The organism is Variovorax sp. GW531-E2, from assembly GCF_059423125.1.
This window is the reverse complement of the sequence record NZ_JBWKXQ010000055.1, coordinates 1-45,801: the sequence shown is the minus strand read 5'-3', so window position 1 is coordinate 45,801 and position 45,801 is coordinate 1. Positions and strand designations below refer to the sequence as shown.

Here is a 45,801-nt window from a genome sequence, read left to right as displayed (position 1 = left end):
GCCCCGGCCCCCGCACCCCGGCCCGAGCCGGAGCCCGTCGAGGAAGAGGAAGAAGAGTTCGACGAGGCCGAGGAAGAAGCGGAAGAAGAGGAAACCCCGGCGCCGAAGAAGACGTCGCGCGCCAAGCCCGCAGCGTCCAACGGCGCTGCCGGCGTGGTCGACCCGATGCAATGGTGGGGCTCGCTCACCGAGCAGTTCCAGCAGATCGCGAGCACCGCGCTGCAGGACGCGGCGCAGCTCAAGGTGCCGGCCATGGCGCAGCCGCTGGCCGACGCCGTGGGGCAGGTCATCGGCAAGGCGACGGCGGCGCGCAAGCCGGCCGCCAAGACCGCCGCGAAGAAAGCTGCAGCGAAAAAAGCCGCGCCGGCACCCGCCGCGCGCAAGAAAACCACGTCCACCGCCGCGCGCAAGCGAACCTCCGGCCGGCGCTGACGTCTTACAGACACCTTTCCAGACGACGACGCACGGGTCGGTACGCACCATGAAACTGTTTCCCACCGGCCATGCCACCCACCCGCAATGGCGCATGGCCGCCGGCCTCGTGCTGGCCCAGTTGCGCGCGCAGATGGCGCTGCCCGACTACGCGTCGAACCCGACGCTCGGGCTGCTCTACATCACCGACCACTACGCGGCCGAGGCGCAGGAGATCCTCGATCACCTGAGCGCCGAACTGCCCGAGGTCACCGACTGGTCGGGCACCGTCGGCATCGGCGTGTCGGCCAACAACGCCGAGTACTTCGACGAGCCCGGCCTGAGCCTGATGCTGTGCGCGCTGCCCAGTGACCAGTACCGCGTGTTCTCCGGCGTGGCGCCGCTGGGCAGTTCCGAAATGAGCGGCTTCGAGGCGCACACCGCGCTCGTGCACGCCGACCCGGCCACGCCCGATCTGGGCGAGCTCATCGGCGAGATGGCGGGCCGCACCGACACCGGCTACCTGTTCGGCGGGCTCTCGTCCGGCCGCGGCGGGGCGCTGCAGTTCGCGGTCGGCGGCAACGGCAACATCCGCGGCCACGGCGCGGCGGGTGGCGTGTTCTCGGGCGGCTTGTCGGGCGTGGTGTTCGGCGAGGGCGTGCGGCTGGTGTCGCGCGTCACGCAGGGCTGCCAGCCGCTGCGCACCGGCGGCGCGCGCGAGCGCGAGATCACCGAGGCCGACGGCAACCTGCTGCTGTCGCTCGACGGGGAGCCGGCGCTCGACGTGCTGCTGGCCGATTTGCAGGTGTCGCTCGACCGGCCGCAGGAAGCCATCGACGCCGTGCGCAACACGCTGGTCGGCCTGGCCGACGCGGGCAGCGACGGCATCCGCCGCACCGGTGACCTGGGCGCCGACGTGCTGGTGCGCCACATCATCGGCCTGGACCCGACGCGGCGCGGCATCGCCATTGCCGACAACGCCGAGGCCGGCATGCGGCTGAGTTTCTGCCGCCGCAACGCGCAGGCGGCGCGCGCCGACCTGATGCGCATCTGCGCCGAAATTCGTGAAGAGCTCGAGCCCGAAGAACAGACGCTGGCCACGGCGCGCGCCGTGGCAGCCGGCGAGGCCGAGGCCGCGCCGCATCCCGCGCGGCGCATCGCGGGCGCGGTGTACGTGAGCTGCTCGGGGCGCGGCGGCCCGCACTTCGGTGCGCCGGGCGCCGAACTGCAGATCGTGCGGCATGCGCTGGGCGACGTGCCGCTGGTCGGCTTCTTCGCCGCCGGCGAGATCGCGCGCCACCATCTGTACGGCTACACCGGCGTGCTGACGGTGTTCACCGCGCCGGACTGACTGGCTGACTGACGGGAAAAAACGACGCGTGCGCCAGCGCACTGTGTTCGCAAGCGCTTCGCGTCGCTAGAATCCGCCCGCTTTCTTGAATCTCTGCTGCTGCAAGAAAGAGTGATCCGCGCGCCCCGAGGCACGCGGTCGATCTCTTTCGCCCCGCCATGCGATGTGACGGGGCCCGGAAACCGACACGGTTTCCCCGAATGGAATTGCAGCCATGGGCAGCCCCACCCACAGTCATTTTTCGAGACTCCAGCGCGCCTTTTCGCGCGCGAACATCGCCGTCGATTACCGCGATGGCATCTATCACCTGCGCAACGAAGCCGCGCAGGCGACCGTGCTTCTGCCGCAGAGCCTGCCGCTGGAAGAAAAAGCCGTGAACCAGCTGCTGGCCTTCGCCAGCGTGCGCTCGCCCGACGGCGCGCACGGCGTGTGCAAGGCCTGCGCGACGCCGGACTTTCATCCGGGCTCGGTCGCGCCGGTGGGCAGCGTGGTCGCGACCGATGGCGACTTCGTGATTCCCGCCGCAGTCGGCACCGACATCAACTGCGGCATGCGCCTGCTGACCACCGGCCTCACGCTGGACCAGGTGGCGCCGCACAAGACGCAGCTGCTCGCGCGGCTCACGCGCAGCCTGCTCGACAACGGGCGCGACGTGCCGGTGCACACGGCGGCGTTTCGCGCGTTGTTCGACGAAGGGCCGGCCGCGTTCCTGGACGCCGTGCGCAACGAGGGGCTCTGGGCCTCGTGCGACCGCGACCGGCTGCAGGCCGAGATCGGCGCGTGCATCGGCCTGGCGAGCTTCGGCGGGCAGTCGCGGCACGCACCGCCGGCCTACACCGGCGCGCGCCACGAGGTGTTCCGCGACCCGTGCCTGGGCACGCCGGGCAGCGGCAACCACTTCGTCGAGCTGCAGGTCGTCGACCAGGTGATGGACCGGCACGCGGCCTACCGCGCGGGGCTCAAGGCCGGCGAGGTCGTGGTGATGATCCACAGCGGCTCGCGCGACATCGGGTTCCATGTCGGCGGCCGCTGGATGGACCGCGCACGGGCCGAGTGGCCGCAGGGCCTGCGCCACCCGAAGAGCGGGCTGTACGGCCTGGCCGGGCCGCTGGCGCAGGAGTACCTCGAAGCCATGGGCGTGGCCGCGCGCTATGCCTGGGCCAACCGCGTCGTGCTGGCCGAGCTGGTGCGCAAGGACTTCGCCGAACTGCTGGGCGCCACGGCGTCGACGCTGGTGGTCGACGTGCCGCACAACGTCGTGCTGCGCGAGCACGGCATGAACATCCATCGCAAGGGCGCGACGCCGGCGCACGCGGGCGACCTGGCGCTGATTCCCGGGTCGATGGGCGATCACTCGTACCTCGCGACCGGGCTGGGGCATGAAGACTGGCTGTGGTCGTGCAGCCATGGGGCCGGCCGGCGCATGCGTCGGCAGGAAGTGCGCGCGATGCGGCCCGCACCCGGCGACGCCGATGCCAGCTGGCAATGCGTGACTTTGCGCGAAGAGCGCCGCATCGAAGAGGCGCCGCAGGCCTACAAGCCGATCGGCGCGGTGATCGAGGCGCAGGAAAGCGCGGGGCTCATCCGCTGCGCCGTGCGGCTCAAGCCCTGGGTCACGTTCAAGGCATGACCCGAGGGCGCGTGTCGTGTCAGCCCAGTGCGGGTTGCACGGCGCGCGGCGCGGGCGCCGGCATGCCGGCGAACGCGAAATCGACCTCGGGCGCCAGCCCGCTCACGATGCGCGCGATCGACTTGCCCGAGCCGCAGGCGTGCGTCCAGCCGAGCGTGCCGTGGCCCGTGTTGAGGAACAGGTTCGGCAGTTTGGTCTTGCCGATCAGCGGCACGTTGCTCGGCGTGGCCGGGCGCAGGCCGGTCCAGAACTGCGCGCGTTCGGTGTCGCCGGCGCCGGGGAAGAGCTCCTCGACGCGCCGCACGATGGCTTCGCAGCGCACGCGGTTCAGGTCGCGGTCGTAGCCGTTGAGCTCGGCCGTGCCGGCGATGCGCAGGCGGTCGCCCGACTCGGAGGTGTAGCGCGAGAACACCAGCTTGTATTCGTCGTCCGTGAGCGAGACCTGGTGCGCCTTCGACGCGTCCTTCACGGGCAGCGTCACCGAGTAGCCCTTGGCCGGGTAGATCGGCAGGCGGATGCCCAGCGGCGCCGCGTACAGCGGGCTCAGCGAACCCATCGCAAGCACGAAGGCATCGCCGCGGATGCGCTGGAAGCGGCCTTCGTTGTCGGTCGCCTCGACGTGGTCGATGCTGCCGCCCGCTTCGCGCAGCGCGGTCACCGTGTGGCTCATGAGGAACTTCACGCCGGCCGCCTCGGCCAGCTTCACGAGCTCGCGCGCGAAACGGTTGGCGTCGCCCGATTCGTCTTCGGCGGTGTAGGTGGCGCCGGCGAGTTGGGGGCGGATGTGGGCGAGGGCGGGTTCGATCTTGATGGCCTCGTCGGCCGAGATGACCAGCCGCTCACAGCCCAGGGCACGCATCTGTTCGGCGGGCGCGAGGGCGCCGTCGAATTCTTTTTGCGTCGTGTAGAAGTGCAGGATGCCTTGCGTGCGCTGGTCATAGTTCAGGCCGGTGTCTCGACGCAATTGCTGCAACATTTCCCGGCTGTATGTACCGAGACGAACGATCTGTTCGATGTTGTGGCGGGTGCGCGCGGGGGTGCATTCGCGCAAGAACTGCAGGCCCCAGAGCCATTGGCGCATGTCGGCGCGGATGCGAAAGAGCAGCGGCGCGTCTTCCTTGCCGAGCCATTGCAGCACCTTCAGCGGCGCGCTCGGATTGGCCCAGGGTTCGGCATGGCTGACCGAGATCTGGCCGCCGTTGGCGAAGCTGGTTTCGGCGGCCGGGGTGGCCTGCCGGTCGATCACGGTCACCTCGTGGCCGAGTTGCTGGAGGTAGTAGGCCGAAGTCACGCCGAGCAGGCCGGCGCCAAGAACGATCACACGCATTGCAAGTACCTTTGAGTTTGCAGCGCTTGAACGGCGGGCGTGGAGTGCTATTGAATCAATAGCGAGCAACCGGACGACCGATGTCCAAGTTGCCGCTCCCCCTGTCCTCGGTACCTGAGAGATTCACCCTGCTGCACCCGCAGCGGGTTTGCTCCTTCGGTGCGCCACATGGCGTGGCGGCTCTCCAGACGGCTGTATCGATGAGTGCAGTACTGACCCCTTGCCGAAGTTCCTGGGCGTTGCCTGGAATTTCGTCGGGCCGACCTGAGCGTTTATGGGAGTTTGCGCCTTCGGTAGGGCCTCCGTGGAGGCCCGCTCTCCTGCAATTGTTGGCGATTGTAGGCGGGCCCCGCAAGCCGGCCAAGCCCTGTACATCGGCACTTCACACCGATGGGATAATTGAATGTTGATTTTTGGTAAAGCAAACTTTTTTCTACATGCAGGGGACTCCATGATCCTGGTTACCGGCGGCGCAGGCTTCATTGGCGCCAATTTCGTACTCGACTGGATCGCGCAGGGCAACGAGCCCGTCGTGAACCTCGACAAGCTGACCTACGCGGGCAACCTCGAGACCCTGGCGTCGCTCAAGGGCAACGCGAACCATGTCTTCGTGCAAGGCGACATCGGCGACAGCGCACTGCTCGATCGCCTGCTGGCCGAGCACAAACCCCGCGCCGTCGTGAACTTTGCCGCGGAATCGCATGTGGATCGTTCGATCCACGGCCCGGAAGACTTCGTGCAGACCAATGTGCTCGGCACCTTCCGCCTGCTCGAATCGGTGCGCGGCTACTGGAACGCCCTGCCGGCCGACCAGAAGGCGGCCTTCCGCTTCCTGCATGTGTCGACCGACGAGGTCTACGGCTCGCTCTCCAAGACCGACCCGGCCTTCACCGAAGAGAACAAGTACGAGCCCAACAGCCCGTACTCGGCCAGCAAGGCCGCCAGCGACCACCTCGTGCGCGCCTGGCACCACACCTACGGCCTGCCGGTGGTCACCACCAACTGCTCGAACAACTACGGTCCGTTCCACTTCCCCGAGAAGCTGATCCCGCTGATGATCGTCAACGCGCTGGCTGGCAAGAACCTGCCCGTGTACGGCGACGGCATGCAGGTGCGCGACTGGCTCTACGTGAAGGATCACTGCAGCGCCATCCGCCGCGTGCTCGAAGCCGGCAAGCTCGGCGAGACCTACAACGTCGGCGGCTGGAACGAGAAGCCCAACATCGAGATCGTCAACACCGTGTGCGCGCTGCTCGACGAACTGAGCCCCCGCGCCGACGGCAAGCCGTACAAGGAACAGATCACCTACGTCACGGACCGCCCGGGCCACGACCGCCGCTACGCCATCGATGCACGCAAGCTCGAGCGCGAACTCGGCTGGAAGCCCGCCGAGACCTTCGACACCGGCATCCGCAAGACCGTCGAGTGGTATCTCGCGAACGGCGAGTGGGTGCGCAACGTGCAAAGCGGCGCGTACCGCGAATGGGTCGAGAAGCAATACGACGCTGCGCCTGCAAAGGCTTCCGCATGAAGTTGCTGCTGCTCGGCAAAGGTGGACAGGTCGGCTGGGAGCTGCAGCGCAGCCTCGCGCCGCTCGGCGAAGTGGTCGCCCTGGACTTCGACAGCACCGACTTCCACGCCGACTTCAGCCGCCCCGAGCAGCTGGCCGCCACGGTGCTGGCGGTGCGCCCCGACGTCATCGTCAATGCCGCCGCGCACACCGCCGTCGACAAGGCCGAGAGCGAGCCCGACTTCGCGCGCAAGCTCAACGCCACCTCGCCCGGCGTGGTGGCCGAGGCGGCGCAGCAGATCGGCGCGCTGATGGTGCATTACTCCACCGACTACGTCTTCGACGGCAGCGGCACCAAGCCCTGGAAGGAAGACGACGCGACCGGCCCGCTCAGCGTGTACGGCCAGACCAAGCTCGAAGGCGAGCAGCTGGTGGCGCAGCATTGTGCGAAGCACCTGATCTTTCGCACCAGCTGGGTGTACGCCGCACGCGGCGGCAACTTCGCCAAGACCATGCTGCGCCTGGCCAAGGAGCGCGACAAGCTCACGGTCATCGACGACCAGTTCGGCGCCCCCACCGGGGCTGAGTTGCTGGCCGACATCACCGCGCACGCCATCCGCGCCACCTTGCAAGACCCGACCAAGGCCGGGCTGTACCACGCCATCGCCGGCGGCGAGACCACGTGGCACGGCTACGCGCGCTTCGTGCTCGAGATGGCGCAGCAGGCCGGCGTCGAACTCAAGGCCGGCCCGCAGGCCGTGGAGGCCGTGCCCACCAGCGCCTTTCCGACGCCCGCGAAGCGGCCGCACAACTCGCGGCTCGACACCACCAAGCTGCAGACCACCTTCGGTCTGCGACTGCCGCCCTGGCAGGAAGGCGTGGCACGCATGCTGCGCGAGACGCTCTGACCGACTGATTTTTCCTGCCCCTCACAGAAGAAGACTCCCATGACGCAACGCAAAGGCATCATCCTTGCCGGTGGCTCCGGCACCCGCCTGCACCCGGCCACGCTCGCCATGAGCAAGCAACTGCTGCCGGTGTACGACAAGCCCATGATCTATTACCCGCTGAGCACCCTGATGCTCGGCGGCATGCGCGACATCCTGATCATCAGCACGCCGCAGGACACGCCGCGCTTCCAGCAGCTGCTGGGCGACGGCAGCCAGTGGGGCATCAACCTGCAGTACGCGGTGCAGCCGAGTCCCGATGGCCTGGCGCAGGCGTTCATCATCGGCGACAAGTTCGTGGGGAACTCGCCGAGCGCGCTGGTGTTGGGGGACAACATCTTCTATGGGCATGACTTTGCCCATCTGCTGAGCGGCGCCGACGCGCAGGACGCGGGAGCCACTGTGTTCGCGTACCACGTGCATGACCCGGAGCGGTATGGCGTGGTCGCGTTCGACGCACAAGGCAAGGCCAGCAGCATCGAGGAAAAGCCGCTCAAGCCCAAGAGCAACTACGCCGTGACGGGCCTGTACTTCTACGACAACCAGGTCATCGACATCGCCAAGGCCGTGAAGCCGAGTGCGCGAGGCGAGCTCGAGATCACGGCCGTCAACCAGGCGTACCTCGATCTTGGCCGGCTCAACGTGCAGATCATGCAGCGCGGCTATGCCTGGCTCGATACCGGTACGCATGAAAGTCTGCTGGAAGCCGGGCAGTTCATCGCGACGCTGGAGCATCGGCAGGGGCTCAAGATCGCGTGCCCCGAAGAGATCGCGTGGCGCCATGGGTTCATCGACAACGAACAACTGGCCAAGCTTGCAGCACCGTTGCAGAAGAATGGCTACGGCAAGTACCTCAGCCATTTGCTGGCCGAAGGTGTGCGCTCATGAAGGTCACGCAGACGGCCATCGCCGACGTGTTGCTGATCGAACCCAAGGTGTTCGGCGACGCACGCGGGTTTTTCTTCGAGAGCTTCAATCAGAAGGCTTTCGACGAAGCCGTCGGCCAGCGCGTCGACTTCGTTCAGGACAACCACTCGCGCTCCACCAAGGGGGTCTTGCGAGGCCTCCATTACCAGGTGCAACAACCACAGGGAAAACTGGTGCGCGTGGTTCGAGGGGCGGTGTTCGACGTGGCGGTGGACATCCGTCGGTCGTCGCCGACCTTCGGGCAATGGGTGGGCAGTGAGCTGTCGGAAGACAACCATCGGCAGTTGTGGGTTCCGCCGGGTCTCGCGCACGGCTTCCTGGTGCTCAGCGAGTCGGCTGATTTCCTGTACAAGACGACGGACTACTACGCACCGGCGCACGAGCGCTGCATCGCGTGGAACGACCCCACGTTGGCGATCGAGTGGCCTGACACGGGCATCGCGCCGAAGCTGTCCGCCAAGGACGCGGCAGCGCCGACCTTCCTGAGCGCCGAAATTCCCGGCTGATTACAGGTCGACCAGCAGCCGGTTTGCGGCGTTTTCTTCAGAGCCCTTCCCACGCGGGCCATCTCAAAAATATTCCAATTCCAGATGAGACAACTTGCTGACTTCAACGGGCTGGTCGCGTACGGGTGCCTGTGCAAGGGGATCGCCATCGGTCGTCCGGACGACATCAGGGCCGCGCAGCCGTGAAAAGTTCGCCTGCCATCAAGGAAAAGAAAGAGAGCTTGCTGGACGCCGCCAAAGGGGCGCTTCGCAAGCGGCTGCCGCGCAAGACGCCGCAGCTGGTGGAGCTTTTCGACGCAGCCTGGTACCTCAAGGGGCTGCCGGACCGTGCACTGATCGCCAACCCGTGGGAGCACTATCTGGGAGGGGGATTCCTGAGGGGAAATCCCAATCCCATGTTCGATACCACCTGGTATCTCGATCGCCATCCCGAATTGCGTGCGGCGGAAAAGAACCCGCTGGCCCACTATCTCGAAATTGGAGAGCGTGCAGGGGACGCGCCCAGCGTGAGGTTCGATCCGCAGTGGTATCTGGATGAATACCCCGATGTCGCCGCCACGCAATTGAGCCCGTTGCTGCACTATTTGAAATTCGGTGCGGCCGAGGGGCGTTTGCCGGCACGGCTGGCGCATTTTGATTCTGTTCCCGCCTTGTCCGAATTCATGGGAGCGTTGACACCTTCCTATGCAGCTCGGCCTTGCTCCATCGATCTGCCGGTTGGCTCGGTGTTTTCAGTGGCGTCTCAGGCTGGCGGTGCGGGACGGGTTCTTCATCGCGTTGCGCCCGGGTTTTGCGAGGGCCTCGATGGCCCCCCGGATTATCCGAAGGTCGGATTTGTTGCCGAAATCAATGACACGACCGCCATTGCCGGAACCCGCTATCTGATCGGTCCGGCGAATTTTGTGCTGCATGACGAAAATGCGCATTTTCTGTGCAGAGAAGACGCCGCCATCAAATATGGAAAGGCGAGGCGCTCTGCGGCACTTGGACATCTGCATATAGAGGTGAACGCTCGGCAGGCTGCCTGGATAGAGCGCGGATTTCACATCATGCATGAGTATGAAAATAATTACTTTCATTTCATTGCAGAAACGCTTCCAAGAATGCTGCTGGCGGAAGAGGCTGATGTGCCTTTGAATGTGCCTTTTCTTTGTACAGAAGGTCTTCACCCCAACATCGCGAAGCTGCTTGAGCTGGCCAATCTTGAGCAACGCCCGGTCATCCTGCTGGAGTCGGGGACTTTGTATCGCGTGAAGCAGATGTACTATCCCTCTGACATGACTTCGGTTGTGGATGCCTACCATGGCGGTGAGATGGCTCGCCAGACGGGACTCGATGTCAATCGAATTCGTGCGGGCGTGGAAAGATGTCAACGCGCTTTTGCGACGAAAGATTTTTCGCGAGGGCGAAAGATTTTTGCAGCACGCAATGGCAGCTATCGAAAGCTATTGAATCAGCGAGAAATAGAAGCCCGCGTCGAGAAACTCGGATTCGAGGTGGTGCACACCGATGAATTGGATCTCGAGGCGCAAATCCGGGCCTTCCAGGACGCTGAAGTGATTGTGGGGCCGACGGGGGCGCAGATGACCAACATGGTTTGGTGCAAGCCAGGAGCGAAAGTGGTCGTTCTCGCTTCCGATCATCCCAGCCATCAGCTCTATTTTTGGGAGCTCCTGGGTCGGGTTTCTGGCGCCAAGGTAAAAATTGTGCAGGGGCCGCGCGCACACGTGCGAGATGACATTTACAGCGTACACGATGACTACCATGTCGATGAAGATGCAGTGATTGCTGCAATTTCCGACGAGGAATAAAAGAGCAAAGGGACTGCCGATGAAAGAAACCAAAACTCCTGAATTTTCGCTGGACAATGCTGTAGAAATACTCGACCTGGAGCGGTTGACCGATCCACGGGGAAATTTGACGTTCGTCGAAGGAGGACGTCACATTCCTTTTGATGTTCAGCGGGTTTACTATTTGTACGACGTTCCCGCGGGCGAAGCTCGGGGCGGGCATGCACATCATCAATTGCAGCAATTGATCATTGCTGTTGCGGGTAGTTTTGATGTCGTTCTTGACAATGGGTACGAAAGAAGAACAGTTACCTGCAACAGGCCATTCCAAGGGATTTTCATGAAGTCCCTGGTATGGCGAGAGTTGAACAATTTTTCTTCTGGTGCCGTCTGTCTGGTTCTTGCCTCGATGAGGTACGAAGAATCCGACTACATCAGAAACTACGAAGAATTCATTTCAGTGGCACGAAAAGGTAAATAACATGACTCCATTTTTTGATATTCATGCTGGCCATGCTGAGTTGGCAGACGATTTTCAGCAGGCCTTTTCGAGGGTCATGAACAGTGGCCACGTCATCATGGGCCCTGAGGTCGCGGCCTTCGAAAAGGAGTTTGCGGCCTACTGCGGCGTCAAGCACTGCATCGGCGTGGGCAACGGACTCGATGCGCTGGCGCTGACCCTGCGTGCGCAGGGCATCAAAGCGGGTGACGAGGTCATCGTTCCTTCGCAGACATTCATCGCCTCGTGGCTGGGGGTTTCGATGGTCGGCGCCACGCCGGTTCCGGTCGAAATCGATCCGGCGACCTACCTGATGGACCCGGCCCGGATCAAGGAAAAGCTGACGAGCAGGACCAAGGCCATCATGCCGGTGCATCTGTATGGCCTGCCTGCTGCAATGGATGCCATCAACGCGATTGCGCGACCGCTCGGACTTTTTGTCCTGGAGGATGCGGCCCAGGCGCACGGTTCGACCCACAACGGCAAGCGGGCGGGCTCGCTCGGCGATGCAGCGGCGTTCAGTTTCTACCCGACGAAGAATCTCGGCGCGATGGGCGATGCAGGCGCCGTGGTGACCGACAACGATGAACTGGCGGCCAACCTGCGCATGCTGCGCAACTACGGCTCCAGCCAGAAGTACGTGCACGAGGTTGCGGGCGTGAACTCTCGCCTGGACGAGTTGCAGGCTGCACTGCTGCGCGCGAAGTTGGGCCGCCTCGACGCATGGAACGACCAGCGCCGTGCGCTGGCCGCGAGGTATTCGCAAGGGCTGGAAGGTGTGGGCGACCTCCGCACGCCGTTCGTGCCTGCGGACAGCACGCACGTGTTCCACCTGTACGTGGTCAGCACGGGACGCCGTGCCGAACTGTCGGCCTACCTGACGGCCCAGGGCGTTCAGACGCTCGTGCACTACCCCATTGCACCGCACATGCAGGGCGCCTACGCCGAGCTCGGGTTGCCGGCCGACAGCCTGCCGCTGGCGACCGCCGCGGCGAACGAGACCTTGTCGCTTCCTATCTGGCCGCAAATGAAGCCGGAGCAGGTGGATGCTGTGGTCGGACACATCCGCAAGTTCTTCTCCTGACAGAGCGCGTTGCATGTCTTCGGCGCTGGTCACTGTCGTCATCCCCATCTTCAACCAGGCGAAGTTCGTCGTTGAAACGGTGGACAGCGCCTTGAGGCAAACCCACCGGAATCTTCAGGTGGTCGTCGTGGATGACGGTTCGACCGATGGCGGGGCCGAACTGCTGGCCACCGAGTTCGGCAACCGGATCGTGTTGCTGCAGCAAAGGAATGGCGGTCCCTCGTCGGCCATCAACAAGGGACTTGCGGCGGCCGATGGGGCGTTCATTGCGCTTCTGGGGGGCGACGATGTGTGCGTCGAGGACCGCATCGGCACCCAACTGGAACTCCTGCACGCCACGTCGAACGACATCGTGTTCTCGAAGCCGTTCCTCATCGACGCCGAAGGCGGACCCTTGGCCGACGAGTCGTTTCCGGTGTTCTTCGACGAACGGCCTGTACAGCCGCTGCTGCGTACCTTGTTGCTGGAAGGCAATTTCCTGTGCGCGCCTACCGCGTTCATGCGTCGCGAGGCGGTTCGGAAAACCGGGACGTTCCGCCCCGGCCTCATCCAGTTGCAGGACTACGACTATTGGCTGCGCGCCGCGGCCTCCGGATTGAAGCTCGCAGAAGCAGGGCCGCGTGTTGTTCGCTATCGCCGGCATTCGGCCAACCTCTCGTCGACGCGCGCAAGCTTTGCCTCGACGGCGGAGTCCATCCCGATCTTCAGGTCGCTTCTGGATACCGGGGCGCCGGCAGAGCTTCGGCGCGCGTTTCCCAGCCTCTTCGAACCGGTGGCCAACCCTGACACGCCATTGACCTCGTTCGACAAGGCGCTCTTTCTCCTGTCTCATCCTCGGGAAGAAATACGCATGATGGGGGTCGAACATCTCGTGACCTTGGCGGAAGACCCAGTCTTCCTGGCCAAGGCCGAGCGTTTCGGCCTCAACCTCACGCGATTCGCCCTGACCGCGGTGTGAGGGGGCGATGCTGAAGAAAACCGCCGTGACCGAGGATGAGCGATCGGCCTGAAGGCGCCGAAGCAGTCTTCAACGTGCTCGCACGGATTGACGGGTTTCTCCGGTGATCGCCGGGCTCCCCAACGCAGGAACAATCTCATCTCATGCTGTCCAGAATCATTCGAAGGTTGACGGGCCGATCCCCCTCGGTGGTGGATGCGCGCCAACCGCTCGGTCCGGCGCCTGTCGCAGCGCCTCCTGAGGCTGTGCGGAAGGTCGACATCTACGCCGAACACGCCAAGTGGATGGCGCTGGCCGGAGAGCGGCGATTCGACGAGGCCATCAGCCTTTGTCGCACCGTGATCGACGTGCCGGAATCGAATTTCGTGGCGTCGCTTTTCCTGGGGCATGCCTACGCCCAGATGCAGCAGCACGCGGATGCACGGGAGTACCTCCGTGCCGCAGTGGCCTTGAATGGCAACGACTACTATGCCAACCTGTTGCTTGCGCACACCGAGAGCGCCATGGGGCATTCCGGGGAAGCTTTGTCCCTGTACATGAGATGCTGCGAGCTGCCCGCAGAGTCGATCGTCGAGCCGTTCGAGGCCGCGATGAGGATGGCGATGGTGCGGGCAGACAGCGGCGAAGGCGCAGCACTCTCCAGGCTCTTCGACATGTTGTACGCCAAGGACAAACTGCCATTGCCACTGGCCTTGAAGTTCCTGTTCTTCTGGCGCCGGGATGCCGACTTGGTGCGCATGCTCGAGCAAATGGATGAGGGGGCCGACGAGGGGCAAAAGCCGTCGTTCAGGCGCATCCGGTCCGTGAAGGACTGGGCGCTCGAAAACCGGGAGGGTTACCAGAGCCTGGGAGCGCCGCCTTCGATACGCCTCGTCGCACCGACCGAGGTCTATGCGAGCGACCCGCACGAACAGCAGGTGCTCGCAAGCCAGCCTTATCTCGCCGAACTGCGCAATGCGCGGATCGTCAGTGCGTCCAGTCTGGTCTATGTGGGTGATGACTGCGTGGTGTCCGATGTGCTGGCAGACGAGCTGTATGGAAACCAGGTCAGCCTGGCGTACGACAAGACCGTGCTGGCGCAGCGGCCGGATGCGTTGCTGTTGGCACCCATTGGCACTACCGCGCATCTCGAGGAGGGGATCATGTTGTCCGGCCTCGCAAGCAATGCGTATGGTCACTGGTTCGCCGAGTTTCTCCCGAAGCTTCGCCATTTCGAGAAACATCCGCGCTTCTCGAACCTGCCGATCATCGTTGACGCCGAGATGCCTGCATCTCATTTCGACTTCATCGCCGCGCTGGTCGGGAACCCGCTGTATCGCCTGGAGACCGGGCACGCGCTGAACGTCGGGCGCCTTCATGTGGCGCCGACGACGACTTTCTTTCCGGTCGAGCTGTTTCGCGACCATACGGTCCCCCCGGAGCGCCAAGCGTCATGGTCTGCGGAGTCGATGCAGTACATCAAGGACAAGATGGCAGCGCGGTATCCGCTGCCCGCCCAGCGCTCACGCAGGCTGTTCCTGTCGCGAAAGAACAGTGCCTGGCGGCTGTTGCGCAACGAAGCCGAAATTATCGAGCGGCTGCAGGACCTGGGCTTCGAATCCATCTTCCTGGAGGAGTACGACTTTGCGCGCCAGGTGCGAACCTTCGGCGAAGCCGAGTTCATCGTCGCGCCCAACGGTTCCGCGCTCAACAGCCTCATCTTCGCGGCCACCGATGTGAAGGCATTGATCCTGGGCCAGCAGAACAGCTTCAACTGGGGGGGCTGGCTGGGCCCCATCCTTGATCTCGGCTTCAAGCCCGAGTTCATGGAAGGTGAAGCCACCGAAAGCACCAGCTTCAAGCATTCCGACTATGTCGTCCCGGCGGACAGGGTGCGCACAAAAGTGCTCGCCATGCTGGGCTCCTGAGGTTCAAAAGAAGAAACGCCCATGACCAAGCCCGTGTATGTGACCCAGCCCTACCTGCCGCCGCTGGACGAGTTCCTGCCCTATCTGCAACAGATCTGGGACAACAAGATCCTCACCAATGGCGGGCCGTTCCACCAGCAGTTGGAGAAGGCGCTGTGCGAGTACCTGGGCGTGGAGCACATCGCGCTCTTCACCAACGGCACGATCGCGCTGGTCACGGCACTCCAGTCGATGCGCATCACGGGCGAGGTCATCACCACGCCGTATTCGTTCGTGGCCACTTCGCACTCGCTGTTGTGGAACGGCATCAAGCCCGTCTTCGCAGACGTCGACCCGCGCACCTTGAATCTCGATCCGGCGCGCATCGAGGCGCTCATCACGCCGCAGACGACGGCGATCATGCCGGTGCATTGCTACGGCCATCCCTGCGACACCCAGGCCATCCAGACGATTGCTGACACCTACAACCTGCGCGTGATCTATGACGCGGCGCATGCCTTCGGCGTGCAGGACGAGGGCGGCAGCATCCTGCGGCACGGCGACATGTCGGTGCTGAGCTTTCACGCGACCAAGGTCTTCAACACCTTCGAGGGCGGCGCCATCGTCTGCAAGGATGCGACCACCAAGACCCGCATCGACCAGCTCAAGAACTTCGGCCATGTGGGCGAAGTCACCGTGGTAGCGCCCGGCATCAATGGCAAGATGAGCGAGTTCAATGCCGCGCTGGGCCTGCTGCAGTTGAAGCACCTGCACACCGCGCTGGATCTGCGCCGGGCCATCGACGGCGCCTACCGGCGTTTGCTCGCCGGCGTGCCGGGCATCGTGTGCCTTCCCGATGCCGGCGAATCGGTGGCCAACTTCGCGTACTTCCCGATCCTCGTGGGACCGGAGTACCGCCTGTCGCGTGACGAGCTCTACGCCCAACTGAAGGCGCACGAGGTCCACCCGCGCCGTTATTTCTATCCGTTGATCTCCGAGTTCCCGATGTACCGCGGTCTCCCAACGGCCAGTCGCGACCACCTGCCGAACGCGAGCCGCGCGGCGGACCGCATCCTCTGCCTGCCGATCTATCCGGACTTGGGCCTCGATCAGGTCGAACGCATCGTCGATCTGATCGCGACGCTGTGAGCGCGTGCAAAGAACGGAGGGCGGCGCGATGAAGGTCGGGATCATGCAACCGTACTTTCTGCCGTACATCGGCTACTTCCAGCTGATCGCGGCGGTGGACCTGTTCGTGGTGTACGACAACATCAAGTACACAAAGAAGGGCTGGATCAACCGCAACCGGCTGCTGCAGGGTGGCGCGGACGCCGTCTTCTCGCTGCCGTTGAAGAAGGACTCCGATGCGCTGGACGTCGTCGAGCGCGAACTGGCCGCTGACTTCAACCGGCAGAAGCTGCTGAACCAGTTCATCGGCGCGTACCGGTCCGCGCCGTACTTCGAGCCCTGCATCGAGCTCCTGCGCTCGCTCGTCATGAACGAGGAGACGAATCTCTTTCGCTACATCCACGGCTCGATCGTCCAGACCTGCACGTACCTCGGCATCACGACACCCATCGCGATCTCGTCCGGCGTACCGGCCGATCATGCGCAGAAGGGCGAAGACCGTGTGCTCGCCATCTGCGAGGCTTGCCATGCCGGTACCTATATCAACACCATCGGCGGCCTGGAACTCTATTCGCGCGAGCGCTTTTCCCAGGAGGGCATTGCGCTGCAGTTCATACGGCCCCTGCCCATTGAGTACAAGCAGTTCGGCAAGGACCCGTTTGTGCCGTGGCTGTCGATGGTCGACGTCATGATGTTCAATCCCGCCGACGAGATCAGAGACTCGTTGCTGCCGAAATTCGAATTGGTCTGAATATGTTCAAGTGGAAAAAGCTGGGGAAGGTCTTCAGCCCCGGCCCTCAACATGGCCGCGAGTGGCTGAATGAGTTCGCGCAAGCGCCCGCGACCCTGCTCTTCGACGACTTCGTGCGCGTGTACTTCTCGTGCCGACCCAAGGCCGATGCCAAGGGGCAGTACGTGAGCTACTCGGCCTTTCTTGACTTGGACCGGCGCGACCTGTTCAAGGTGCTGAACGTCAGCGCAACCCCGATCCTGCCGCTGGGGCCGCTGGGTGCGTTCGATGAGTTCGGCATCTACCCGGTGTCGGTGGCGCGCGACGGCGCGGCCGTTCGCGCCTACTACGCGGGGTGGACGCGCTGCGAGTCGGTGCCCTTTAACGTGGCCATCGGCGGCGCAATCAGCCACGACAACGGGGAAACCTTTACCAAGCTCGGCATCGGGCCGGTGCTGGGGTATTCGCCCAACGAACCCTTCGTGATGAGCGGCCCGAAGATCCGCCGCTTCAACGATCGCTGGTACCTCTGGTACATCGCCGGGCGCAAGTGGAAGGTGGTCGACGGCCGCGCGGAGCCGGTCTACAAGATCCGTATGGCAACGTCCGACGACGGCGTCACCTGGCAAAAGGAAGACCGGGACCTCATCGAGAGCCGCATCGAGGACGACGAGGCACAGGCCAGCCCTGATGTGTTCTTTGCCAATGGCAAATACCACATGTTCTTCTGCTACCGGTACAGCGCTGGCTACCGAGGCAAGACCTTCGGCTACCGCATCGGCTATGCCTCCAGCCCCGACTTGCTGCATTGGACGCGCGACGACGACAAGGCCGGCATCGACATCTCCGAGACGGGCTGGGATTCGGAAATGATCAGCTACCCGCACGTCTTCGAGGTGGACGGGCAGATCTACATGGCCTACCTGGGCAACCAGGTCGGCCGCGAGGGCTTCGGGCTCGCAGTGCTCGACGGAAAGATGGAGTGAGGACATGGCAATGAAGTGGAAGAGGCTGGGCAAGATATTCGACCCGACGCAGCACACGCTCCCCAACGGCTGCGTGCAGTTCGCGCAGTCGCCGCAGACGCTGGTCTTCGACGACTTCGTGCGGATCTATTTTTCGACGCGCGCTGTCGATCCGAAGAACGGCAAGTTCCTGAGCCACGTTGCGTTCGTCGACGTCGGGCCGGACCTGCGCACCATCCTCCGCGTGGCCGACAAGCCGGTCATCCCGCTGGGCGAACTGGGCTGCTTCGACGAGCACGGCATCTTCCCGATCAACGTGGTGCGCCACGACGGCAAGATTTCGGCCTTCACTTGCGGGTGGAACCGGCGGGTGTCGGTGTCGGTCGATACGGCGGTCGGCCTGGCTGAGAGCCATGACGACGGCCTTACCTTCACCAAACTCGGTCACGGCCCCGTCATGGGCGCATCGCTGCACGAGCCCTGCCTCGTGGGCGATGCCTTCGTGCTCCCGGTCGATGGCGTGTTTCACATGTGGTACATCTTCGGCACCGGCTGGAAGCAGTACGCCGATGGCGCTGCGCCCGACCGCACCTACAAGATCGGCCACGCCACCTCGACCGACCGGATTCACTGGGTCAAGGAAGAGGCCAGGCAGATCGTCTCCGACAGTCTGGGGCCCGACGAGAGCCAGGCGCTGCCGACGGTCGTTCGCATCGGCAGCCGGTTCCACATGTTCTTCTGCTTTCGCCAGTCGTTCGACTTTCGTGCGACCAAGGGCCGGGGCTACCGCATCGGCCATGCCTGGTCGGACGACCTCTCGAACTGGACCCGCGACGACGATACGCCGAAGCTGGACATCCCGGAAACGGAATGGGATTCGGACATGCAGTGCTATCCACATGCCTTCACCTTCCAAGGCAAGGTCTATCTGCTCTACAACGGCAACGAGTTCGGGCGCCATGGCTTCGGGCTTGCCGTGCTCGAGTGACGCAGGGCATGACACCGCGGGGGCGTTTCGCGTTGGCGGTCGACCGGGCCTCGGCTGACGAGATCGCCCGGCATCTGCGGGAATGCAGCGACAGCTTCGCGCCGCCGCTCGCCGGGCGCGTGGACATTGCGGCCTACGCCGAAAAAATTGCCGGCAAGGCGATCCGCTTCGAGGCCTGGGATGCCGCGTTGGGCCTCGTCGGGCTGGTCGCGGTGTACGACAATGCGGGGCCCGACGTCTTCGTGACCAACGTCAGCGTCGCGCCCTCGTGCCGCGGCGCGGGCCTGGCGCAGCGATTGCTGCAGAGCTGCTTCGACCGCATGGATATTCCTCGTGCGAGGTGCTACAGGCTCGAAGTCAATCAGCGCAGCGAGGCGGCGGTCCGCCTGTACGCCCGCATGGGCTTCGTCCCGGCTTCGAAAACGGGCGAATTGATCTGCATGGAGCGCCCGGCGACGGGCGGGGATAAAAAATGAGCACAGAACGCAACTACGACAAAGAGATCGCGGACACAGCCGACCACCAGTATGCGTATGGCTTCGACTTCGACGTCATGCACCCGTACATGCTGCGGTCGTTCGAGCCGTTCATCCGGCCTGGCAAGGTGCTGGAACTAGGCAGCTTCAAAGGCGATTTCACCCGGCGCCTGGTGGCGCGCTTCGACGACGTGACCTGCGTCGAAGCCTCCGAAGTGGCACTCAACGAGGCGAGGAAGCGTCTGGGCGACAAGGCGCAGTTCATCCACTCTCGCTTCGAGGACGCGACGCTGCCGCACCGCTACGACAACATCGTGCTCACGCATGTGCTCGAACACCTGGACGATCCGGTCAAGGTGCTCAAGCGCATCAACGACGAGTGGCTGAGCGAGGATGGGCGCTTCTTTCTCGTGTGCCCGAATGCCAATGCGCCTTCACGGCAGATTGCCGTGAAGATGGGCCTGATCACCCACAACGCGGCGGTCACGCCCGCCGAGGCGCAGCACGGCCACCTGTGCACCTATTCGCTGGACACGCTGGAGCGCGATGCTGTCGCCGCCGGCCTGCGTGTGGTGCACCGAAGCGGCATCTTCTTCAAGGCGCTGGCGAACTTCCAGTGGGACCGTTTGCTGAAGACCGACATCATTTCCAAGGAATACCTGGAAGGCTGCTACCAACTCGGGCAGGTCTATCCCGACCTGTGCTCGAGCATTTTCCTGATGTGCGAGCGCGGGCCAAAAAAATGAAAGTCTCCTTCGTCGTCGCGGTCTATCAGAACGAGGGCGCGATCTCCAAGACACACGAGAAGATCGCCGGCGTTTTCGCAGACCGCCTCAAGGCGCACCAGTACGAGGTGATCTTCATCGACGATGGTTCGACCGATGGCTCGCTGGAAGAAATCCGCAAGCTCCGTGCGAGTGATCCGAACGTGAAGGGCCTGACCTTCACGCGCAACTTCGGCCAGATGGCCGCGATGCTGGCGGGCTTCAAGGAAGCGACGGGAGACGCGGTCATCAATATTTCTGCGGACCTGCAAGACCCGGTAGATCTGATCCCTGAGATGGTCGACAAGTGGATTGCCGGGTCCGAGATCGTCATCTGCCACCGTACGGACCGCGCGGACACCTGGCTGGCCAAGACGTATTCGAGTCTGGCCTACGGCATGCTGCGCATGGCCATTCCTCAGATGCCGTCGGGTGGTTTCGACTTCGTGCTGATGGACCGCAAGGTGATGGACGAATTCAATGCCATCGACGTGCGCCACCGGTTCTTTCAGGGCGACCTGCTGTGGACCGGCTACCGGACCAGCCTGATCCCCTATGAGCGGCAAAAGCGCACCATCGGCAAGTCGCAGTACAACTTCGGCAAGAAACTGAAAAACTTCCTGGATGCGATGCTGGACGCGTCTTACTTGCCTATCCGGTTCATTTCACTGGTGGGACTGCTGACTTCCGGCCTGGGCGTGCTCTACAGCCTCAGCATCGTGGTCGCATGGGCACGGGGCCACACGCCATTCGAGGGCTGGGCACCGCTGATGATCGCTGTTTTGCTGATCGGCGGACTCATCATGGTGATGCTGGGCGTGGTCGGCGAGTACGTGTGGCGCATCAACGAGGAAGTGCGCAAGCGGCCGAACTACATCGTCAGGGACCGTTTCTGAAGCCCGGCGCGTGATTCGTCTCAAGACCCTCGCCGCGCAGTTTTCCAAGTTCACCGTCGTCGGGGGGCTGAACTTTCTCTTCACGCTGGTGCTTTTCTACCTGTCAGTGGTGGTGCTGCACATCAATCACCTGATCGCGCTGGTGCTGGTCTCGTTGATCGGCATGCTGCTCACCTACACGCTGAACTACTACTGGGTCTTCAAGCCGAGCGAAAAAGTCACCTACGGATCGCGGCTCGCCAAGTACATCGGTGCGGGCCTGGTATCGGTCGGGCTGAACGTGCTGTTGCTGCACCTGCTCACCTCGAGCACGCACATCGCACCGTTCTATGGGCAGCTGCTGCTGATCCCGTTCGTCGTGCTGTTCAACTTCTTCACGGCAAGGCTCTGGTCGCTGCGGGCCGAGCAACCCTCGGTGCCGTGAAACCCGTGGCCGACAGCAAGAAGCCTGTCCAAGAGGCAGGCGGCCGCGCGACAACCCCGCGGCGCGTGTTGGAAGCGGCGGTTGCAGCACTCGTGCTGGCCGCCGTGTGCGCGGTGGTCGTCTACGCGGTCTGGTCACGCAACCGCGGCTTCGAAATCACCGACGAGGCCTATTACCTCCTGCTCGCGATCCATCCCGCCGAGACCCGGTACTACATCAGCGCTCAGCAATGGGCGATGGCACCCCTCTGGCAGATCACGGGCAGCCTCGCGTCGTTCCGGATGGCGGGCTTTCTGCTGCTGACCGGCAGCGCGGCGGTGCTCGGCATGGGCGCGCTGACCGCGGCGCGAGGACGCGCTGCGTCCGTCATGCCGCAGTGGCCGGGCCGCATCGCCGTGATCGGCTGCGCCGTTGTTTGTGCGTTGCTGTATGCGATCACCATCAATGTGTCGCCGAGCTACAACCTGCTGGCCTCGGCGGGTGCGTACCTCTCTCTGGGGCTGGTGCTGCTGGCTGGAGACAAGACGGCGGCAGCCGGGCGCGCCGGGATGTTGGGGTTGGCCGGCGTCGCACTCGCGGTGGAGTTCGTCTGCAAGCCTTCGTCGGGCCTGGCCACCTTCGTGCTCGTGGTGATCGCCGTGCTGTGGCTGGACCGCTCGGGCGGGCGCAAGACGCTGGCGTTGGCGGCGGTGATCGCTGGCGGGCTGTTCGGGCTTGCCGCGCTCCTCTTCGCGCACACCACGCCCACTGAGGCGGCGCAAGCTTTTAGCGGTGGCATGGCGCTCTTCAGGATGGTCCAGACCGAGCCCATCCTCACGCGGCTGGGCCGCTACGCCATCGAGTTCGGGGGCTACACGGCCGACGCGATGCGCTCGAATGTGTTTCTCATCGTCGCGGTTCTCGTGTACCTGATCAGAAAAAGCTGGGTGACGATCGGACTCGTGATCGCCGCGCTCGTCCATGCGCTTGTCGCCGCGGAGTATTTTTCGTATGGCATGGCGCAGTACGTCGAGTACATGCAACGGGCATTGGTCTTGCTGGCGCTCATGCTCGCGGTTGCGTGGCAGGCCGTGCCGGTGCGCTCCAGATGGCTCTTCGTCCTGCTAGCCATGCTGCCCTACACCGTGGCGATGGGAACCGGCAACGCGCTCTTCGGCCAGGTGATCATTTCCCTGGCCTCCTGGGGCGCCTTGATGGCGCTCGCCGCGTACGCCAGACCGGTAGCAACAAGGGATGCAGTGGCGTCGATGGCGATCCTGGTCGGGTTCGTCGCGCTGACGAGCGCCCAGATCCTCGTTTCCAAAGCCAAGATCCCCTATAACCTCAACGAACGCATGGACCGGCAATCCTTCGCCGTCACCATCGGCCCGTTGGGTCGGGTGAAGGTGGATGCGGGAACCCGGCAGTTCATGCACGAGATCGATGCGGCCATCGAGAAGTGCCGCATTGCGCCCGGCGCACCGTTCCTGGGTCTGTACAACGTCCCTGGCTTGGCGCTGGCGCTGAACGCGGTGCCTGTGGAGACGCCCTGGTTGAACAACGTCGCCCAGGCTGACGCGGTGCTTGCGTCGAACGAAGCCCTTGCCGACAAGGCTGTGGTCGCGATCCGGCTCAACATCGATGCAAGCCTGCCGCCGCTTCCGGCTGCGTTGAAGGGGTTCCCCGCCAATTTCGAGCACTGCGGGGACGCGGTGTTTCCCCACGAACAGCAGAAGATCCAGATATGGAGCGGTCTTCGGCAGAGATGGCCGCCAGACTGACAGTGGGTACCTGCTATTTGGCAGCGGATGCCTCGGCCGCCTGACGTTCGATGTGCTCCAGCGCGGCCGCCAGTTTCTTGGAATCGATGGCGTAGCTGTCGAGAAACAAGCTCGGGTCGGAAACCGTGTGCTCGTCGCCGGGCTGGAACAACGCGTGTTCGCCGACAAGGATCTGATAGCTGCACCCGGCAAACAGTGCCATGTTCGATTGCGAGCAGAAGAGCTGCGTGTAGGGCGACGACAGCGCTAGCACCTGCGTGCCCGGCTGGCAGAAGATCAGGTTGGTGAATGCCGCTCCCATGGCGCCGACGATGGTGCGGGCTTCCGCGAACAGGCGCACCTGCTGCTCGAACGACAGCTGGCCGGTGTCCACGATTTCGTAGCCGTACGACGCGAGCACCTCTTCGACTTCTGGGGTGTTGATGATGTTCCGGCCGGTGCGACGCGCAAGGAAAACCTTTCTGCTGCCGGGGCCCGCCTCTTCGATGCCGAACCGCTGGAAAACGGTGGACCGCATGTGGCCCAAAGTCTTGAAGCAGATGGCCGAGAACTTCCACATCGGCCCGCGCAGGTTGTCGGTCAGGTTCGTGCAGGCAGATACCACGTGAAGTTTTTTTACTTTCAGCAACGTGGAGTCATCGAGCCGGTAAATGGGCCAGTCGGGCAGCATGGTCTGCAGCGACTCGAATTCCTGCGGAAACATCTTGTCGTCGACGATCAGCGGCGTTTTTCTCAGGCGGTCCTGCTTCGAAAGAATATGGGATTTCCCGAGGTACTCTATAAGCCAATGGTAGTAGTTTGGACTGCAGCGACCGCTCAGCAATATGGCAGAAGGAATGCTGATTTCTTGTTTATAGCGGAACCAGAAAAGAACTTCGCTCTTTTCATCGAGCGAGACGACGTACGGCCAGATGCCTGCTACAAAACCCTGATGTGGATCTGCCGCTGGCTCGTAAATCACCATGCGATGCTTTGCCACTACCTGAAATCCACCAAGGACAGCGGCGTCATCGATCGTTGCGAGCCATTTGCGCGGAACTTCCGCTCTGCGTAGCGGGCGTTCAGCGTTCGAGCCGATGATTTTCGGTTCTTGAAAATCCATCGGATAGGCGGGTTCGATGTCTTCCAGCTTGTACCCGGCCTTGGGGAGGTCGAAGAATTCGATGGTTTTGAGCTTCGAGAGAAATATCTTTTCTCCTGAGTTTTTTTCGCTCAATTGTCGGGAAATGGCTTTGGATTTTATTTCTTCGAAGATCCCCTTTCGGGCGGACTCAAAGATTGAGTATTTGTACAGCGCGACCTCTGATTCGCGAGCGGCACTGTTTTTGGAGAGTGATGTGAGTTCGAGTTTCGCAAAATAGATCAAACCGCTCATCGCTGCAAAGAAGCGATTGATGTATCTTTTTTCCTTGCGACCTTTCAGTGCATAGTGAGTGCTTGGGGAAATTCCTTCTTCCCGCACATCGCGGTAGGTTCGAAGGTAGTAGGATTCGTTGAGGCAGAAGCGAATCAGGAATTTCGTGGTGGTGGCGTAAATCCAATCGACGAGTCGTTCGGTGGAGTGATTGGGGTATCGGCCTTCATTTATTCCGTATTTGAAATAATGGTAATTTGAATCCAGTCCCGCCCTTGCAACATCTTCATATTTTTGCTTATAATATTCCGCATTGACGAATTTTGTTCGAGTGAGGGCGCGTAGCAGCAAGGAGCGAAATCGGATCATTGTATGGATGTGCGTGTTGCGGCTCGATTCGGAATCTCGTGAAACTTCATGAAAGCATGGACTCAAAATGACTTCAAATAATTCGGCGTTTATTCATTCTCTTGCCGATGTTCAAGCCAAGGAAATTGGTGATGGAACAAGCATATGGCAATTCAATGTTGTCCTCGCGGGTGCGCGCATTGGCGCCAATTGTAATGTGTCGGCACATTGCTTCATCGAGAACGATGTCGTGGTGGGTGACAACGTGACAGTCAAGTCCGGAGTCTATCTCTGGGACGGCATCACGCTCGAGTCGAATGTATTCATTGGCCCCGGCGCCATTTTTACCAATGACCTGTTTCCCCGGTCAAAGGTCTATCCGGAGTCGTTTCTGCGTACGACTGTGTGCCGCGGCGCTTCGATCGGGGCTGGCGCCGTGATCACGCCGGGCATCACCATCGGGCATGATGCCATGGTGGCGGCGGGTGCCGTAGTGACGCGCGACGTGGCACCGTTCTCGCTGGTCGTGGGGGCGCCGGCGCGCCATGTCCGGTTCTTGAATCAGGAATGAACGTCCCGCGCCCGGTCGGAAGTCGAAAAATTCACGAATGAAAAAAACAACGACGGAGCGAATTGCTGTCGCTTTCTTTTACGCGGCGGCCTTGCTCGCCATCAGTTGGTTCCGGGACAGTGCCATACAGCCGAACTTGTGGATCAGTGTTTCGGATTTTTTGAATTTCCCGACCATCAACGATCCAAAAACGTTTGCCCGAGCTGGGCTTGAAGTCGCTGATCAGGGGTGGCTGGCGCAGCCGTCCGCCTGGATCTTCAATCTCTGGCCGCCAGGATTCGTGCTGCTATTGGGCGGAATTTTCAAGATGCTTGGCACGGAAGCCCCGTTTCTCGTGGTTCTTCTCGGGTTGACCATCGTCACTGGCGTCTTCATGCTGATGACGGTCAGGCGCTATCTTTCATTTTATGTTTCGGCATTCTTGGCCCTGTTGCTGCCGCTGGTCCCATTCCTGTTTCCGGTCACAAGATTTTTTCTTTTGCAACCGGTGGGCCTTTCCTTTGGCGAAGGGTTTTCGGTTCTATTCTTCATCACATTCACATTTCTTCTTCTGATTGCTGCCAGAACCGGGGTCGTGCGCTACGCAGTGGCCGGTGGTGTTTTTTTGGCGCTGGCGGCCTATTTTCGCTCGCAGTATGAATTGATCGCGCTTGTGCTCAGTGTCGGTTTTCTTGGGCTGGTGGTATTGGTGCTGGCGTTGAGTTTTCTTTTAAAGAAAAAATCAATTCGAACAAACGGATCAACTGCGCTGAAGGCGATGGCAATCTGTGTGCTTGCAGCGCAACTCTTGATGCTGCCGTGGCGCATTTATCACTATGTCGACGTCGGCAGATGGGACTGGGTTCAAACGCAAGACATCGTCATCCGAAATGCCTTGATGTCCGAGGAAAAATTGAGGGAGATGGACGGAGACTTTGTTGTGGCGGGCGGGGGGCATTTGGCCTGTAAGTTCGAGCCCGATTTTTGCGGAAAAACAGAGCCCTCCCTTTTTTACAAGGCATTCTTCGACCATTTTGGAGAGTGGGTTGAGTACAAGGCGTCGCTGGCAAGAATCTACTGGTTTCCGACGATTCGCTCCTTTCCGAAGCTTTTGGCGGAGGATGTTCCCGGTGACTATTTGGGAAATTCAGTTGTATTGATTTTGTTTGCGGTCTCATTCTTTTTTCTGTATTTAATTCGAAAATCATCTGATTTCCTTGTCTATTTTTGGGCGCTTTCTTCTTTTTACGCCTGTTTCTTCGTGATATTTGTTTTGGTGCAGTTCGAGGTAAGGTATTTCTTTCTCCCCAAGATTTTTTCGGTCTTTGTAGCGTTGGCTCTGGCGAGCGTGGCCTGGTCTGCGAAAACGAGCAGGGTGCGGTGAATGCTGTGACTCGCCTCGATTAAAATTGGATTGATTTTCAAGGGGGAAGAAGTGAAGGCTGTGATTTTGGCGGGTGGGTTGGGCACCCGCATTTCGGAAGAAACGGGCCTGAAGCCCAAGCCCATGATCGAGGTGGGCGGCAAGCCCATCCTCTGGCACATCATGAAGATCTACGCCGCGCACGGTGTGAACGACTTCGTCATCTGCTGCGGCTACAAGGGCTACGTGATCAAGGAGTACTTTGCGAACTACTTCCTTCACATGTCCGACGTCACCTTCGATATGGTCGGCAACACCATGGAAGTCCACCACCGCAAGGCCGAACCCTGGCGCGTGACACTCATCGATACCGGCGAAGACACCATGACCGGCGGGCGCCTCAAGCGTGTGGCGCCCTACGTGCGGGACGAAGAGCTTTTCTGCTTCACCTACGGCGACGGGGTGGCTGACCTGAACATCACCGAACTCATTGCCTTCCACAAGTCGCAGAAGGTCAAGGCCACGCTCACCGCCACCTTCCCGCCTGGGCGCTTCGGCGCACTCGACATGCAGGGTGACAAGGTGCGCAGCTTCCAGGAAAAGCCAAAGGGCGACGGCGCCATGATCAACGGCGGCTTTTTTGTGCTGTCGCCTTCGGTGATCGACTACATCGCGGACGACGCCTCCGTGTGGGAGCGTGAGCCGCTTGAGCGCCTGGCCGCCGAAGGGCAGCTGGCCGCATTCAAGCACGGCGGCTTCTGGCAACCGATGGACACGCTGCGCGACAAGACCCATCTCGAAGAGCTGTGGGCGGGCGGTCGGGCACCTTGGAAGGTCTGGGAATGACGCCGTCTTTCTGGCGCGACAAGCGCGTCTTCCTCACGGGGCACACGGGCTTCAAGGGCAGCTGGCTCGCGCTGTGGCTGGGCAAGCACGGTGCCATTGTCCGAGGCTACGCACTGGCGCCGTCCACCGAGCCCAGCCTGCATGCGCTGGCTATGGCGCGCTCGGCCACGGATTCGCTGATCGGCGACGTGCGCGACCTCGGTGCACTGCGCACTGCCCTGCACGAGTTCGCGCCCGAAGTGGTGTTCCACTTGGCCGCCCAGCCGTTGGTACGGCGTTCCTACGTCGATCCGGTGGAGACCTATTCCACCAACGTGATGGGCACGGTGCACTTGCTCGAGGCGGCGCGCGCCTGCAGCAGCGTCCGCTCGATCGTGGTCGTGACCAGTGACAAGTGCTACGAGAACCGGGAATGGCAGTGGGGCTATCGCGAGAACGAACCCATGGGCGGCTACGACCCGTACAGCAACAGCAAGGGATGCTCGGAATTGGTCGCGGCCTCGTACCGGTCTTCGTTCTTCAATGAAGCCCGTCATGGCGAGCACGGCGTTGCGCTCGCAACGGCCCGTGCCGGCAACGTGATCGGCGGAGGCGACTGGTCGGAAGACCGGCTCGTGCCCGATCTGCTGCATGCCTTTGCCGAAGGGCGTGTGGCGGACATTCGCAACCCCCATGCGGTCCGGCCGTGGCAGCACGTGCTGGAGCCGCTTCGGGGCTACATGATGCTGGCCGAGCGCCTGCATGCCGAGGGCCCGGGATGGGCGCAGCCCTGGAACTTTGGCCCGGCGGATTCGGACGCCCGACCTGTCTCCTGGATCGCGGACCGTCTGGTCGATCTGTGGGGCGGCGGCGCGCAATGGCGCAGCAATGCACAAGAAGACCAGCCTCACGAAGCCAACTGGCTGAAGCTCGACTGCTCAAAGGCACGGCAGACGCTGGGGTGGATTCCGCGCTGGGATCTGCGCCAAAGCCTCGGTGCCATCGTCGATTGGCAGCGCGCCTGGCTCGACGGTCGCGACATGGCCGACGTTACCCTTGAACAAATCGAACAATACGAAAGCACCCCCACCCATGACTGAAATCTCCTTCAAGAAAAACGAGCTGCGCAAGAAGATCCTCGCCCTGGTCGGCGAGTACGGCGACCTGGCCAGCGTGCCCACGCCCTTCGTGCCCGGCGAAACCATGATCCCGCCTTCGGGCAAGGTCGTCGGCGCGCCCGAAATGCAATTGATGGTCGATGCGTCGCTCGACGCATGGCTCACGACGGGGCGCTTCAACACGCTGTTCGAAAGCCGTCTTGCGGGTTATCTGGGTGTGAAGCACCTGATGACCGTGAACTCCGGCTCTTCGGCCAATCTGGTCGCGTTCTCGACCCTGACATCTCCCAAGCTCGGCGACCGCGCGATCAAGCCCGGCGACGAGGTGATCGGCGTGGCGGCGGGCTTCCCCACGACGGTGAATCCGATCCTGCAGTGCGGCGCAGTCCCGGTGTTCGTCGACGTGCACATCCCAACCTACAACATCGATGCTGATCTGCTCGAGGCCGCCATTGGCCCGCGTACCAAGGCGATCATGCTGGCGCACACGCTGGGCAATCCGTACAACCTGAAGGTTGTCAAGGCCGCCTGCGAAAAGCATGGACTGTGGCTGGTCGAGGACTGCTGCGATGCCTTGGGCGCACGTTATGAAGGGCAGCTCGTGGGCACCTTCGGCGATATCGGCACCTTGAGCTTCTATCCCGCCCATCACATCACGATGGGGGAGGGCGGCGCGGTGTTCACCAACAACGACGAACTCCGGCTGATCGCGGAATCCATCCGCGACTGGGGTCGCGACTGCTACTGCGCGCCCGGCAAGGACAACACCTGCAACAAGCGCTTCTGCTGGAAGCTCGGCGATCTGCCCGAGGGCTACGACCACAAGTACACGTACTCCCACCTAGGCTACAACCTCAAGATCACCGACATGCAGGCGGCATGCGCCCTGGCCCAGCTCGACCGGTTGGACGGCTTCGTGGCGGCACGGAAGAAGAACTTCGCCTACCTGACAGAGCGCCTGCGCAGCTGCGAAGAGTTCCTGGAGCTCCCCGAAGCCACGCCGGGCTCCGAGCCGTCGTGGTTCGGCTTCCCGATCACCCTGCGCGAGGCGGCCAACACGCGGCGCGTGGACCTGCTCACTTACCTCGACCAGCAGAAGGTCGGTACACGTCTCCTGTTCGCGGGAAACCTGCTGCGCCAGCCGTACATGATCGGCCGCAACTACCGCGTGGTCGGCGAGCTGAAGAACACCGACCGGATCATGAACGACACGTTCTGGATCGGCGTCTACCCGGGTCTGACCGAGCCGATGCTCGATCACGCCGTCGAAAGCATCGAGACCTACCTCGGCCTGCGCTTTGACTGACCTTGCGCCTCCTGTTCCGGCGTCGGAACTCGATGAGGTGCTGAGGTTGACCGCGCCGAGCGTGTGGGACGTGTTGCGCGGACAGGCGCTGTTCCTGACGGGCGGCACCGGCTTCGTCGGCAAGTGGCTGCTGGAATGCCTGCTGCATGCCGACAGAGCGTTGGGTCTCGGCCTGCGCGTGACGGTGCTGACGCGCGAGCCCGACCGGTTCGCGCAAGGCAGCCCGCATCTCGCGAAGGCGAAGCCGGTCGAATTGCACCAGGGCGATGTCGTCGATTTCGAGTTTCCAGGCGGAACGTTCTCGTCCATCATCCATGCGGCATTGCCGGTGGCTCCACCCGGGGCGGACCTTGGCCGGCTCGAGCACCTGTCCGAGGCGGGAACGCGTCGCGCGTGCGAGTTCGCGGCCGCCAGTGGCGTGCGCCGGCTTCTGCATGTCAGCTCGGGCGCGGTGTACGGCGCCCAGTTGGGCGTGGCGCGGCTCGCGGAATCGCAGCCGTGGCACGAGGCCGATGGTGCGAATGCGTACACCCGGGCGAAGCGCCGGGCAGAAAGCGTCGTGGCGCAACCCTGGCCCTTCGAGGTGGTTGTCGCGCGTTGTTTCGCATTCCTGGGGCCCTATCTGCTGCCTTCGAGCGGCGCTGCGGCGGCCCAGTTCATTGCCCAGGCCGCGAACGGCCAGGGCATCGTGGTGCAGGGAAGCGGCGAGGCGATCCGGACCTATCAGTACGCGGGCGACATGGCGCGTTGGCTGCTGAGCTGCCTGGCGTTGGGCGCACCTGGCCGCGTATACAACGTCGGGGGCGACAACGAGGTGACCATCGCCGAACTTGCCGGTGAGGTGACGCGTGTTGCACGCACGGGCATCCCTGTCCAGGTGGCAGGGCGCGCAGTCCCGGGTCTGGCCGGCCATCGGTACGTTCCGGATGTGAAGCGCGCGGCCGATGAGCTCGGGTTGACGAATGCCGTCGGTCTCGAGGAAGGAATCCGCCGAACCCTCTCCTGGCTTGCCACGCCGGGTACCAACCGATCTTTTTCATCATGAGACATTCATTCGACCCTGCCTCCTTGCGCAAGACGGTGCTCGAGATGGCCTACGCAGGCAACGCCGTGCACCTGGGCTGCGCCTTCTCGATCATCGAGCTGCTGTCCTGCCTGTACGGGCGCCACATGCGCTACGACAAGGCCAATGCCGCCGATCCTGCACGCGACTATCTGGTACTGAGCAAGGGCCACGGCGTGATGGCGCAATACGCCTGCCTGTACGAGTTGGGGTGGCTGGACCGCACCGACATCGACAGGTACTTCCACGACGGTTCCCGGCTCAAGGGGCTGTCGGACGCACACGTGCCCGGGTGCGAGGTGACCTCCGGCACGCTCGGTCATGGGCTTTCGGTCGGCGTGGGGCTTGCCCTGGCCGCGTCGCGGCGCAAGAGCGGCCAGAAATGCTATGCCCTCATCGGCGACGGCGAGATCAACGAGGGACCGATCTGGGAGGCCATGCTCTTCGCGGCGCACGCGAAGCTGGACAACCTCATGGTCATCGTGGACGCGAACGGTTTCCAGGCGATGGGCACCACCGACGAGGTGATGCAGCTGGGTGATCTCGGAGCCAAGTTCGCAGCCTTCGACTTCGATGTGCTGACGGTCGATGGTCATGACATGGAGGCCATCTCTGCGGCGATCACCGACCTGGAAGGGCGCCACAACGGCCGGCCCAAGGCGCTGGTCGCGAAGACGGTGAAAGGCAAAGGTGTCTCCTACATGGAAAACGTGAATGCGTGGCACTACTCGCGCCTGAATCCTGAGCTGTACGCGCAGGCGCTGCGCGAACTCGAGGGAGCATCGGCATGAGGGCCGCGTTCTCCGCAGCCCTGGTCGAGGCGGCTTCCAGGGACGAGCGCGTGGTGCTCCTGACAGGAGACCACGGCTACGCCTTGTTCGACGAGTTCCGCAAGCGCTGCCCGGACCAGTACATCAACGCCGGCATTGCCGAGCAGAACATGGTGGGCGTGGCCGCTGGGCTGGCCAAAGCCGGCTTCCGGCCGATCGTCTATGGCCTGAGCGCCTTCGTGCCGGTGCGGGTCCTCGAGCAGATCAAGATCGACGTCTGCTACGAGAAGCTGCCGGTCATCTTCACCGGTGACGGTGCCGGGCTGGTGTACAGCACGCTGGGCACCAGCCACCAGAGCTTCGAAGACATCGCCTGCCTGCGCGGGGTGCCGCACATCGACATCATGTCGCCGTGCGACGCGCACGAACTCACGGCCTGCATGTCGACGGCATTGGCGCTCGAAAGCCCGGTCTACATGCGCATGGGCAAGGCCGACCTGGGCGCCGTGCATGTCCAGGCGCCTTCGCTGGTGCGCGGTGAGCTGGTCCGTGTGCAGGAGGGGAATGCCCCGGTGCAGCTGATCGCCACCGGCTCCATGGTCAAGGCCGCATGTGTGTTGGGTGCCGAGCTCGGTGTGCCGGTCTGGAGTGCGCCCTGGATCAAGCCGCTCGATGCCGGGCAACTGAGTTCGCTTGCCGCGCAAAGCCGGGCCATCGTCACGCTGGAAGAGCATTCGGCGGCTGGTGGACTCGGCGCCGCGGTGCTGGAGGCGATCTCCGAGGCGACGCCCGTCCCGGTGCTGCGCATTGGTGTGGGCGAGCGTTTCTCTGAAACTTGCGGCTCCTATGCTCATGCCATGCGCGAGCATGGACTCGACCTGGTGTCGGTGCGCGCGCGGGTGGCGCCTTTCGTCGGCAAGTGGAAAATGTCCTGAGATGCTGAATTCGCAGCTGCTGCGTTTCCTGCTGGTCGGTGGATTGAACACCGTGGTGGGCTACGCATTGTTCGCTGCCTTCGTGTGGGCGGGACTTGCGTACCCGCTCGCCATCGGACTGGCGACCGTGCTCGGCGTGGCGTTCAATTTCCAGAGCACAGGGCGGCTCGTCTTTGGTGGCGCCCCCTTGTCACAACTCGGCCGCTTCGTCGCGGTGTATGTTGTCGTCTACCTGATCAATGTCGGCTCGGTTGCCTTGCTGCTGCGCGCCGGGCTCAGTGTCTATGTGGCGAACGCGATGGTCATTCTTCCATTGGCGCTGATCGCCTTTGTGCTCCAGCGCCGCTTTGTTTTCTCTGCCTCATGAAACACATCACCGTCGTCACCCCCTGCTACAACGAGGAAGAGAACGTCGAGGAGGTGTACCGCCAGGCGCGCGCCGTCTTCGAGACGATCGAGGGCGTGACGTATGAGCATCTGTTCATCGACAACTTCTCGTCCGACCGAACGCCGGAGATCCTGCGCGCGATGGCCGCTGCCGATCGCAACGTCAAGGTGATCCTGAACGCAAGGAATTTCGGGCACATCCGCTCGCCGTACCACGGGTTGCTGCAGGCACGCGGTGATGCTGCGATCCTGCTGGTGGCCGATCTCCAGGACCCGCCGGAGTTGATGAAGGCCTTCGTCGAGCACTGGCACAACGGTGCCAAGCTGGTCGTGGGGGTCAAGCCGACCGCCGACGAGTCGGGCCTGATGTTCGCGATCCGCCGCGCCTACTACCGGACCGTGACGCGCATTGCCGACGTCAAGCTGATCCAGAACTTCACCGGCTTCGGCCTGTACGACAGGCAAGTGCTGGAGGAGCTTCGCCGGATCGACGATCCCTACCCCTACCTTCGCGGCCTGGTGTCGGAAGTCGGCTTCGAGGCGGTGCAGGTGCCCTACAACCAACCGCGCCGCAAGCGCGGCATCACGAAGAACAACTTCTACACGCTCTACGACATCGCGATGCTGGGCATCACCTCGCATTCGCGGGTACCGCTGCGTATCGCCACGATGGTGGGCTTTGCGCTGTCGGGTGTCAGTCTTGGCGTGTCGCTGCTCTATCTGATCCTGAAGATGCTGTTCTGGAGCGAGTTCTCGATGGGCACCGCGCCCATCCTGATCGGTATGTTCTTCTTCGCCTCGGTCCAGCTCTTCTTCATCGGCCTTCTGGGCGAGTACGTCGGCGCCATCTTGACGCATGTGATGAAGCGCCCGCTGGTGGTAGAGCGGGAACGCCTGAACTTCGACAACTGAACGGCGGAGCAACCACCCCGCGCCACAAGGGCCCGGGGCGGTTCGATCCGCTTCAGCGCTCCTCGATGATCCGCCCGTGTTCGAGGTGGATGACGCGGTTGCACTCCTTGGCGATCAGCTCGGGCGAATGCGAGGCCAGCACCAAAATGCCGGATTTCGAAACGACGTCCCGCATCCGCTTCTCGGCCTTCTCGTTGAAGTCCGCATCGCCCACCGACAGCCATTCGTCCATGAGCAGGATGTCCGCCTCGACGCTGGTCGAGATGGAAAAGGCCAAGCGCATCATCATGCCTGTGGAATAGGTCCGCACCGGCATGTTGACGTACTCGCCGAGACCGCTGAATTCGCAGATGGACGGGATCTGCCGCTCGATCTCCTTGCGGCTCATGCCCATCACAAGGCCTCTGAGCATGATGTTCTCGATGCCGCTGGCGTCCGGCTCGATGCCCAGTGCCGGATCGATCAGGCTGGCCACGCTGCCCTGGCGGACCATTTCCCCCGAAGAGGGTTCATAAACGCCTGCCAGCGTGCGCAGCAGGGTGGACTTTCCGGAGCCGTTGTGGCCAATGAGGCCGAGCCGGTCGCCGCTTTTCAGTTCGAGGTTGATGCCGTTCAGCGCCTGCACCACGGTGACGCCGGTTTCCTTGCCGAAGCGCCCGCCCGTGACCGACGCAGCAATCGTCTTCTTCAGCGAAGAGGCGCCGGCGCCATAGATGGGGAAGCTGACGCCGACGTTTTTGAGAGAGATAAGAGCCATGATCAGAGCCAGTAGACGACGCGGCGGCGGTATTTGGCGAACACCAGGGTCGCGGCGACAACGGTTACCGCGGTCCAGCCCAGGATGCCCCACCAGCTGTGGGCATGTGCCACGCCACCCATCAGCGGAGTGCGCAGCAGGTCCAGCATTTGCGCGAAGGGATTCCAGAGAATGTACTTGGCGCGCCCCGGAAGATTTTCAGGAATCCAGAACACGGGGGTCAGGAACATCAACATCTGCATCACGCTGGTGACGATCTGGGTGACGTCCCGGTACCGCGTGCAGATCAGGCCCAGCAGGAGCCCCAGTGCATGTGCGTTGATCACAGCGATCAGGAACGCAGGAATGACCAGGAGCGCAGACCAGCCGAGCGAGACACCCGCCCAGAGCGCGACCGGGATGTACAGCACGATCTGGTGTGCAAACTGGATCAGGTTACGCGAGATGCTGCGCCAAACGAACAGACTGACGGGGAAGTAGCCCTGCTTCAGGTAGTTGGTCGAGCTGACGAAGGCATTGCACGCATCCGTCACCGTGCTGGAGAAGAAACTCCAGAAGATGATGCCGAGCGCCAGGTGCGGAAAGAACTTGTCCAGCGGGGTGCCGAACAGGGAGCTGTACAGCGGCCCCATGCCGCCGATCATGGCCCCCATGCTGAGCGTGAGCCACAGGGGGCCGAGCATCGAGCGCCGGTAGCGCAGCACGATATCGAACCAGGCAAGAGTCCACCAGATGTCGGTCCGGCGTGTACCTTCCCACCAGTCAGCGAAGACGCTGCGGTGCAGATTTGAGTGAACTTGGCTCATGTGAGTCCGGAAATGTGTGCCCGAGGGGCGGTGCCGCCCTTGTCCGGGCGGTTGTTGAAACCGGCTTCGTCGAGCGCCAGTTTTTCGCTGCCGATGCGTGTCAAGAGATTTTTTCCTTTTTCATGGATGAACGGCGGGGGAGCCAGTCATCGCGAAGCTTGCCAAGGCCGGGAACCTGTCCCTCGGCCGTGTGACGGAAGGGGCGCATGTTCGGTTTGGTGTGAAGTGGGCGATAATTTTACCGGCGCTGATTCGGCGACCCGATTGGAACACCGGCCATCGGCACCCGTGAACAAGTAAAAAAGCGTCCGCAAAGACATCTGACGGGCCGCGCGCACTCGACAAAGCGAGCAACCCATGAGTATCACCCGTCCCCTTGAAGTTTCCGTTGCGCTGTGCACGTACAACGGCGCGCGCTTCCTGCGCGAGCAGGTTCGCAGCATCTGCCTTCAGAGCCGTCCGCCGGTCGAGATCGTTCTGTCCGACGATGCCTCGCGCGATGGTTCGGTCGATGTGGTGCGTGCCGCCGTTGCTGAATGCGCCGCCGAGCGGCCACAACATCCCGTGGCGTTGCGGATCTTCGAGAACACCACGGCGCTGCGCGTCGTCAAGAATTTCGAGCAGGCCATCAGCGCCTGCACCAGCGAATTGATCGCGCTGAGCGACCAGGACGACGTGTGGATGCCCGACCGCCTTGAAAAAATGGTGGCTCGCTTCGAGCAGGACGACAGCCTGGTGCTGCTGCACACCGACGCACGCCTCGTGGACACCGACCGCCAAGACATCGGTCATACACTGTTCCATGCCCTGGAAGTTTCGCCTTCGGAACTGGCGCGCGTCCACGCCGGCAATGCCTTCGACGTGCTGTTGCGCCGCAACCTCGTGACCGGCGCCACCACGGTTTTCCGTCGCTCGCTGCTCGCCGATGCCTTGCCGTTGCCGGTGGAGTGGGTGCACGACGAATGGCTGGCCATCATCGCGTCGACGACGTCGCGGGTCGACCTGCTGGAAGAGTCCCTCATCGAATACCGCCAGCACGAATCCAACCAGATCGGCGCCCGCCGCGACACTTACAAGGAAAAAGTGCGCAAGGCGCTCGCCTCGCGCGGCAACACGCACGTCGAGCGCGCGATCAAGGCCGAGCTGTTGCTGGAGCGCCTGCTGCAACTGGGCGATCGCGTGCCCCCCGAGATCATCGACAAGGTGCGCAGCAAGATCGTGCACCAGCGTTTCCGCGCCGCCTTGCCGGCCTCGCGCCTGGCCCGGTGCGTGCCGATCCTGCGCGAGGCCATGACCGGTCGCTACGACAAGTTCGGCCGCGGGGTGCGCGGCGTGGTCCGCGATCTTTTCGAATCCGTCTGACACAACAACAATGAACCCAACCAACGTCCCCGCGAACCCTTCCCCGCCTGGCGAGCCGATGGCCTGGCCGAACGTCGTGGTCATCATCCCGTTCTACAACGGCGCCGATTTCATCGAGCGCTCGGTGAAGAGCGTGTTCGAGCAGTCGGTGCCGGCGCACGAGGTGATCGTGGTCAACGACGGCTCCCGCCCGGAAGAGCGCGCCGCGCTCGACGGGCTGGCGGCCCGCTATCCGTTTCGCATCCTCGACAAGGAGAACGGCGGCCAGGGCTCGGCGCGCAATGCGGGCGTGGCGGCGTCGACCTCCGAGTACATCTGCTTCCTGGACCAGGACGACTTCTACCTGCCGAACCACATCGAGACGCTGGTGTCGTCGATCCCGTGGGACGACCGCCTGTTCGGCTACATCTACGCCGACCTGTACGAGGCGGACGGCGACGGCAACGTGATCCGCACCGGCGTCATCAAGGACCACGCACAGCACCCGAAGCGCAGCATCTTCGACCTGCTGCGCTACGACATGTTCGTGCTGCCCTCGGCCGCGCTCGTGAGCCGCAAGGCCTTCGACGCGGTGGGCGGCTTCGACTCGCAGTTCATGGGCTACGAGGACGACGACCTGTTCCTGCGCATCTTCCGCAAGGGCTACAGCAATCACTTCGTGGACAAGGCCGTGACGGTCTGGTGCATCCACACGGCCAGCACCTCGTTCGGCATCCGCATGGTGCGCAGCCGCTTCAAGTACTTCAAGAAGCTGCTGCAGATGTTCCCCGACGAGCACCAGCGCGGCCGCTACTACCTGCGCGAATACCTGATGCCGCGCTTCCAGCTGTTCTTCGTGAACGAGGCGATCGAGGCCATCAAGAAGGACGACCAGTACCGCGGCGAGATGACGGCGGTGCTCGATGACTACGCGGCCATCGTCTTCGCGAACCCGTATGTGGGCCGCAAGAAGAAGCTGCGGTTGTGGATCACGCTGTTCCTGCTGCGCCGGAGCACGCCGGGCATGGTGCGCTTCATCGGCGCGCTGACGAAGCTGCCGGGCATCCGCAGCCTGCGCAAGGTCTACAAGTCCTGATGCGCGCCGCGGCGGCCCGCAGGCCGCCGCAGCCCGGACCTCAGCGGGCCGGCGCCGACGTCATCGCCGGGTCCATGTAGGTGGCGTGCGAGCGCACGTACTCGGCGCGCAGGTGGCCCGCGTCCTTGTAGATCGGCGTGGCGTCGGCATCGGCACGGGTGCACCAGTCTTTCTGGCACAGGCTCGGGATCGGGTCGATCACGATGGCGCCGCTACGCTGCGCGATCTGCCGCATGCGCTCGTGCAGCGCCTTCTGCCTCGCGTCCCAGGGAGCGGTGGGCGACATCTTGCCCACTTGCATGTCGCCCAGGCGGCCACCCTTGATGAACTCCTCGGGGCCGAAGCCCTCGCCGACCGGGTTGTCCAGCAGCAGGTAGACCTGCTTGTGCTTGGCCAACGTGGTCAGCACGGTCTCGAGCATGTTGAGCGAGAAGTCCACGCCGCCGCCGCCCATGAAGCGCCGCTTGTCCTTGCCGTCGAAGAAGTAGTAGCGGTCGGCCGCTGCGTTCTCTGCGTTGGGCTTGCCGGTCTCGGTGAAGTAGCAGTTCCAGCAGCCGCCGAAGACGACGGCGCCGAACCGGTCGCTCATGGCCAGCCGCATGCCGCCGTCGCGGCGTTCGCCGCACAGGTTGTTCTGCTCGTCGACCACGTTGGGAATCGGCGGGCACGCGCCCCAGGTCACGAAGGAGAGCGAATCGAGCGTGCCCGGCGATGTCTTGGAGAGCTCGACGGCACGCGGCCCGTACTGCTCGACATGGCTGTCCCCGAAGAACAGCACCCGCCGCTTGCCCTGTCCGATCTGCTGCAGCACCTCGCCGTCGACCTTGATCGGGCTCAGGCCGTCCGGGTAGGCCCAGTCCTTGGCGGCCGCGGCGGTCTTGTTGAAGTACGGATCGCTGTGGCGGCCCACGTAGTAGCGCGTGGTCGCCAGCAGGCCGAGCACGACGAAGCCGATCATCACGGCCACCAGCCCCGCCGTCACCGTCGGGTTCTCGCTGCGGCGCGTGTAGCGCTCGACGAACCGGTAGGTCAGCCACGCGAGCACGAACGACGCCACCAGCATCAGCGCGCGGATGCCGTCCGATGGCAGCTTGCCCTCGAGGATGCGCGCATAGGCCAGCAGCGGCCAGTGCCAGAGGTAGAGCGGGTAACTGATCAGCCCGACCCAGACCATCGGCTTGGACGCGAGCACATAGCGGTTGAGCACGCCGCTCGGTCCGGCGGCGATGCAGAAGAAGGCGCCTACCGACGGCAGGATGGCCCAGAACCCGGGGAAGGCCTTGCCGCCGCGGATGTAGCACAGGCCCAGCACGATCAGCACGAGGCCGGCGATCGACTGCGCGTGGCGGCTCCAGCCCGCCTTCGGCGGCGGGCGGTGCAGCCGCGCATAGGCCAGCATGCCGCCGATCATCAGTTCCCAGAAGCGCGACAGCGGCGAATAGAACGCGGCCGTGCGGTGGCTGTGGATGGTCGTCACGTTGAGCAGGAACGACATCGCCGCCACCGTGCCGAGCACCGTGAGCATGCGCCACTTGCGCTTCCAGGCCAGGCCCAGCAGCACGGGCCAGAAGATGTAGAACTGCTCTTCAATCGCCAGCGACCACAGGTGCAAAAGCGGCTTGGTCTCGGCGGCGTTGTCGAAGTAGCCGGCCTCGCTCCAGAAGGCGAAATTCGAGACAAAGCCCGCGCCCGCGGCCACGTGCTTGCCCAGCTGTTCCCATTCGTGCGGCAGCAGGGCGAACCAGCCGAAGGCCATGGTGGCCAGCAGCACCAGCGCCAGCGCCGGGAAGATGCGCTTCACGCGCCGCGCATAGAACTCGCGGTAGCTGAAGCCGTCGCCCTGGAAGCTGCCCAGGATGATGGTGGTGATCAGGAAGCCCGAGATGACGAAGAAGATGTCGACACCGATGAAGCCGCCCTTGATCCACTGCGGGAACGCGTGGTAGCCGAGCACCGAGAGCACCGCGACGGCGCGCAGCCCGTCGATGTCCGGGCGGTATTTCGGGTGAACCAGGTGGGCGTGTTCGGGGAGGGAGGTCGGGCTGCTCGTGGTCGTCATCGTCGGTGCTGAAAGCGGCGCTTGCGGGCTTTTCGTGCGGGGCTTTTCGGCCCCGATTGTCCTCGCAAACGCCGCCGTGCCTTTTCAGGCGGCGGCGCGCTGCAGCCGCCAGTAGCGCCAGAAAGCGCCCGACAGCCACACCTTGAGCAGGCTGGTCACGTGCCAGTACAGGTACTTCTTGCTGCGGTGGCTGGCGCGCTGGGCGTCGTGGCGCGCGCGCAGGTCTTCGGTCACCTGGAGCTTCCAGCCGGCCAGCCGGGTGCGGGCGCAGATGTCGAAGTCTTCCCCGTACATGAAGAAGCGCTCGTCGAAGCCGCCGATGCGGCGGTAGGCCTCGCTGCGGAACAGCATGAACAGGCCGGGAATCCAGGCCGGCACGGCCGGCGGCTGGTAGCCGGGCTTCTTGCGGCCCAGGATCTCGAAGGGGGTCAGCAGCGCGCGGTGCGGCTCGGGCTCGGGCCGGCCCGACTCCAGGATGCGCGGCGTCATGAGGCCGGCGTCGGGCGCGGCCTGGGCGAGCATCGGGGCGAGCACGTCGGCGTCGAAGCGGATGTCGGGGTTGAGCACCAGGAACCAGGGCGTGTCGCAGTGCGCGAAGGCCTGGTTGTGGTTGGCGCCGAAGCCCAGGGGCGCCGCGTTCTCGATGCGCTCGATGGGAAAGCCCCACTGGCGTCCTGCGAGCAGGTCGGCCTCGGGAATGTTCAGCGTGAGCACGACCTTGGCGATCGCGTCCCGGCTGTGCCGGTCGAGCTGCTCGAGCAGCGGCAGCACCAGCGCGAGCTGGCCGTGGCTCACGATCGACAGGGTGACCGGGGCGTGGGGTGAAGAAGGGGGCGTGGGCATGGTCTAATTTCGCTCGGGAATTCTAGGGTTCCCCCAACGCCACACATGATTGCCCTGATCATCCTCAGTTTCTTCGTCTCCGCCATCGCGGTGCAGCTGTTCATGCGCCGCGCGCGCAGACACGCGCGCCGCTACGGCGCCGACATGCCCCAGCGTTTCCACAAGGGCCACGTGCCACGTCTGGGCGGGGCCGGCATCATGCTCGGCATGAGCGCGGCCTGGCTGGGCGCCGGCCTGATCGAGCCGCTGAACATCGCCTGGCCGCTCAAGTCCTCGATGCTCACGCTGGTGTGCATCCTGCCCGCCGTGCTCGGCGGCATCGTCGAAGACGTGACCCAGCAGGTCAAGGTGCGCTACCGGCTGGGCCTGACCATCGGCTCGGCGCTGCTGGTGTGCTGGGTGCAGGGGCTGGGCGTGGCGCGCACCGGCTTCGAGACGCTCGACGGCTGGCTCGCGCTCCTGCCCTATGCCTCGCTGGTCTTCGCGGCCCTGGCCATCGGCGGCCTGCCGCATGCCTTCAACATCATCGACGGCTACAACGGGCTGGCGGGCACCGTGGCCGTGCTCGTGTGCCTGGCGATCTCGCACGTCGCGCTGCAGCTGGGCGACCGGCAACTGGCCGCGATGGTGATCTGCCTGGTCGGCGCCACCTTCGGCTTCCTGGTCTGGAACTACCCGCGCGGCAAAATCTTCGCCGGCGACGGCGGCGCCTACGTCTGGGGCATGGTGATCGCCGTGGCCTGCGTGACGCTGGTGCAGCGCCACCGCGTGGTGTCGCCGTGGTTCCCGATGCTGCTGCTGATCTACCCGGTGTGGGAGACGCTGTTCTCCATCTACCGCAAGCTGGCCCGCGGCCAGTCGCCGGGCACGGCCGACGCGCTGCACTTCCACCAGCTGATCTTCCGGCGCATCGTGCGCGTGGCCTTCGCGGACGACGAGGCGCGCCAGCTGCTGGCGCGCAACAACCGCACCTCGCCCTACCTGTGGATGTTCGCCGCGCTGTCGGTGGTGCCCGCGGTGCTGTTCTGGAACAACACCTTCGTGCTGATGCTGTTCTGCCTTCTGTTCGTCACGACCTACGTCGGGGCGTACCTGATGATCGTGCGCTTCAAGGTCCCGCGCTGGCTGCGGCCCTGACCGCCGGCGCCTTCTTGTTGCGAGAATTCTTCCCATCGTCCACCGCTTTGGAGCCTGACCGCCCATGACCGACCCCGTCCTCAACATCCCTCCGCGCGACAAGGCCGAGATCCTGGCCCAGGCGCTGCCGTACATCCGCAAGTTCCACGGCAAGACCATCGTCATCAAGTACGGCGGCAACGCCATGACCGACCCCGCGCTGCAGGCCGACTTCGCCGAAGACGTGGTGCTGCTCAAGCTGGTCGGCATGAACCCGGTGGTGGTGCACGGCGGCGGCCCGCAGATCGAGGCCGCGCTGAACAAGCTGGGCAAGAAGGGCAGCTTCGTGCAGGGCATGCGCGTGACCGACGCCGAGACCATGGAAGTCGTCGAATGGGTGCTGGCCGGCGAGGTGCAGCAGGACATCGTGGGCCTGATCAACCAGGCCGGCGGCAAGGCCGTGGGCCTCACGGGGCGCGACGGCGGTCTCATTCGCGCGCAAAAGCTCAAGCTGGCCGACCGCACCGACCCGAACGTGCACCACGACGTGGGCCAGGTGGGCGACATCGTCTCCATCGACCCCAGCGTGGTCAAGGCGCTGCAGGACGACGCCTTCATTCCCGTCGTGAGCCCGATCGGCTTCGGCGAAGAGAACGAGAGCTACAACATCAACGCCGACGTCGTCGCCGGCAAGCTGGCCACGGTGCTCAAGGCCGAGAAGCTCATGCTGCTGACCAACACGCCCGGCGTGCTCGACAAGAACGGCAACCTGCTCACCAACCTGAGCGCGCGCGAAATCGACGACCTGTTCGCCGACGGCACCATCTCGGGCGGCATGCTGCCCAAGATCGAAGGCGCGCTCGACGCGGCCAAGAGCGGCGTGAACGCGGTGCACATCATCGACGGCCGCGTGCCGCACGCGATGCTGCTCGAGATCCTGACCGACCAGGCCTACGGCACGATGATCCGGGCGCGCTGAGCGCCCTCCGCGTGCCTTCCGTCGGCGGAAGGCGCGCGCTCACTGCGCTGTGCGAGAATCAATTGATTACATCTTTGCACGCGCTCCCATGCAGAACGAAGAGACAGCTGCCCCCGGCGTAGAGACCCCGGCCGACACGCCCGCCGCCGCACCGACGCGCAAGCGCCCCAAGCCGGGCGAGCGGCGCGTGCAGATCCTGCAGGCGCTGGCCGCCATGCTGGAGCAGCCCGGTGCCGAGCGGGTCACCACCGCCGCGCTGGCCGCGCGGCTCGAGGTGAGCGAGGCGGCCCTGTACCGCCACTTCGCGAGCAAGGCCCAGATGTTCGAGGGCCTCATCGACTTCATCGAGCAGAGCGTCTTCACGCTGGTCAACCAGATCCTCGAGCGCGAAGGCGCCACCGGCAGCCAGCAGGCGGCCCGCATCCTCGTGCTGCTCGTGCAGTTCGCCGAGCGCAACCCCGGCATGACGCGCGTGATGGTCGGCGACGCCCTGGTGTTCGAGAACGAGCGCCTGCAGCAGCGCATGAACCAGTTCTTCGACAAGATCGAGGCCACGCTGCGCCAGGTGCTGCGCGGCGCGGCCGCCGCCGACGGCTCGGCCACGCCCAGCGTCGACGCCCAGGTGCGCGCCGCGGCGCTCACGGCCTTCGTGGTCGGGCAGCTGCAGCGCTTTGCGCGCTCGGGTTTCCGCCGCGCGCCGTCGGAACACCTGGAAGCCACGATCGCCCTGATCGTTTGACGGCCAGGCCGGCAGGTCCGGCACCGCCACGCTGAACTCGACGCGGCCCCTTGCGGCGCGTACGATCGATTTCCTCCCTTGCCGCCACGCGGTGCCGCGGTGACAAGCCCGTTTCGCATGACCTCTGGATCGGAGGCTCGCATGAGTGCTTGTCCTTCCCGCCGCCGCTGGCCTTCCGGGGCGCGCCATGCCTGACGCCGCCGCTGCCCGCCCGGCCCCTCTCCTGCACGCCGTCGCGCTCACCGCCGTCGCCATGGTCGCGTTCGCGGCCAACTCGCTGCTGTGCCGGCTCGCGCTGCAGCACGGCGGCATCGACCCCGCCAGCTTCGGCAGCATCCGGCTCGCGTCCGGGGCAATCACGCTGGCGCTCGTCGTGCGCTTCCGGGCGCAGCCGTCCGCGCTCGGGCACACCGGCTGGCTCCCGGCCGTCATGCTGTTCGCGTACGTCGCGTTCTTCTCCTTCGCCTACCTCAGCCTCCCGGCGGGCACGGGTGCGCTGATCCTCTTCGGCGCGGTGCAGCTCACGATGCTGGGCGCGGGGCTGGGCGGCGGCGAGCGCTTCGGGGTGCTCGCGTGGTGCGGCTTTGTCCTTGCGGCCGCCGGCCTCGTCTACCTGGTGTCGCCGGGCGTTGCGGCGCCGCCGCTGCTGGGCGCCGTGCTGATGGCGGTGGCGGGCGTGGCATGGGGCGTGTATTCGCTGCGCGGACGGGGCGTGGCCGATCCGCTGGCCGCGACCGCGCGCAACTTCCTGCGCGCCGTGCCATTGGCCTTGGCGCTGAGCCTGGTGTTCATCACGCGCGCGCATGCCGATGCGCACGGCGTCGCGCTGGCCGTGGCCTCCGGTGCGCTGACCTCGGGGCTCGGCTACGTGGTCTGGTACGCGGCGCTGGGCCGGCTGTCGGCGTTGCGGGCGGCCACGGTGCAGCTGTCGGTACCGCTGCTGGCGGCGTTCGGCGGCGTGCTGTTCCTGTCGGAAGCGATCACGCCGCGGCTGGCGCTCGCCTCGGTGGCGATCCTTGGCGGCATCGCGCTGGTGCTGAGCCAGAAGTCGCGCCAGGCGGCGCGGCGCTAGGCGACGGCCACGCCCACCTTCGCGCCGGCGGCGACGATCTCGCCCCAGGTCGCGTCATCGACCCACACGCCGTCGCGCCGGCGTGCCGCGCGCGCCTGGCGCTCGGGCTCGCCCGCGATCTGCACGGCCTCGAAGCCCTGGCCCGGCGGGCTTTGCCGCAGCCAGCCGATGAACTCGCGCGCCTCCTCGTCGAAGGCCTTCTGCGTGCCGAGCTTCACGGGGTCGATCAGCACCGTCAGCATGCCGTTGAGCACCGTGCGTGCCGTGTCCGCGGGCCGGTGCCAGGTGCCGCCACCCGTGAGCGCGCCGCCCAGCAACTCGCAGGCCACGGCCATGCCGTAGCCCTTGTGTTCGCCGAAGGTCATGAGCGCGCCGAACAGGCCGTTGCCCTGCGGCACCACGACCACGCCCGGGTCGTTGGTGGGCGCGCCGCGCTCGTCGATGAGGTAGCCGTCGGGCACCTGCTCGCCCTTGTTGTGGGCCACGCGCATCTTGCCCTGCGCCACGCGGCTGGTCGCGTAGTCGAGCACGAAGGGCTCGGCGCCCGCCAGCGGAATGCCGATGCAGCACGGGTTGGTGCCAAAGCGCCCGTCGCCGCCACCCCAGGGCGCCACCACGGGCCGCGAGAGCACGTTGACGAAGTGCATCGCCACCAGCCCCTGCGCCGTCGCCATTTCCGCGAAATGCCCGATGCGCCCCAGGTGGTGCGCGTTCGCGAGCGTGAAGATGCAGCTGCCGTGCTGCTTGGCGCGCGCGATGCCGAGCTCCATCGCCTGCACGCCGACGATCTGCCCGTAGCCGTGCTGGCCGTCCAGGCCCATCAGCGTGCCGATGTCGAGATTGACCTTCACGGCCGCGTTGGGCACGAGCCCGCCTTCGGCCACCGCATCGATGTAGCGCGGCAGCATGCCCACGCCGTGCGAGTCGTGCCCGCTGAGGTTGGCCAGCACGAGGTTGGCGGCCACCTGCTGTGCTTCGGCGACGCTGCTGCCCGCCGCTTCGAGGATGCGGGCGACGTTGGCTTGCAGGCCGTCGGCCGGCAGGGTTCTGGACATGGATCAGGCTCCTCTTGCGTTCAAGGTGATGGCGTGGCGGTGGCCGAAGG

General features: G+C 64.0%; 43 protein-coding genes, 1 pseudogene and 2 riboswitches. Of the genes and pseudogenes, 37 read left to right on the top strand and 7 right to left on the bottom strand.

Going from position 1 to position 45,801, the window contains the following annotated elements:
* The 3 genes and pseudogenes from AC07XP_RS25065 to AC07XP_RS25055 form a co-directional block, all read left to right on the top strand.
* Nucleotides 1–432: pseudogene (locus tag AC07XP_RS25065) on the top strand (PhaM family polyhydroxyalkanoate granule multifunctional regulatory protein); the annotation flags it as partial.
* Nucleotides 433–481: 49 nt separating this feature from the next.
* Nucleotides 482–1,762: an FIST signal transduction protein gene (locus AC07XP_RS25060; protein WP_070060267.1), complete on the top strand. Its 1,281-nt coding sequence runs from the start codon at nt 482–484 to the stop codon at nt 1,760–1,762.
* Between the two features lie 214 nt (nt 1,763–1,976).
* A complete protein-coding gene (locus tag AC07XP_RS25055; protein ID WP_495266200.1) occupies nt 1,977–3,392 on the top strand; it encodes an RtcB family protein in 1,416 nt (471 codons plus the stop codon).
* A gap of 19 nt (nt 3,393–3,411) precedes the next feature.
* Here the strand turns inward: AC07XP_RS25055 and AC07XP_RS25050 are convergent, their stop codons facing one another.
* On the bottom strand, nt 3,412–4,719 hold the full coding sequence (locus AC07XP_RS25050; protein WP_062471173.1) for a D-amino acid dehydrogenase: 1,308 nt from the start codon (nt 4,717–4,719) through the stop codon (nt 3,412–3,414).
* Between the two features lie 91 nt (nt 4,720–4,810).
* Nucleotides 4,811–4,917, bottom strand: a riboswitch (glycine riboswitch).
* 44 nt (nt 4,918–4,961) lie between these two features.
* Nucleotides 4,962–5,052: riboswitch (glycine riboswitch) on the bottom strand.
* A gap of 118 nt (nt 5,053–5,170) precedes the next feature.
* Between AC07XP_RS25050 and rfbB the strand changes: the two genes are divergently transcribed.
* The 18 genes from rfbB (at nt 5,171) to AC07XP_RS24960 (ending at nt 22,957) form a co-directional block, all read left to right on the top strand.
* Nucleotides 5,171–6,250 (top strand): dTDP-glucose 4,6-dehydratase, encoded by a 1,080-nt coding sequence (gene rfbB, locus AC07XP_RS25045; protein ID WP_070060264.1) that lies wholly within the window; start codon nt 5,171–5,173, stop codon nt 6,248–6,250.
* Nucleotides 6,247–7,137 (top strand): dTDP-4-dehydrorhamnose reductase, encoded by an 891-nt coding sequence (gene rfbD, locus AC07XP_RS25040; protein WP_495266199.1) that lies wholly within the window; start codon nt 6,247–6,249, stop codon nt 7,135–7,137. Before rfbB ends, rfbD begins: the two co-directional genes overlap by 4 nt.
* Before the next feature lie 39 nt (nt 7,138–7,176).
* On the top strand, nt 7,177–8,064 hold the full coding sequence (gene rfbA, locus AC07XP_RS25035; RefSeq protein WP_390346852.1) for a glucose-1-phosphate thymidylyltransferase RfbA: 888 nt from the start codon (nt 7,177–7,179) through the stop codon (nt 8,062–8,064).
* The gene (gene rfbC, locus AC07XP_RS25030) at nt 8,061–8,609 is read left to right on the top strand and encodes a dTDP-4-dehydrorhamnose 3,5-epimerase (RefSeq protein ID WP_070060261.1); all 549 of its coding nucleotides are present in this window, start codon (nt 8,061–8,063) and stop codon (nt 8,607–8,609) included. The genes rfbA and rfbC overlap by 4 nt, the downstream gene beginning before the upstream one ends.
* Nucleotides 8,610–8,791: 182 nt before the next feature.
* A complete protein-coding gene (locus AC07XP_RS25025) occupies nt 8,792–10,420 on the top strand; it encodes a glycosyltransferase family 61 protein (RefSeq protein ID WP_495266198.1) in 1,629 nt (542 codons plus the stop codon).
* Nucleotides 10,421–10,439: 19 nt separating this feature from the next.
* Complete coding sequence (locus AC07XP_RS25020; RefSeq protein WP_083259083.1) at nt 10,440–10,880, top strand: sugar 3,4-ketoisomerase; 441 nt, start codon at nt 10,440–10,442, stop codon at nt 10,878–10,880.
* 1 nt (nt 10,881) lies between these two features.
* Nucleotides 10,882–11,982, top strand: a complete 1,101-nt coding sequence (locus AC07XP_RS25015; RefSeq protein ID WP_070060258.1) for a DegT/DnrJ/EryC1/StrS family aminotransferase — start codon at nt 10,882–10,884, stop codon at nt 11,980–11,982.
* Nucleotides 11,983–11,995: 13 nt separating this feature from the next.
* Complete coding sequence (locus AC07XP_RS25010; protein ID WP_070060257.1) at nt 11,996–12,940, top strand: glycosyltransferase family 2 protein; 945 nt, start codon at nt 11,996–11,998, stop codon at nt 12,938–12,940.
* Nucleotides 12,941–13,083: 143 nt separating this feature from the next.
* A complete protein-coding gene (locus AC07XP_RS25005; RefSeq protein ID WP_495266197.1) occupies nt 13,084–14,847 on the top strand; it encodes a glycosyltransferase family 61 protein in 1,764 nt (587 codons plus the stop codon).
* A gap of 21 nt (nt 14,848–14,868) precedes the next feature.
* A complete protein-coding gene (locus AC07XP_RS25000; RefSeq protein WP_095949497.1) occupies nt 14,869–15,975 on the top strand; it encodes a DegT/DnrJ/EryC1/StrS family aminotransferase in 1,107 nt (368 codons plus the stop codon).
* 28 nt (nt 15,976–16,003) lie between these two features.
* Nucleotides 16,004–16,705 (top strand): WbqC family protein, encoded by a 702-nt coding sequence (locus tag AC07XP_RS24995; RefSeq protein ID WP_495266196.1) that lies wholly within the window; start codon nt 16,004–16,006, stop codon nt 16,703–16,705.
* A gap of 2 nt (nt 16,706–16,707) precedes the next feature.
* On the top strand, nt 16,708–17,670 hold the full coding sequence (locus AC07XP_RS24990) for a glycoside hydrolase family protein (RefSeq protein ID WP_495266195.1): 963 nt from the start codon (nt 16,708–16,710) through the stop codon (nt 17,668–17,670).
* Nucleotides 17,671–17,674: 4 nt separating this feature from the next.
* A complete protein-coding gene (locus AC07XP_RS24985; RefSeq protein ID WP_495266194.1) occupies nt 17,675–18,637 on the top strand; it encodes a hypothetical protein in 963 nt (320 codons plus the stop codon).
* Nucleotides 18,638–18,645: 8 nt separating this feature from the next.
* The gene (locus AC07XP_RS24980; protein WP_495266193.1) at nt 18,646–19,113 is read left to right on the top strand and encodes a GNAT family N-acetyltransferase; all 468 of its coding nucleotides are present in this window, start codon (nt 18,646–18,648) and stop codon (nt 19,111–19,113) included.
* Complete coding sequence (locus tag AC07XP_RS24975; RefSeq protein ID WP_070060250.1) at nt 19,110–19,859, top strand: class I SAM-dependent methyltransferase; 750 nt, start codon at nt 19,110–19,112, stop codon at nt 19,857–19,859. Before AC07XP_RS24980 ends, AC07XP_RS24975 begins: the two co-directional genes overlap by 4 nt.
* Entirely contained in the window at nt 19,856–20,773 is a 918-nt protein-coding gene (locus tag AC07XP_RS24970) for a glycosyltransferase family 2 protein (protein ID WP_070060249.1), read from the top strand. The genes AC07XP_RS24975 and AC07XP_RS24970 overlap by 4 nt, the downstream gene beginning before the upstream one ends.
* A 10-nt stretch (nt 20,774–20,783) precedes the next feature.
* Nucleotides 20,784–21,197: a GtrA family protein gene (locus AC07XP_RS24965; RefSeq protein WP_070060248.1), complete on the top strand. Its 414-nt coding sequence runs from the start codon at nt 20,784–20,786 to the stop codon at nt 21,195–21,197.
* Nucleotides 21,198–21,202: 5 nt separating this feature from the next.
* Nucleotides 21,203–22,957, top strand: coding sequence for a hypothetical protein (locus tag AC07XP_RS24960; RefSeq protein ID WP_495266192.1), 1,755 nt, complete (start codon nt 21,203–21,205; stop codon nt 22,955–22,957).
* A 13-nt stretch (nt 22,958–22,970) separates the two neighbouring features.
* On the opposite strand, the gene AC07XP_RS24955 is transcribed toward AC07XP_RS24960, so the two are convergent.
* On the bottom strand, nt 22,971–24,680 hold the full coding sequence (locus AC07XP_RS24955; protein WP_495266191.1) for a glycosyltransferase family 61 protein: 1,710 nt from the start codon (nt 24,678–24,680) through the stop codon (nt 22,971–22,973).
* 67 nt (nt 24,681–24,747) lie between these two features.
* On the opposite strand from AC07XP_RS24955, the gene AC07XP_RS24950 reads away from it, so the two are divergent.
* The 10 genes from AC07XP_RS24950 to AC07XP_RS24905 are packed head-to-tail and all read left to right on the top strand — an operon-like array spanning nt 24,748 to nt 33,888.
* Nucleotides 24,748–25,230, top strand: a complete 483-nt coding sequence (locus tag AC07XP_RS24950) for an acyltransferase (RefSeq protein ID WP_495266190.1) — start codon at nt 24,748–24,750, stop codon at nt 25,228–25,230.
* A 37-nt stretch (nt 25,231–25,267) separates the two neighbouring features.
* Nucleotides 25,268–26,593: a hypothetical protein gene (locus tag AC07XP_RS24945; RefSeq protein WP_495266189.1), complete on the top strand. Its 1,326-nt coding sequence runs from the start codon at nt 25,268–25,270 to the stop codon at nt 26,591–26,593.
* 51 nt (nt 26,594–26,644) lie between these two features.
* Nucleotides 26,645–27,418: a glucose-1-phosphate cytidylyltransferase gene (rfbF, locus tag AC07XP_RS24940; protein WP_495266188.1), complete on the top strand. Its 774-nt coding sequence runs from the start codon at nt 26,645–26,647 to the stop codon at nt 27,416–27,418.
* Nucleotides 27,415–28,497 carry a CDP-glucose 4,6-dehydratase gene (gene rfbG / locus AC07XP_RS24935; protein WP_495266187.1) on the top strand — a complete coding sequence of 361 codons (1,083 nt, stop codon included), beginning with the start codon at nt 27,415–27,417 and terminating at the stop codon, nt 28,495–28,497. Before rfbF ends, rfbG begins: the two co-directional genes overlap by 4 nt.
* Entirely contained in the window at nt 28,490–29,821 is a 1,332-nt protein-coding gene (gene rfbH, locus AC07XP_RS24930; RefSeq protein WP_495266186.1) for a lipopolysaccharide biosynthesis protein RfbH, read from the top strand. Before rfbG ends, rfbH begins: the two co-directional genes overlap by 8 nt.
* Nucleotides 29,814–30,866 (top strand): NAD-dependent epimerase/dehydratase family protein, encoded by a 1,053-nt coding sequence (locus AC07XP_RS24925; RefSeq protein ID WP_216360103.1) that lies wholly within the window; start codon nt 29,814–29,816, stop codon nt 30,864–30,866. The genes rfbH and AC07XP_RS24925 overlap by 8 nt, the downstream gene beginning before the upstream one ends.
* Nucleotides 30,863–31,675 carry a transketolase gene (locus AC07XP_RS24920; protein WP_495266185.1) on the top strand — a complete coding sequence of 271 codons (813 nt, stop codon included), beginning with the start codon at nt 30,863–30,865 and terminating at the stop codon, nt 31,673–31,675. Before AC07XP_RS24925 ends, AC07XP_RS24920 begins: the two co-directional genes overlap by 4 nt.
* Nucleotides 31,672–32,589: a transketolase family protein gene (locus AC07XP_RS24915; RefSeq protein ID WP_495266184.1), complete on the top strand. Its 918-nt coding sequence runs from the start codon at nt 31,672–31,674 to the stop codon at nt 32,587–32,589. The genes AC07XP_RS24920 and AC07XP_RS24915 overlap by 4 nt, the downstream gene beginning before the upstream one ends.
* Before the next feature lies 1 nt (nt 32,590).
* Nucleotides 32,591–32,956 carry a GtrA family protein gene (locus tag AC07XP_RS24910; RefSeq protein ID WP_070060237.1) on the top strand — a complete coding sequence of 122 codons (366 nt, stop codon included), beginning with the start codon at nt 32,591–32,593 and terminating at the stop codon, nt 32,954–32,956.
* A complete protein-coding gene (locus tag AC07XP_RS24905; RefSeq protein ID WP_070060236.1) occupies nt 32,953–33,888 on the top strand; it encodes a glycosyltransferase family 2 protein in 936 nt (311 codons plus the stop codon). Before AC07XP_RS24910 ends, AC07XP_RS24905 begins: the two co-directional genes overlap by 4 nt.
* Nucleotides 33,889–33,940: 52 nt before the next feature.
* Here AC07XP_RS24905 and AC07XP_RS24900 read toward each other — a convergent pair whose 3' ends face one another.
* Together AC07XP_RS24900 and AC07XP_RS24895 are read right to left on the bottom strand one after the other, a co-directional pair.
* On the bottom strand, nt 33,941–34,645 hold the full coding sequence (locus tag AC07XP_RS24900) for an ABC transporter ATP-binding protein (protein WP_070060235.1): 705 nt from the start codon (nt 34,643–34,645) through the stop codon (nt 33,941–33,943).
* Between the two features lie 2 nt (nt 34,646–34,647).
* The gene (locus AC07XP_RS24895; RefSeq protein ID WP_070060234.1) at nt 34,648–35,451 is read right to left on the bottom strand and encodes an ABC transporter permease; all 804 of its coding nucleotides are present in this window, start codon (nt 35,449–35,451) and stop codon (nt 34,648–34,650) included.
* A gap of 357 nt (nt 35,452–35,808) precedes the next feature.
* On the opposite strand from AC07XP_RS24895, the gene AC07XP_RS24890 reads away from it, so the two are divergent.
* Both AC07XP_RS24890 and AC07XP_RS24885 read left to right on the top strand, forming a co-directional pair.
* Nucleotides 35,809–36,813 carry a glycosyltransferase family 2 protein gene (locus AC07XP_RS24890; protein WP_495266183.1) on the top strand — a complete coding sequence of 335 codons (1,005 nt, stop codon included), beginning with the start codon at nt 35,809–35,811 and terminating at the stop codon, nt 36,811–36,813.
* A gap of 10 nt (nt 36,814–36,823) precedes the next feature.
* Complete coding sequence (locus tag AC07XP_RS24885; RefSeq protein WP_159273766.1) at nt 36,824–37,888, top strand: glycosyltransferase family 2 protein; 1,065 nt, start codon at nt 36,824–36,826, stop codon at nt 37,886–37,888.
* A 40-nt stretch (nt 37,889–37,928) separates the two neighbouring features.
* Here AC07XP_RS24885 and AC07XP_RS24880 read toward each other — a convergent pair whose 3' ends face one another.
* Both AC07XP_RS24880 and AC07XP_RS24875 read right to left on the bottom strand, forming a co-directional pair.
* The gene (locus AC07XP_RS24880) at nt 37,929–39,947 is read right to left on the bottom strand and encodes an acyltransferase family protein (protein WP_495266182.1); all 2,019 of its coding nucleotides are present in this window, start codon (nt 39,945–39,947) and stop codon (nt 37,929–37,931) included.
* Between the two features lie 84 nt (nt 39,948–40,031).
* Nucleotides 40,032–40,790: a glycosyltransferase family 2 protein gene (locus tag AC07XP_RS24875; RefSeq protein WP_495261839.1), complete on the bottom strand. Its 759-nt coding sequence runs from the start codon at nt 40,788–40,790 to the stop codon at nt 40,032–40,034.
* Nucleotides 40,791–40,835: 45 nt separating this feature from the next.
* On the opposite strand from AC07XP_RS24875, the gene AC07XP_RS24870 reads away from it, so the two are divergent.
* The 4 genes from AC07XP_RS24870 (at nt 40,836) to AC07XP_RS24855 (ending at nt 44,696) form a co-directional block, all read left to right on the top strand.
* The gene (locus AC07XP_RS24870; protein WP_062471143.1) at nt 40,836–41,927 is read left to right on the top strand and encodes a glycosyltransferase family 4 protein; all 1,092 of its coding nucleotides are present in this window, start codon (nt 40,836–40,838) and stop codon (nt 41,925–41,927) included.
* 64 nt (nt 41,928–41,991) lie between these two features.
* Nucleotides 41,992–42,885 carry an acetylglutamate kinase gene (gene argB / locus AC07XP_RS24865; protein ID WP_062471140.1) on the top strand — a complete coding sequence of 298 codons (894 nt, stop codon included), beginning with the start codon at nt 41,992–41,994 and terminating at the stop codon, nt 42,883–42,885.
* An 88-nt stretch (nt 42,886–42,973) separates the two neighbouring features.
* Entirely contained in the window at nt 42,974–43,624 is a 651-nt protein-coding gene (gene slmA, locus AC07XP_RS24860; protein ID WP_062471138.1) for a nucleoid occlusion factor SlmA, read from the top strand.
* A gap of 187 nt (nt 43,625–43,811) precedes the next feature.
* Nucleotides 43,812–44,696, top strand: coding sequence for a DMT family transporter (locus AC07XP_RS24855; protein ID WP_307635968.1), 885 nt, complete (start codon nt 43,812–43,814; stop codon nt 44,694–44,696).
* On the opposite strand, the gene AC07XP_RS24850 is transcribed toward AC07XP_RS24855, so the two are convergent.
* Complete coding sequence (locus AC07XP_RS24850) at nt 44,693–45,751, bottom strand: malate/lactate/ureidoglycolate dehydrogenase (RefSeq protein ID WP_495266181.1); 1,059 nt, start codon at nt 45,749–45,751, stop codon at nt 44,693–44,695. The two genes, AC07XP_RS24855 and AC07XP_RS24850, sit on opposite strands and share 4 nt — an antisense overlap.
* Nucleotides 45,752–45,801: the final 50 nt, after the last annotated feature.

Excerpts from the sequence above, each read along its gene's own strand:
- AC07XP_RS25060 (WP_070060267.1), top strand. The coding sequence starts at position 482 with ATGAAACTGTTTCCCACCGGCCATGCCACCCACCCGCAATGGCGCATG.
- AC07XP_RS25055 (WP_495266200.1), top strand. The coding sequence starts at position 1,977 with ATGGGCAGCCCCACCCACAGTCATTTTTCGAGACTCCAGCGCGCCTTT.
- AC07XP_RS25050 (WP_062471173.1), bottom strand. The coding sequence starts at position 4,719 with ATGCGTGTGATCGTTCTTGGCGCCGGCCTGCTCGGCGTGACTTCGGCC.
- rfbB (WP_070060264.1), top strand. The coding sequence starts at position 5,171 with ATGATCCTGGTTACCGGCGGCGCAGGCTTCATTGGCGCCAATTTCGTA.
- rfbD (WP_495266199.1), top strand. The coding sequence starts at position 6,247 with ATGAAGTTGCTGCTGCTCGGCAAAGGTGGACAGGTCGGCTGGGAGCTG.
- rfbA (WP_390346852.1), top strand. The coding sequence starts at position 7,177 with ATGACGCAACGCAAAGGCATCATCCTTGCCGGTGGCTCCGGCACCCGC.
- rfbC (WP_070060261.1), top strand. The coding sequence starts at position 8,061 with ATGAAGGTCACGCAGACGGCCATCGCCGACGTGTTGCTGATCGAACCC.
- AC07XP_RS25020 (WP_083259083.1), top strand. The coding sequence starts at position 10,440 with ATGAAAGAAACCAAAACTCCTGAATTTTCGCTGGACAATGCTGTAGAA.
- AC07XP_RS25015 (WP_070060258.1), top strand. The coding sequence starts at position 10,882 with ATGACTCCATTTTTTGATATTCATGCTGGCCATGCTGAGTTGGCAGAC.
- AC07XP_RS25010 (WP_070060257.1), top strand. The coding sequence starts at position 11,996 with ATGTCTTCGGCGCTGGTCACTGTCGTCATCCCCATCTTCAACCAGGCG.
- AC07XP_RS25005 (WP_495266197.1), top strand. The coding sequence starts at position 13,084 with ATGCTGTCCAGAATCATTCGAAGGTTGACGGGCCGATCCCCCTCGGTG.
- AC07XP_RS25000 (WP_095949497.1), top strand. The coding sequence starts at position 14,869 with ATGACCAAGCCCGTGTATGTGACCCAGCCCTACCTGCCGCCGCTGGAC.
- AC07XP_RS24995 (WP_495266196.1), top strand. The coding sequence starts at position 16,004 with ATGAAGGTCGGGATCATGCAACCGTACTTTCTGCCGTACATCGGCTAC.
- AC07XP_RS24990 (WP_495266195.1), top strand. The coding sequence starts at position 16,708 with ATGTTCAAGTGGAAAAAGCTGGGGAAGGTCTTCAGCCCCGGCCCTCAA.
- AC07XP_RS24985 (WP_495266194.1), top strand. The coding sequence starts at position 17,675 with ATGGCAATGAAGTGGAAGAGGCTGGGCAAGATATTCGACCCGACGCAG.
- AC07XP_RS24980 (WP_495266193.1), top strand. The coding sequence starts at position 18,646 with ATGACACCGCGGGGGCGTTTCGCGTTGGCGGTCGACCGGGCCTCGGCT.
- AC07XP_RS24975 (WP_070060250.1), top strand. The coding sequence starts at position 19,110 with ATGAGCACAGAACGCAACTACGACAAAGAGATCGCGGACACAGCCGAC.
- AC07XP_RS24970 (WP_070060249.1), top strand. The coding sequence starts at position 19,856 with ATGAAAGTCTCCTTCGTCGTCGCGGTCTATCAGAACGAGGGCGCGATC.
- AC07XP_RS24955 (WP_495266191.1), bottom strand. The coding sequence starts at position 24,680 with ATGATCCGATTTCGCTCCTTGCTGCTACGCGCCCTCACTCGAACAAAA.
- AC07XP_RS24950 (WP_495266190.1), top strand. The coding sequence starts at position 24,748 with ATGACTTCAAATAATTCGGCGTTTATTCATTCTCTTGCCGATGTTCAA.
- AC07XP_RS24945 (WP_495266189.1), top strand. The coding sequence starts at position 25,268 with ATGAAAAAAACAACGACGGAGCGAATTGCTGTCGCTTTCTTTTACGCG.
- rfbG (WP_495266187.1), top strand. The coding sequence starts at position 27,415 with ATGACGCCGTCTTTCTGGCGCGACAAGCGCGTCTTCCTCACGGGGCAC.
- rfbH (WP_495266186.1), top strand. The coding sequence starts at position 28,490 with ATGACTGAAATCTCCTTCAAGAAAAACGAGCTGCGCAAGAAGATCCTC.
- AC07XP_RS24920 (WP_495266185.1), top strand. The coding sequence starts at position 30,863 with ATGAGACATTCATTCGACCCTGCCTCCTTGCGCAAGACGGTGCTCGAG.
- AC07XP_RS24915 (WP_495266184.1), top strand. The coding sequence starts at position 31,672 with ATGAGGGCCGCGTTCTCCGCAGCCCTGGTCGAGGCGGCTTCCAGGGAC.
- AC07XP_RS24910 (WP_070060237.1), top strand. The coding sequence starts at position 32,591 with ATGCTGAATTCGCAGCTGCTGCGTTTCCTGCTGGTCGGTGGATTGAAC.
- AC07XP_RS24905 (WP_070060236.1), top strand. The coding sequence starts at position 32,953 with ATGAAACACATCACCGTCGTCACCCCCTGCTACAACGAGGAAGAGAAC.
- AC07XP_RS24900 (WP_070060235.1), bottom strand. The coding sequence starts at position 34,645 with ATGGCTCTTATCTCTCTCAAAAACGTCGGCGTCAGCTTCCCCATCTAT.
- AC07XP_RS24895 (WP_070060234.1), bottom strand. The coding sequence starts at position 35,451 with ATGAGCCAAGTTCACTCAAATCTGCACCGCAGCGTCTTCGCTGACTGG.
- AC07XP_RS24890 (WP_495266183.1), top strand. The coding sequence starts at position 35,809 with ATGAGTATCACCCGTCCCCTTGAAGTTTCCGTTGCGCTGTGCACGTAC.
- AC07XP_RS24885 (WP_159273766.1), top strand. The coding sequence starts at position 36,824 with ATGAACCCAACCAACGTCCCCGCGAACCCTTCCCCGCCTGGCGAGCCG.
- AC07XP_RS24880 (WP_495266182.1), bottom strand. The coding sequence starts at position 39,947 with ATGACGACCACGAGCAGCCCGACCTCCCTCCCCGAACACGCCCACCTG.
- AC07XP_RS24875 (WP_495261839.1), bottom strand. The coding sequence starts at position 40,790 with ATGCCCACGCCCCCTTCTTCACCCCACGCCCCGGTCACCCTGTCGATC.
- AC07XP_RS24870 (WP_062471143.1), top strand. The coding sequence starts at position 40,836 with ATGATTGCCCTGATCATCCTCAGTTTCTTCGTCTCCGCCATCGCGGTG.
- argB (WP_062471140.1), top strand. The coding sequence starts at position 41,992 with ATGACCGACCCCGTCCTCAACATCCCTCCGCGCGACAAGGCCGAGATC.
- slmA (WP_062471138.1), top strand. The coding sequence starts at position 42,974 with ATGCAGAACGAAGAGACAGCTGCCCCCGGCGTAGAGACCCCGGCCGAC.
- AC07XP_RS24855 (WP_307635968.1), top strand. The coding sequence starts at position 43,812 with ATGCCTGACGCCGCCGCTGCCCGCCCGGCCCCTCTCCTGCACGCCGTC.
- AC07XP_RS24850 (WP_495266181.1), bottom strand. The coding sequence starts at position 45,751 with ATGTCCAGAACCCTGCCGGCCGACGGCCTGCAAGCCAACGTCGCCCGC.